The organism is Streptomyces sp. NPDC055140, from assembly GCF_053607285.1.
The window spans coordinates 1-47,926 of record NZ_JBSGTG010000013.1; the positions used below are offsets into that span (position 1 = coordinate 1).

Annotated in this window: 50 protein-coding genes and 1 pseudogene; 20 read left to right on the forward strand and 31 right to left on the reverse strand. The window is 70.7% G+C overall.

The annotated features are described in order from the left end of the window. Positions 1-175: 175 nt before the first annotated feature. The 3 genes from kdpF to ACWFR4_RS23930 form a co-directional block, all read right to left on the reverse strand. Positions 176-265, reverse strand: a complete 90-nt coding sequence (gene kdpF / locus ACWFR4_RS23920; protein ID WP_018536030.1) for a K(+)-transporting ATPase subunit F — start codon at positions 263-265, stop codon at positions 176-178. Continuing rightward, complete coding sequence (locus ACWFR4_RS23925) at positions 262-468, reverse strand: hypothetical protein (RefSeq protein WP_453460280.1); 207 nt, start codon at positions 466-468, stop codon at positions 262-264. Before ACWFR4_RS23925 ends, kdpF begins: the two co-directional genes overlap by 4 nt. A gap of 72 nt (positions 469-540) precedes the next feature. Further along, complete coding sequence (locus ACWFR4_RS23930; RefSeq protein WP_453460282.1) at positions 541-1,107, reverse strand: GNAT family N-acetyltransferase; 567 nt, start codon at positions 1,105-1,107, stop codon at positions 541-543. Between the two features lie 176 nt (positions 1,108-1,283). On the opposite strand from ACWFR4_RS23930, the gene ACWFR4_RS23935 reads away from it, so the two are divergent. After that, the gene (locus ACWFR4_RS23935) at positions 1,284-2,174 is read left to right on the forward strand and encodes a glycoside hydrolase family 19 protein (protein ID WP_389528178.1); all 891 of its coding nucleotides are present in this window, start codon (positions 1,284-1,286) and stop codon (positions 2,172-2,174) included. 136 nt (positions 2,175-2,310) lie between these two features. Here the strand turns inward: ACWFR4_RS23935 and ACWFR4_RS23940 are convergent, their stop codons facing one another. Next, positions 2,311-2,895 carry a YdeI/OmpD-associated family protein gene (locus tag ACWFR4_RS23940; protein ID WP_453460285.1) on the reverse strand — a complete coding sequence of 195 codons (585 nt, stop codon included), beginning with the start codon at positions 2,893-2,895 and terminating at the stop codon, positions 2,311-2,313. 96 nt (positions 2,896-2,991) lie between these two features. On the opposite strand from ACWFR4_RS23940, the gene ACWFR4_RS23945 reads away from it, so the two are divergent. Then, a complete protein-coding gene (locus ACWFR4_RS23945) occupies positions 2,992-3,858 on the forward strand; it encodes a hypothetical protein (RefSeq protein WP_453460288.1) in 867 nt (288 codons plus the stop codon). 52 nt (positions 3,859-3,910) lie between these two features. On the opposite strand, the gene ACWFR4_RS23950 is transcribed toward ACWFR4_RS23945, so the two are convergent. Together ACWFR4_RS23950 and ACWFR4_RS23955 are read right to left on the reverse strand one after the other, a co-directional pair. Further along, positions 3,911-4,837, reverse strand: coding sequence for an aminoglycoside phosphotransferase family protein (locus ACWFR4_RS23950; RefSeq protein WP_453460291.1), 927 nt, complete (start codon positions 4,835-4,837; stop codon positions 3,911-3,913). 68 nt (positions 4,838-4,905) lie between these two features. Next, the gene (locus tag ACWFR4_RS23955) at positions 4,906-5,727 is read right to left on the reverse strand and encodes a LysR family substrate-binding domain-containing protein (RefSeq protein WP_453460293.1); all 822 of its coding nucleotides are present in this window, start codon (positions 5,725-5,727) and stop codon (positions 4,906-4,908) included. A 58-nt stretch (positions 5,728-5,785) separates the two neighbouring features. Between ACWFR4_RS23955 and ACWFR4_RS23960 the strand changes: the two genes are divergently transcribed. Next, positions 5,786-6,190: a DUF5997 family protein gene (locus tag ACWFR4_RS23960; protein WP_453460295.1), complete on the forward strand. Its 405-nt coding sequence runs from the start codon at positions 5,786-5,788 to the stop codon at positions 6,188-6,190. Between the two features lie 285 nt (positions 6,191-6,475). On the opposite strand, the gene glsA is transcribed toward ACWFR4_RS23960, so the two are convergent. From glsA to ACWFR4_RS23985, 5 genes are all read right to left on the reverse strand, one after another. Then, the gene (glsA, locus tag ACWFR4_RS23965) at positions 6,476-8,260 is read right to left on the reverse strand and encodes a glutaminase A (protein WP_453460298.1); all 1,785 of its coding nucleotides are present in this window, start codon (positions 8,258-8,260) and stop codon (positions 6,476-6,478) included. A 70-nt stretch (positions 8,261-8,330) separates the two neighbouring features. Continuing rightward, entirely contained in the window at positions 8,331-9,146 is an 816-nt protein-coding gene (locus ACWFR4_RS23970) for an ABC transporter permease (RefSeq protein WP_453460300.1), read from the reverse strand. Positions 9,147-9,243: 97 nt separating this feature from the next. Then, positions 9,244-10,128 (reverse strand): ABC transporter permease, encoded by an 885-nt coding sequence (locus ACWFR4_RS23975; protein ID WP_453460303.1) that lies wholly within the window; start codon positions 10,126-10,128, stop codon positions 9,244-9,246. A gap of 12 nt (positions 10,129-10,140) precedes the next feature. Then, positions 10,141-11,343, reverse strand: a complete 1,203-nt coding sequence (locus ACWFR4_RS23980; RefSeq protein WP_453460306.1) for an ABC transporter substrate-binding protein — start codon at positions 11,341-11,343, stop codon at positions 10,141-10,143. Positions 11,344-11,439: 96 nt separating this feature from the next. Beyond that, positions 11,440-12,474 carry an ABC transporter ATP-binding protein gene (locus tag ACWFR4_RS23985; RefSeq protein ID WP_453460309.1) on the reverse strand — a complete coding sequence of 345 codons (1,035 nt, stop codon included), beginning with the start codon at positions 12,472-12,474 and terminating at the stop codon, positions 11,440-11,442. Positions 12,475-12,581: 107 nt separating this feature from the next. Here ACWFR4_RS23985 and ACWFR4_RS23990 point away from each other — a divergent pair, with 107 nt between their 5' ends. Together ACWFR4_RS23990 and ACWFR4_RS23995 are read left to right on the forward strand one after the other, a co-directional pair. After that, positions 12,582-13,406, forward strand: a complete 825-nt coding sequence (locus ACWFR4_RS23990; RefSeq protein ID WP_453460312.1) for a FadR/GntR family transcriptional regulator — start codon at positions 12,582-12,584, stop codon at positions 13,404-13,406. Beyond that, positions 13,360-14,160: a cache domain-containing protein gene (locus ACWFR4_RS23995; RefSeq protein WP_453460315.1), complete on the forward strand. Its 801-nt coding sequence runs from the start codon at positions 13,360-13,362 to the stop codon at positions 14,158-14,160. Before ACWFR4_RS23990 ends, ACWFR4_RS23995 begins: the two co-directional genes overlap by 47 nt. A gap of 17 nt (positions 14,161-14,177) precedes the next feature. On the opposite strand, the gene ACWFR4_RS24000 is transcribed toward ACWFR4_RS23995, so the two are convergent. The 7 genes from ACWFR4_RS24000 to ACWFR4_RS24030 form a co-directional block, all read right to left on the reverse strand. After that, positions 14,178-14,741 (reverse strand): GNAT family N-acetyltransferase, encoded by a 564-nt coding sequence (locus ACWFR4_RS24000; protein WP_453654408.1) that lies wholly within the window; start codon positions 14,739-14,741, stop codon positions 14,178-14,180. Between the two features lie 52 nt (positions 14,742-14,793). Further along, entirely contained in the window at positions 14,794-15,633 is an 840-nt protein-coding gene (locus tag ACWFR4_RS24005) for an alpha/beta fold hydrolase (RefSeq protein WP_453460320.1), read from the reverse strand. Positions 15,634-15,701: 68 nt separating this feature from the next. After that, positions 15,702-16,586 (reverse strand): alpha/beta fold hydrolase, encoded by an 885-nt coding sequence (locus tag ACWFR4_RS24010; RefSeq protein WP_453460323.1) that lies wholly within the window; start codon positions 16,584-16,586, stop codon positions 15,702-15,704. After that, complete coding sequence (locus tag ACWFR4_RS24015) at positions 16,583-17,548, reverse strand: alpha/beta hydrolase (protein ID WP_453460326.1); 966 nt, start codon at positions 17,546-17,548, stop codon at positions 16,583-16,585. The genes ACWFR4_RS24010 and ACWFR4_RS24015 overlap by 4 nt, the downstream gene beginning before the upstream one ends. A gap of 139 nt (positions 17,549-17,687) precedes the next feature. Continuing rightward, positions 17,688-18,332 (reverse strand): TetR/AcrR family transcriptional regulator, encoded by a 645-nt coding sequence (locus tag ACWFR4_RS24020; RefSeq protein WP_453460329.1) that lies wholly within the window; start codon positions 18,330-18,332, stop codon positions 17,688-17,690. A 96-nt stretch (positions 18,333-18,428) separates the two neighbouring features. Next, complete coding sequence (locus ACWFR4_RS24025) at positions 18,429-19,076, reverse strand: DUF1707 SHOCT-like domain-containing protein (protein ID WP_453460331.1); 648 nt, start codon at positions 19,074-19,076, stop codon at positions 18,429-18,431. A 74-nt stretch (positions 19,077-19,150) separates the two neighbouring features. Continuing rightward, the gene (locus ACWFR4_RS24030) at positions 19,151-19,561 is read right to left on the reverse strand and encodes a RidA family protein (RefSeq protein ID WP_453460334.1); all 411 of its coding nucleotides are present in this window, start codon (positions 19,559-19,561) and stop codon (positions 19,151-19,153) included. Between the two features lie 175 nt (positions 19,562-19,736). On the opposite strand from ACWFR4_RS24030, the gene ACWFR4_RS24035 reads away from it, so the two are divergent. From ACWFR4_RS24035 to ACWFR4_RS24045, 3 genes are all read left to right on the forward strand, one after another. Further along, positions 19,737-22,259, forward strand: coding sequence for a SpoIIE family protein phosphatase (locus tag ACWFR4_RS24035; protein ID WP_453654410.1), 2,523 nt, complete (start codon positions 19,737-19,739; stop codon positions 22,257-22,259). Between the two features lie 119 nt (positions 22,260-22,378). Further along, entirely contained in the window at positions 22,379-22,834 is a 456-nt protein-coding gene (locus tag ACWFR4_RS24040; RefSeq protein WP_453460343.1) for a GNAT family N-acetyltransferase, read from the forward strand. Positions 22,835-22,856: 22 nt separating this feature from the next. Then, on the forward strand, positions 22,857-23,252 hold the full coding sequence (locus ACWFR4_RS24045; protein ID WP_453460345.1) for a TOBE domain-containing protein: 396 nt from the start codon (positions 22,857-22,859) through the stop codon (positions 23,250-23,252). A 24-nt stretch (positions 23,253-23,276) separates the two neighbouring features. Here the strand turns inward: ACWFR4_RS24045 and ACWFR4_RS24050 are convergent. Both ACWFR4_RS24050 and ACWFR4_RS24055 read right to left on the reverse strand, forming a co-directional pair. Continuing rightward, positions 23,277-23,963, reverse strand: a pseudogene (locus ACWFR4_RS24050) (NAD-dependent formate dehydrogenase); the annotation flags it as partial. Positions 23,964-24,082: 119 nt separating this feature from the next. Then, positions 24,083-24,553, reverse strand: coding sequence for a molybdopterin-dependent oxidoreductase (locus tag ACWFR4_RS24055; RefSeq protein ID WP_453654412.1), 471 nt, complete (start codon positions 24,551-24,553; stop codon positions 24,083-24,085). Positions 24,554-24,701: 148 nt separating this feature from the next. Between ACWFR4_RS24055 and ACWFR4_RS24060 the strand changes: the two genes are divergently transcribed. The 5 genes from ACWFR4_RS24060 to ACWFR4_RS24080 all read left to right on the forward strand — a co-directional run bounded on the left by ACWFR4_RS24060 (position 24,702) and on the right by ACWFR4_RS24080 (position 28,629). Next, positions 24,702-25,088, forward strand: coding sequence for a TOBE domain-containing protein (locus ACWFR4_RS24060; RefSeq protein ID WP_453654414.1), 387 nt, complete (start codon positions 24,702-24,704; stop codon positions 25,086-25,088). Between the two features lie 71 nt (positions 25,089-25,159). Beyond that, entirely contained in the window at positions 25,160-25,987 is an 828-nt protein-coding gene (gene modA, locus ACWFR4_RS24065; protein ID WP_453460350.1) for a molybdate ABC transporter substrate-binding protein, read from the forward strand. Next, positions 25,984-26,865: a molybdate ABC transporter permease subunit gene (gene modB / locus ACWFR4_RS24070; RefSeq protein WP_453460352.1), complete on the forward strand. Its 882-nt coding sequence runs from the start codon at positions 25,984-25,986 to the stop codon at positions 26,863-26,865. The genes modA and modB overlap by 4 nt, the downstream gene beginning before the upstream one ends. A 61-nt stretch (positions 26,866-26,926) precedes the next feature. Continuing rightward, positions 26,927-28,003 carry an ABC transporter ATP-binding protein gene (locus tag ACWFR4_RS24075; protein ID WP_453460355.1) on the forward strand — a complete coding sequence of 359 codons (1,077 nt, stop codon included), beginning with the start codon at positions 26,927-26,929 and terminating at the stop codon, positions 28,001-28,003. A gap of 206 nt (positions 28,004-28,209) precedes the next feature. Further along, entirely contained in the window at positions 28,210-28,629 is a 420-nt protein-coding gene (locus ACWFR4_RS24080; protein WP_453654416.1) for a TOBE domain-containing protein, read from the forward strand. Between the two features lie 69 nt (positions 28,630-28,698). Here the strand turns inward: ACWFR4_RS24080 and lpdA are convergent, their stop codons facing one another. The 3 genes from lpdA to ACWFR4_RS24095 form a co-directional block, all read right to left on the reverse strand. Beyond that, entirely contained in the window at positions 28,699-30,108 is a 1,410-nt protein-coding gene (gene lpdA, locus ACWFR4_RS24085) for a dihydrolipoyl dehydrogenase (RefSeq protein WP_453654418.1), read from the reverse strand. A gap of 163 nt (positions 30,109-30,271) precedes the next feature. Continuing rightward, the gene (locus ACWFR4_RS24090) at positions 30,272-32,332 is read right to left on the reverse strand and encodes a restriction endonuclease (RefSeq protein ID WP_453654420.1); all 2,061 of its coding nucleotides are present in this window, start codon (positions 32,330-32,332) and stop codon (positions 30,272-30,274) included. A 341-nt stretch (positions 32,333-32,673) separates the two neighbouring features. Continuing rightward, positions 32,674-33,195 carry a hypothetical protein gene (locus tag ACWFR4_RS24095; RefSeq protein WP_453654422.1) on the reverse strand — a complete coding sequence of 174 codons (522 nt, stop codon included), beginning with the start codon at positions 33,193-33,195 and terminating at the stop codon, positions 32,674-32,676. Between the two features lie 31 nt (positions 33,196-33,226). Between ACWFR4_RS24095 and ACWFR4_RS24100 the strand changes: the two genes are divergently transcribed. Together ACWFR4_RS24100 and ACWFR4_RS24105 are read left to right on the forward strand one after the other, a co-directional pair. Beyond that, positions 33,227-33,376 carry a peptidoglycan-binding domain-containing protein gene (locus ACWFR4_RS24100; RefSeq protein ID WP_453654424.1) on the forward strand — a complete coding sequence of 50 codons (150 nt, stop codon included), beginning with the start codon at positions 33,227-33,229 and terminating at the stop codon, positions 33,374-33,376. A 51-nt stretch (positions 33,377-33,427) separates the two neighbouring features. Next, positions 33,428-34,075: a CatB-related O-acetyltransferase gene (locus ACWFR4_RS24105; RefSeq protein ID WP_453464717.1), complete on the forward strand. Its 648-nt coding sequence runs from the start codon at positions 33,428-33,430 to the stop codon at positions 34,073-34,075. A gap of 397 nt (positions 34,076-34,472) precedes the next feature. Here ACWFR4_RS24105 and ACWFR4_RS24110 read toward each other — a convergent pair whose 3' ends face one another. Further along, the gene (locus ACWFR4_RS24110; protein ID WP_453654426.1) at positions 34,473-34,709 is read right to left on the reverse strand and encodes a hypothetical protein; all 237 of its coding nucleotides are present in this window, start codon (positions 34,707-34,709) and stop codon (positions 34,473-34,475) included. Positions 34,710-34,766: 57 nt separating this feature from the next. Between ACWFR4_RS24110 and ACWFR4_RS24115 the strand changes: the two genes are divergently transcribed. Then, positions 34,767-34,961, forward strand: a complete 195-nt coding sequence (locus ACWFR4_RS24115; protein ID WP_453654428.1) for an acyl-CoA dehydrogenase family protein — start codon at positions 34,767-34,769, stop codon at positions 34,959-34,961. 195 nt (positions 34,962-35,156) lie between these two features. Here the strand turns inward: ACWFR4_RS24115 and ACWFR4_RS24120 are convergent, their stop codons facing one another. Both ACWFR4_RS24120 and ACWFR4_RS24125 read right to left on the reverse strand, forming a co-directional pair. Next, complete coding sequence (locus tag ACWFR4_RS24120) at positions 35,157-36,632, reverse strand: MFS transporter (protein ID WP_453654430.1); 1,476 nt, start codon at positions 36,630-36,632, stop codon at positions 35,157-35,159. After that, positions 36,629-37,831 carry a M20 metallopeptidase family protein gene (locus tag ACWFR4_RS24125; RefSeq protein ID WP_453654432.1) on the reverse strand — a complete coding sequence of 401 codons (1,203 nt, stop codon included), beginning with the start codon at positions 37,829-37,831 and terminating at the stop codon, positions 36,629-36,631. Before ACWFR4_RS24125 ends, ACWFR4_RS24120 begins: the two co-directional genes overlap by 4 nt. 103 nt (positions 37,832-37,934) lie before the next feature. On the opposite strand from ACWFR4_RS24125, the gene ACWFR4_RS24130 reads away from it, so the two are divergent. Both ACWFR4_RS24130 and ACWFR4_RS24135 read left to right on the forward strand, forming a co-directional pair. Then, on the forward strand, positions 37,935-38,975 hold the full coding sequence (locus ACWFR4_RS24130) for an Lrp/AsnC family transcriptional regulator (RefSeq protein ID WP_453654434.1): 1,041 nt from the start codon (positions 37,935-37,937) through the stop codon (positions 38,973-38,975). Between the two features lie 227 nt (positions 38,976-39,202). Then, the gene (locus tag ACWFR4_RS24135) at positions 39,203-40,081 is read left to right on the forward strand and encodes a glycoside hydrolase family 16 protein (RefSeq protein ID WP_453654436.1); all 879 of its coding nucleotides are present in this window, start codon (positions 39,203-39,205) and stop codon (positions 40,079-40,081) included. Between the two features lie 69 nt (positions 40,082-40,150). Here ACWFR4_RS24135 and ACWFR4_RS24140 read toward each other — a convergent pair whose 3' ends face one another. The 3 genes from ACWFR4_RS24140 to def form a co-directional block, all read right to left on the reverse strand. Further along, positions 40,151-40,981: an SDR family NAD(P)-dependent oxidoreductase gene (locus ACWFR4_RS24140; protein ID WP_453654438.1), complete on the reverse strand. Its 831-nt coding sequence runs from the start codon at positions 40,979-40,981 to the stop codon at positions 40,151-40,153. Positions 40,982-41,050: 69 nt separating this feature from the next. Then, the gene (locus ACWFR4_RS24145; protein ID WP_453654440.1) at positions 41,051-41,863 is read right to left on the reverse strand and encodes a HEAT repeat domain-containing protein; all 813 of its coding nucleotides are present in this window, start codon (positions 41,861-41,863) and stop codon (positions 41,051-41,053) included. Positions 41,864-41,904: 41 nt separating this feature from the next. After that, complete coding sequence (gene def, locus ACWFR4_RS24150) at positions 41,905-42,567, reverse strand: peptide deformylase (protein ID WP_453654442.1); 663 nt, start codon at positions 42,565-42,567, stop codon at positions 41,905-41,907. A 114-nt stretch (positions 42,568-42,681) separates the two neighbouring features. Here def and ACWFR4_RS24155 point away from each other — a divergent pair, with 114 nt between their 5' ends. Then, positions 42,682-43,311, forward strand: coding sequence for an ArsR/SmtB family transcription factor (locus ACWFR4_RS24155; RefSeq protein WP_453654444.1), 630 nt, complete (start codon positions 42,682-42,684; stop codon positions 43,309-43,311). Here the strand turns inward: ACWFR4_RS24155 and ACWFR4_RS24160 are convergent. After that, complete coding sequence (locus ACWFR4_RS24160) at positions 43,298-46,132, reverse strand: right-handed parallel beta-helix repeat-containing protein (RefSeq protein WP_453654446.1); 2,835 nt, start codon at positions 46,130-46,132, stop codon at positions 43,298-43,300. The two genes, ACWFR4_RS24155 and ACWFR4_RS24160, sit on opposite strands and share 14 nt — an antisense overlap. Before the next feature lie 302 nt (positions 46,133-46,434). On the opposite strand from ACWFR4_RS24160, the gene ACWFR4_RS24165 reads away from it, so the two are divergent. Further along, complete coding sequence (locus tag ACWFR4_RS24165) at positions 46,435-47,202, forward strand: MBL fold metallo-hydrolase (protein ID WP_453464752.1); 768 nt, start codon at positions 46,435-46,437, stop codon at positions 47,200-47,202. 50 nt (positions 47,203-47,252) lie between these two features. On the opposite strand, the gene ACWFR4_RS24170 is transcribed toward ACWFR4_RS24165, so the two are convergent. Further along, positions 47,253-47,926: hypothetical protein (locus ACWFR4_RS24170; protein WP_453654448.1), on the reverse strand; the 674-nt coding region annotated here is incomplete at its 5' end.

The following is a 47,926-nucleotide window of genomic DNA, read 5'->3' on the forward strand; positions in this document are numbered from 1 at the left end:
TCGGTGTTCGGATTGGCGCCGATGCCCTTGTAGATCCACTTCTCCACACGCAGGTGCTTGTCGGAGGAATAGACCCGGGCCATGTAGTCACCCAGAGGACGGTAGGCCAGGCCGAGCGCCACTATCAGGGCGAGGAGCTGGAGCACACCAGCGAGTACGGGGCTCATATCGGTGCTCAGAACCTCTCCGGGTAGATGAGGGCGAGGACCAGATAGCCAAGGAGGGCGACGGCCACGATCAGGCCGACGATGTTTTCGGCAGTCACAGCTTTGCGACCCCCTTGGCGATGAGAGCCACCAGCGCGAAGACCGCGATCGTGGTGACGACGAAGGCCACGTCGGCCATCGTGAGCTCCTGAATGAGGTTCGGAATTGAACTGACGCTTAGAGGAAACCCCCGTTCAGGACCGGAATCGCCCGCCCTTGACGCCTCCCATACGGCGGGGTGCGCGGCCTTGACGCATCCCATACGCCTCCTCGCGTCAGGGTGACGTGGACCACCCTGACGTGCCCGCGTTCCCACAGATCAGGAGACCGGGGACTACCTCGCCGAGGCGCCCCTGAGCTTGCCCCAGTCCGGGGCCAGGACCGACCAGACCTCCTCGTCATGCCGGACGCCCCGGTACAGGTAGCTCTCCCGCAGCGCCGCGTCGCGGGTCATGCCGAGGCGCCTGGCCACATTGAGGCTGGCGGTGTTGTCGGCTCGCGCCACCCAGTCGACCCGGTGCATGCCCCGCACGTCGAAAGCCCAGTCGAGGAGGACCCGTATCGCGCGCGTGACGATCCCCCGCCCGACCATCGTCGCCTCCAGCCAGCAGCCGGCCTCGCAGTTCCCGGCGGCGGTGTCGAAGAGCCGGAACATCACGCCGCCGACGAGCGTGCCGTCGGCCCAGATGCCGTAGAGGCGACCGGAGTCGGTGGCGGTCTTGTCCGCGTAGCGCTGGAGGAACACGGTGGCGGACGCCAAGTCCGTTACGTGGTCAGGAAGTTCAACGAACCGACCGATGTGCTCGCGGCCGCGGTCCATGTGGGCGAGGAACTCCGCGGCGTTCCACGGCTCCAGTGGCCGCAGCTCGACTCTGTCGTCACCCAGCGATATCGCGAACATCCTGCTCCTTCGGTACGGGTTGCTGCCGCGCGGCAGCCTAGGCCGAAACCTCACCATCACCGCGGCCATTTTTGGTCTAGACCTTGACAGGTCCAGACCAGGTTCGCTTGAGTGACCGGCACCCCCCATGGCGGCGCCGGGCTCCCCAACTCGCGTCGCGCCGAAGGAGCGTTGGCATGATCAAACGCGTCACGAGTCTTGTCGCCACCCTGGCCGCGGTCGGTGCCGTGGTCGTCATCGGCCCGGCCACCACGGCATCGGCGGCCGAGTGCGCCGCACCCTGGAACTCCTCGTCCGTCTACACGGGCGGCGGGTCGGCCTCCTACAACGGGCACAACTGGAACGCCAAGTGGTGGACCCAGAACGAGACCCCGGGCACCTCCGACGTCTGGGCGGACCAGGGCGCCTGTGGCGGTGGCGAGACGAACCCGGGTGACCCCGCGCCGTCCGGCTTCGTCGTCAGCGAGGCCCAGTTCAACCAGATGTTCCCGAACCGGAATCCGTTCTACACCTACAGCGGGCTGACCGCCGCGCTCAGCGCCTACCCCGGCTTCGCCAACACCGGCAGCGACACGGTCAAGCGCCAGGAGGCCGCGGCGTTCCTGGCCAATGTCAGCCATGAGACCGGCGGTCTGGTGTACATCGTCGAGCAGAACACCGCCAACTACCCGCACTACTGCGACAGCAGTCAGTCCTACGGCTGCCCGGCGGGCACCGCCGCGTACTACGGCCGCGGCCCGATCCAGCTCAGCTGGAACTTCAACTACAAGGCCGCGGGCGACGCGCTCGGCATCGACCTCCTCCACAACCCGTACCTCGTGGAGCAGGACGCGGCCGTGGCCTGGAAGACGGGCCTTTGGTACTGGAACACGCAGAGCGGCCCCGGCACCATGACGCCGCACAACGCCATGGTGAACGGCGCCGGCTTCGGCGAGACGATCCGCTCCATCAACGGCAGCCTGGAGTGCAACGGCGGCAACCCCGGCCAGGTCCAGAGCCGCATCGACCGGTACAAGGCGTTCGTCCAGATCCTGGGCACCACACCGGGCGACAACCTGAGCTGCTGACACGCCACCACGTGTGACGTGACCTGCCGCCGCCGGGCGGGCCTTGAATCCACCAGGTCCGCCCGGCGGTCTCGTCATGGGGCGCGGGGCGCACCAGGCGACCGCGCGAAGTGAGGGGTCCGGCAACGAAGTCGGGCTAGCCGTCGAGCAGTTTGCCGACGGCCCTTCGGAGCCGAGCGCGCCGGGCCTCGGGAGTGAGGGCCTGGAGCAGCGGCAGGATCGTCTGGTAGCGCCCGGACCTGTCGAGTGCGTCGAACGCCTTCCTGGCCTCGGGCTCCGCGTCGAGCGCCGCGGCGAGGTCGGGTGGCACCGTCGCCGTCTTCTGCGACTCGTACGCTGCGACCCACCGCCCGTCCTCCTGCGCCCTGCGCACCTCGGCGAGACCGGGCTCGCGCATCCGGCCGGCGGCGGTCAGCATCGCGACCTTGTCGACGTTCACCCGGGACCACAGGCTCCTGGCCCGGCGCGGCACGTACCGCTGGAGGTAGTACCGCTCGTCGAGGGAGCGCCGCAGGCCGGAGATCCAGCCCCAGCACAGCCCGATGTCCACCAGCTCGTCGTCGGTGACGGACGGGATGCCGGACCTCTTCTTGGCGACCTTGACCCACACACCTTCCTGCCGTGTGTGGTGCTCGCCGAGCCAGCTCTCGAACGCCTCGGCGTCCAGGAAGGCGATGATCTCCACTCCGTCGGCCCCGCACACCCCACCCGTCCCGTCCATGGGGCGCAGCGTACCGCCGCCGCGACGACCATCAGTCCTAAATGTACAATTTAGTGGCGTTCAACGTATGGGTGGTCCCGTTCGCGAGGTGACGCCATGCAGTCGTGTGTGTCGAGGCATCGCAAGGCCGCACTCGTCCCGGTGAGCGCCGCCGTCGCCTGCGTGACCGCTCTCGCGGGAGTTCCCGCCTTCGCGGACGACGGGGGCGATGCGTCGAAGCTGAGCGCGCAGCAGCTCGCCGACGACGCGAAGAAGGAACTGCTGGACGCGAAGTCCCTCCATGTACTCCTGAAGAACAACTCCACGGGACCCGCCGACGCCCAGTCCCCCGCGGCCCTCGATCTCACCCTGGACCAGGAGGGCAACTGCGCCGGATCACTGACGATGGGCACGGGCGGCGCCAAGGGCGGCAGCGTCGAATTCATCAAACGCGGCGACGAGTTGTGGATGAAACCCGACACCACGTTCTGGAAGTCCCAGGTCACCGGCGACGCCGGCGAGATTGCGGCCCAGCTCGTCAACGGGCGCTATGTGCACGGCAGCTCGAACGACGGAATGCTCAAGAGCCTGGGCGACACATGCGACTTGAACGCCTTCCAGGCCCAGGTGGACGGCGGCCCCTCAGGCGCGCCCCCGGAGAAGCTGACCAAGGGCAAGGAGACCAAGGTGGACGGCACGGACGTCGTGCCGGTGAGTGGCAGGAACGACGGCAGTGAAGTCGTCCTGTTCATCACCGCGAAGGATCCGCACCGGCTCGTGCGTGCCACCGAGAAGATGGGCGATCTGAAGACGACGATGACGCTCACGGACTACAACCGGCCGGTACCGACCGCGACTCCGTCGAAGGACGACTCCGTCGACGTGTCCAAGCTGCGGAACCTCTCCCCGAAGGCCACCCCCACCGCAGGCCGCGGCGCCGGACCGAGCCGCGTGGTGAACTGCCCGGTCGGAGAACAGAGTTGAGCAGTCGAGCCGCACGACCTCCTGCAGGACGTCAGCGACCGCGCGCAGCACGTCAGTTACCGGCTCCGCCGAACCGGTCATGGTCGTCCAGGACTTCGTTGATCACGTGGTGGTTGGACGCGGCGCGCCCCGGGTCGGTGGCGAGGGACTCCGACATGACCAGCAGGGACTTCCACAGAGACCAGCCGCGGGCTCGGGCCCATGTGCCGGCGTCCTGGGCGACCGTGCGCCGGAAGGCCTCGCGGCTGTCTCCGGAGAACATGCCCCAGGCGATCACCAGGTCGCAGGCGGGGTCGCCGACGCCCGAGGTGCCGAAGTCGATGACGGCCGTGAGTTTGCCCTCGGCGACGAGCAGGTTGCCCGTGGCGATGTCTCCGTGGAACCACACCGGCGCCCCCTGCCACCGCGCCGCGAGCGCCGCCTCCCACACGGCGGCCGCCCGGCGCGTGTCGACACGACCCTCCAGCGCCGTGAGGCAGCGGCGGGTCTCGTCGTGGTAGTGGGTGAGCGACGCGCCCCGGTACCAGCTGTGCTTTCCGGCCGACGGTCCCCCGGCGGTGTCGCAGCGTTGCAGCGCGAGGACGAACTCGGCCACCGAGACCGCGAACTGCGCCATGTCGTCGATGCGACCGTGCGCCGCCGTCTCTCCGTGCAGCCAGCCGCGCACGGACCACGGGAAGGGGTATCCCTGGCCGGGCTCGCCCTGGGCCAGGACGGGCGGGACGGCTACGGGCAGTGACGGCGCGAGCCGCGGCAGCCACTCGTTCTCCTTGGCGACCGCTGGAACGTAGCCCTCGCCGGTGGGCAGGCGGGCCGTCATCGCGTCACCCAGGCGGTATGTCCTGTTGTCCCAGCCGTCGGCCTCCACCGGTGTCACAGGGAGGCCGCTCCACTGGGGGAACTGGGCGGCGATCAACCGCTCCACGAGTGCGGCGGTGATTCCGGCACGGCCGTCGGAAGGATTCGGAGTCGAAGCCATTCAGGGATCATCACGCCCGGAAGCCGTACGGGGCAACGGAATATCCGTGCCCGCGGACGCCGTCGCGACTACGGCCTGCGGCGCGGCTTTCCGCGCTTGGCACCGCCCTTGGAACCACCCTTGGGGCCGCCCTTTGCAGCGCCCTTCGGCCCGGGTTTGGTCCCGCCCTTGGCACCGCCCTTGGCGCCGCCGCTCCGCGGGTTCTTCCCAGCGGCCGGCTTCTGCCGCGCCGACCCGCTCTTGTCGGTACGCGCGGCCTTGGGCTGCGGCGGGGTCGCCGTACGGCCGCGTGAGCTGTTGACCGTCCGCCCGCGGACGATGCCGATGAACTCCTCCACCAGATCGGTGGTCTCGTCCTCCGGCCACGACAGCGCGACCTGGGACTCGGGGGCGTCGGTCACCGGCCGGTAGGTGAGGTCCTTGCGGTGGTGCAGGCGGGCGAGCGACTGCGGGACCACCAGCACACCGATCCCGGCGGCCACCAGCTCGACGGCGTCCGCCGTCGTCTCCGGGCGCTCGAACGCGGGCTCACCGGGAAGCTGCTCCCAGACGAGGGTGTCGTCGAGGGGGTGCAGCACGGTCTCGTCGGCCAGATCCTCCAGGGACACCTCGTCGACCGCGGCCACGACGTGATCCTTGGGGATCACCACCACGGTCGTCTCGGTGTAGAGGGGGATCGCGCTGAGCACGGTCCGGTCCACCGGCAATCGCACGACGCCGGCGTCCGCCCCACGGTCCCGCAATACGTCGGATGCCTCGCCGGCGGGCGTAGCGACGAGGGTCAGCGGAACGCCGGGCAGCCGCTCGTTCCAGATCCGCACCCACTTGGTGGGCGTCACTCCCGGGACATACGCGAGCCGGAACGAAGGGGATACATCCGAGCCTGTCACTCCGCCAGGTTACCGGTCGTGGTCGGAGGTATCGCACACAGTCGATACCCTTGACACCATGACGTCGCACCAGACCACCCAGACCATGAAGCCCGCGACCGCGGCCAAGAAGCTGGGTGTGTACCTCGAGGCCACCCCCGCCGAGTTCCAGGAGGGTGTCGTCTCGCGCAGCGAGCTCAACGCGCTGCAGGCCGATCCGCCCGAGTGGCTCCAGGAGCTGCGGCGCAACGGCCCGCACCCCCGGCCCGTCGTCGCGTCCAAGCTCGGCATCTCGATCTCGGGTCTCGCCCGTGGCGGGATCACCGAGGCGCTCACCACGGAGCAGATCGAGGCGCTGAAGACCGAGAGCCCCGAGTGGCTCCAGCAGGAGCGTGCCACCCAGGCCGCGGTGCGCACGGAAGCCGTCCGTATCAAGGAGCGGAACGCGCAGCGCGCCGAGCAGTCCGGCGACCAGCGTTCCTGACCGTCCCGCCTGACCGACCTCCCCGGCTTCGCCTCCGGCCTGGCAGGGCACGAACTCGATCTCGGGGAAGCGCGGGGACGGCCCGGACAGGAGGCGGCTGTCCCGGCACCTCAGGTGAAGGTCGAAGAAGGCGCCCGGACAAGCCCGCTCGGCTGCTACGGCGCGATCCGCGGTGATCGTGCCGATGGCATCGGTCATGGCGTCGACGACGTCCGGCTGGACCGACACTACGGTCGACAGCTGACGGCGGGGCGGCGGGCGGCTTCGGGCGCACCGCCGTTCAGCTCAGGCCCCCTCGGGCCGGTCCACCGTCTCCGCCCCGTCGAGCGGGCTGCGCTCCAGGAAGGCCGCCGCCGCGGGGACGGCCGTGCGCAGGCGCAGCAGTCCGGCGGCGGTCAGGGTGCGGCACACCGAGTCCTCCTCGGCCATGACGCGCTGGCCCAGACGGGCGTGGAAGTCGGCGGGCGTGAGGGCCGCGCCGGGCCCCGCGGACCAGGTGCGGCCCGCGGGTGTGGGCCGTGAGGTGTGGGCGCACACGGCCAGGCGCCCCGACTCCACGTACCAGAGGACCACCGGCTCCGCGCGGGGTGGCTCGACGGTCCGGCCTGCGGACAGGGACATGGTGCCGAAGCAGTCGGAGACGGCCTTCGCGGCCTGCTCGCCGGCTCTCCCGAACAGGTCGCTGTCCGTCAGGGGAACGGGCGCGGAGGGGTCGAGTCCGAGGTCGGTCAGGAGTTCGTCCTCGCAGGATTCGATGGCGCGTCCGAGGTCGGCGAACTCGTCCTTGGTGTGCGTGACGGGGCGCGCCGACGGGTCGGCGATCACCATGCGGATCCCGCGTTCGCGCAGGTCGTGGCCGAGGGCGCGCAGAAGGTCGGCGGCGACGGGTTCGATGCGGCCGACCCGCGCGAGGTCCAGGACGAACCAGCGGGCGGCCTTCGGGAGGTCCCGGGCCGCGCGCAGGGTCTGTTCGGCGGTGGCGAAGTCCAGGTCGCCCTGGAGGACGTGGACGCGGATGCGGTCGGGTCGTTCGTCGAGTGCGGCGCGCTGGTCGCGCGGGCGGTGCCGCAGCGAGCGCAGTGGGCCCGGGTCGAGGGAGCGCGGCGGCAGCGGACGGCCGCTGCTGCCGGTGGCGCGCATCAGGTGCAGCCCGAACTGTTCCGACAGGAGGTGGCAGGCGGCGATGGCGCGGACGCTGTTGCCCTTCTCGTCCAGGGGCGGGCTGAACACGCCGATGCCGAACTGGCCGGGCAGCGCCACGCCGATCCCGCCCGAGACTCCGCTCTTCGCCGGCAGGCCCACACGCAGCATCCACTGCCCGGAGGCGTCGTACATCCCGCAGGTGGCCATGACGGCGAGGACGTGCTGGGCGTGGCGGGAGGCGACGACCCGTTCGCCGGTGAGCGGATTGGTGCCGCCGCCGGCCAGGGTCGCGTGCATCACGGCGAGGTCGTCGCAGGTCACGAGCACGGAGCACTGACGGAAGTAGACCGCGAGCTGCTGCTCCACGTCGCCGGTGAGCGATCCCGCGTTGTGCATGAGGTAGGCGAGGGCGCGGTTGCGGTCACCGGTGGCGCGCTCGGAGGCGAACACCGCGTCGTCGACGGTCAGGTCCCGGCCTGCGAAGGCTCCCAGGCCGGCCAGGATGCGGGCGAAGCGCTCGTCGGGGTTCGCTCCGGCCACCAGCGAACTGGTCACGATGGCACCGGCGTTGACCATCGGGTTGGGCGGACGTCCGGTGCCGGGTTCGAGGCGGATCGAGCTGAACCCCTCGCCGCTCGGTTCGGCGCCCACGCGCGCCAGGACGTCCTCCAGGCCCTGGTCGGCGAGTGCGAGCGCGAAGACGAAGGGCTTGGACACGGACTGGACGGTGAACGGCACCTCGCTGTCGCCGCAGCTGTAGACCTGCCCGTCGAGCGCACACAGGCTCAGTCCGAACAGGTCCGGATCGGCCCTGCTCAGCTCCGGGATGTACGAGGCCGGCTCGCCCTCCGTGAGGTCGCGCAGCCGGATGCGGACGCGGTCCAGGAGCGCGGCGAGAGGATCGTCCGGCGGCTTGTTGTACCTCACACCGCAATCGAACACCACGGCCGGACGATGCGCCTTCCCGAGCGGGCAACGGGTGCCCGCGGTGCCCGAGTCAGATCCGGCTCCCGGACGCGGTGTCCGAGGACAGACGCTGGGCGAGGTAGATCGGGATGACGGACAGCAGGACGAGGACGGCGGCGACGACGTTGACGACGGGGGCCTGCTGCGGGCGCGCCATGTTCGAGAAGATCCAGACGGGCAGTGTCTGGATGCCGGGTCCTGCGGTGAAGGTCGTCACGACGATCTCGTCGAAGGAGAGGGCGAAGGCGAGCAGGCCGCCCGCGACCAGCGCGGAGCGCACCAGCGGGAACGTGATGTCGAGATACGTGCGGAAGCTGTGCGCCCCGAGGTCCATCGCGGCCTCTTCGTACGACCCCGGCATGCGCCGCAGCCGGGCGATGACGTTGTTGAAGACCACCACGATGCAGAACGTGGCGTGGCCGACGATGACGGTGAACAGGCCGAGGCCCACGCCGAGCGGTTCGAGGACCGTGCGGAAGGCGGTGTTGAGGGCGACGCCGGTGACGATGCCGGGCAGCGCGATCGGCAGGACGACGACGAAGGAGATGGCGTCGCGTCCGAAGAACCTGTAGCGCTGGCAGGCGAACGCGATGAGCGTGCCGAGGAGCAGGGCGATGGCGGTCGCGCCGAGCCCTGCCTTGACCGATGTCCACAGCGCGTCGCGGGCACCGGAGCTGTGCCAGGCGTCGGCCCACCAGTCGAAGGTGAGCCCGGGCGGAGGCCAGCCCGAACTGCGGTCCGGGTTCAGGGAGTTGACGAGAACCAGGAGCAGTGGGACGTAGATCACCGCGAAGCCGAGCGCGGCGGCGATGCGCAGGATGATGCGCGCGGGGCGGGAGAGATTCATCGGAGGGACCTTCGCTGTGCGTGATCCGGAGGGTCGGCGGGGGCGGGCGGCGGCCCGGGACGTCAGGGGCTTCAGAGGAACCGGAGGGCTCCGGGCGTCACAGGCTGCTGAGGGCTCCGGTGCGGCGTACCGCGAGCAGATAGAGCACGATGATCACCACGGGCACGGTGCCGAGCGCGGCGGCGAGCGGCAGGTCGAGGGTGATGTTGGAGTAGATGAGGTTGCCGATCAGCTGGGTCTTGCCGCCGACGATCTGTACGGCGATGTAGTCGCCGAGGCTGAGCGAGAAGGTGAAGACCGAACCGGCCGCGACGGACGGCAGGATCATCGGCAGAACGACGGAGCGGAAGGTGCGCCCCGTGCGGGCGCCGAGGTCGGCGGAGGCGTCGAGGAGGCTGTCCGGGAGCTGTTCGAGTCCGGCGTGGATCGGCAGAATCATGTACGGCAGCCACAGATAGGTCAGGACGAGGACGGTGGCGGTGAGGCCGTAGCCGGGCCCCTTGAGGCCGAGCGGTCCCAACGCCCAGTCCAGCAGCCCGCCTTGGGCGAGGATGAGCCGCCAGGCGTACGCCTTGACGAGGTAGCTCGCCCACAGCGGGGTGAGGATGGCGACGACAAGGAGCGGCCGCCACCGCGGGTTCGCGATGCGGGCCGTGTAGAACGCGATCGGGAACGCGATCAGTACGCACAGCGCGGTGACCGCGAGGGCGACGCCTACGCTGCGCAGGGCCACCTGCCGGTAGACGTCGGTGGTGAACAGCGCGGTGAAGTTGTCCGTGTTCCAGATCTTCACGACGTTCGAGGTGAAGGAGTCCGTGGTCCAGAACGCGGACAGGAACAGGACGGTGAGCGAGCCGAGATAGGCGAGGACGAGCCAGGCCGTTGGTGCGGAGAGCAGCAGGGACAGCTGTAGCCGGGGGCGGCGGTACAGGGCCCCGGCGAGCCGCCGGACGGGGCCGGCGGCAGGCGCGGTGTCGGTCATCGGCGGCAGGTCCTAGCCCTTGATCTCGGTCCAGGCCTGGACCCACTTGGCGTACGGGACGCACTTGGTGTCCGTGCGGCCGTCGATGCACTGGGCGATGGGCGTGGTCCAGAAGTGGACGTTCTTCCAGTACGACTCGTCGGCCGCGTGGTACGTGGCGCAGTGGTTCTTGTCGGCCGTCAGGTCACAGGCCTTCGCGTTGGCAGGCGCCTCGCCGAAGTACTCGGCGACCTGCGCGTTGGCCTTCGGTGAGATGATCCAGTTCATCCACTTGTAGGCGCAGTTGGGGTGCTTGGCCTTGGCGGAGAGCATCCAGGTGTCGGACCAGCCGGTGGCGCCCTCCTTGGGCAGGACTCCCTTCACGGGGACCTTCTCCGCCTGGGCGGTGTTGAGGATCACCTGCCAGCTGGTGCCGACGACGGAGTCGCCGCTCTTGAACGCGGAGACCTCCTTGAGGTAGTCGCTCCAGTACTCGCCGACGTTGGAGTTCTGCGCCTTGAGCAGGGCGACCGCCGCGTCGAACTGCTTCTGGTCCAGGGCATACGGGTCCTTGATGCCGAGGGACGGCTTGGACTTCATCAGGTACAGGGCGGCGTCCGCGAGGTAGATCGGCGAGTCGTACGCGGTGACCTTCCCCTTGTGGGCGGAGGCCTTGTCGAAGACCGCGGACCAGGAGTCGGGCGCCGGGGAGACCTTCTTGGTGTTGTACATGAGGAGGTTGGCGCCGCGGCCGTGCGGGATGCCGTAGGCGACACCCTTGACCGAGTTCCACTGCTGGTTCTTCAGCCCGGCGAAGACGTCCTTGTAGTTGGGCACCAGCTTGGTGTTCACGGGGGCCGCGTCACCCGAGGCGATCAGCCGCAGCGACGCGTCGCCGGAGGCGGAGACCGCGTCGTACTGGCCGGTCTTCATCAGGTTGACCATCTCGTCGGACGTGCCCGCAGTCTTGGTGTTGACCTGGCAGCCGGTCTGCTTCTCGAAGTCGGTGACCCAGTCGACCTTCGGGTCGTTCGAGCCGTCCTCGGCGTAGCCGGCCCAGGCGATCAGGTTGACCTGGCCCTCCGACTTGCCGAGGGTCTTCTGCGCGGAGAGCTTCGGCGGGGTGAAGTCGCTGCCGCCGGGCGAGGATCCGGCAGTGTCCGAGGAACCGCAGGCGGAGGCGAGGAGCAGGGCGCCGAGCGCGGCCACCGCTCGGGACGTTCGGGTCAGTCGCACGGGGATCTCCACGGGGAGGGGACGGGCGGGCGGTAACGGTGGTACGGGGTCTGCGGCGACGCGTGCGCGTGCGTCAGGAGCGTGGCGGGCCGGGGGTCAACTCACTTCGGGTACCTGGAAGTTGTGCCGCCGGTGCCACTGGAGTCTGACCCGGGAGCCGCGCAGGGCGGCCACGTCCTCGGACGAGGTCTCCAGGTTCTGCTGAAGTGCGGTGAGCCGGCCACCGGCGTCGAGGTCGACGAGGAACCGGGTCGCGTCCCCCAGATAGACGACCTCCGCGACGGTGCCGGTCGCGCTCGCATGCTCCGGCTCGGCGGCGGCGGACTCCTTGAGCACGTGGATCTTCTCCGGGCGGATGCTGTACGTGGCCCGGTCCCCCACGACCTGCTCCGCCGCGTCGCCGGACAGCAGGTTCGAGGTGCCGACGAACCCCGCGACGAAGGGGGTGGCGGGACGCTCGTATATCTGGGCCGGGGTGCCGACCTGTTCGACGCGCCCCTGGTTGAAGACCGCGATGCGGTCGCTCATCGTCAGCGCCTCCTCCTGGTCGTGCGTGACGAAGACGAACGTGATGCCGATCTCGCGCTGGATCGCCTTGAGTTCCACCTGCATCTGCTCGCGGAGCTTGAGGTCGAGGGCGCCCAGGGGTTCGTCGAGGAGCAGCACCTTCGGGCGGCCGACGAGGGCGCGGGCCAGGGCCACGCGCTGACGCTGGCCGCCGGAGAGCTGGGAGGGCCGGCGCCCGCCGAAGCCTTCGAGCTGCACGCTCGCCAAGGCCTCCCTGGCCCGCGCGAGGCGCTCGGCCTTCGGCACCTTGCGGACCTTGAGGCTGTAGGCGACGTTCTGCTCCAGGGTCATGTGCGGGAACAGCGCGTAGTCCTGGAACACGGTGTGCACGTCACGCTCGAAGGGGGCCCGGCGGGTGACGTCGGCGCCCGCGAGTTCGATGGTTCCGGCGGTCGGGGCCTCGAAGCCCGCGATCATCCGGAGCACCGTGGTCTTGCCCGAGCCGGACGGCCCCAGCATCGAGAAGAACTCGCCGTCCGCGATCTCCAGGTCGACCCCGGCCACGGCCTCCGTCCTGCCGAAGGACTTGCGCAGGCTTTGCAGCCGGATGGCCATTCCCTCCATGGGCGGGAACCTTTCTGGTGCTGTCGGGAGTTGGCGGTAAACATATGAAGTCATAGTTCTAATTTCAAGGCCCCGCTAAGGTAAAGGCTGTGCCAAGTGGCAAGGTGGTGACCGTGAACCGAGACAAAACCGGCGTCCGAAGAGCCGTCTTCACACCCGTCGACACGCTCGCCCGCGTGGACGCCGTGGTGCGGCGGCTCGGTGACGCCATCGACCTCGGGCTGCTCGCCGACGGTGAGCAGCTGCCCGGCGAGAGCGACCTCGCCGCCCAGCTCGGCGTCTCCACCGTGACCCTGCGCGAGGCCCTCATGGCGCTGCGCCAACGCGGTCTGGTCACCACCCGCAGGGGCCGCGGCGGGGGCAGCTTCGTGACCGTCCCCGACGGCCCCGCCGAGGACCGGCTCCTCGCCCGCCTCGCCGACTGGAGCACCGAGGAACTGCGCGATCTCGCCGACCACTGGGCCGCCGTCTCCGGCGCCGCCGCCCGTCTCGCGGCCCGGCGTACGGAGCCCGCCGATCTGCGGCAACTGCAGAGGTCTTTGGGAGAGTTGATGGACGCCAAGGACTCGGGAGCCCGCAGCCGCATCTACGGGCGCTTCCATGTCGAGCTGGCCGCCGCCGCCCAGTCCGCCCGTCTGACCAGGGAAGAAGTCACTCTGCAGACCGAAGTCGGGGCGCTGCTACGGCTCGTGCTGCACGACGACGGACTCCTCGCGGACGCCGCGGACCGTCACCGCGCCGTGATCTCGGCCGTGCATGATGGGGCGGACGACCGCGCCAGGGCCCTGGCCGAAGAATGCGTGCAGACCTCCATGGCGCGCCTGATCGAACTCCGCCTCGGACCGGCCGGCGGCGCGAGCGGTCCCGGTCCGAAGGAGGCCCCCGATGGGCAGCAACCCCCGTCCCGCAAACGCCGGATCGGCGCTGCTTGACGACCGGCCGGCAGCCGAGGCGGCCGCCCGCGTCCGTGACGCGCTCGAAGGGGTCTTCGACGCCGTCGGCGCCACCGCCGTGGACATCGAGTCCGTGCTCTCCTCCGTCGCCGCGAAGGGCCGCCGCCCGGTCACGGACGACCTGACCGCGCTCCGCCCCGGGCTGCACACCCGGCTCGACCGCTACGACCTGGTCTCGGGGATCGGCTTCGTCGCGGCGCCCGGCCTCCTCGACGACGTACCCGCGTGGCTGGAGTGGTGGCAGCGGACCGCGGACGGAGCCGTGCAGCCGCTGCTGCTCGACCTGGACCCGCAGCGCTCCGCGTACTCGGACTACACCCACTGGGACTGGTTCACGCTCCCCCGCGACACCGGGCAGCGGGCCGTCGCGGGCCCCTACGTCGACTACCTCTGCTCCGACGAGTACAGCCTCACGCTCTCCGCGCCCGTGACGGTCGGAGGACGCTTCATGGGGGTGGCCGCCGCCGACGTCTACCTGCGCCGCTTCGAGTCCGTCGTCATGCCGCTGCTCCAGCGACTCCCGGGGCCCGCCCGCCTGGTGAACGCGCGCGGTCGCGTCGCCGCCTCCACGGACCCCCGCCACCTCGTCGGCTCCCTCAGCAAGGGCCCCGACCTCGCGGCGGTACTGGCCGGACCGGCGAAGGGCACGGACCACGACGGGCTGCGCCTGCTGCCCTGCGACGGCGTCCCGCTGATCCTGGCGACGGCGACGCCTTCCACCATGCGGCCGTAGACCCAAGTCCTGTTCCCTCAGGCGCCACCCGGCGCACGCGCCGCCGCTGCGACGGCGCTGTAGGCGCGGCCGTCCACCACGTACTCACCCAGGGGCCGCATACCGAACCCGTCCACGTGGACGCGCCAGGAGGGCCGGTTCGTGGACTCGATGAAGGCGACCACCGCGTCGGCCCGCGCCGCGGCCGCCTCGACCGCCATGGTGAACAGGCCGCGCGCCACCCCGCGCCCCCGGTAGGCCACGTCGACGACCACGGGGCCGTAGAGCAGCCAGCGCACCTCGCTCAGCGGCCGACCCTCCCAGCGCAGCGTGTCCTGCGCCGCGAGCAGGCCGACGACCGGCGGCGGCGCGGGCAGTTCGTCGGGGCCGGAGAGGGCGAGGAGACCCGCCACCTGCCCGTTGTCGTCGGCGACCAGCAACGTCCCGGCGGCAGCCATGGCGCGGAGTGCGGCAGCGTCGAAACCCCCTTGTACGAAGCCCTGTTCGTCCCGCTGGTGTTTCGTCAGGGAGTCGCGGTGATTGGCGGCGAAGAGCGCGGCCATGGCGGGAGCGTCGGCCTCGGTCGCCCAGCGATAGATCATGGAACCGATCTTGACACGGCAGGCACGGCACCCTCGGCACGCACGGCAGTGGCTATCCCAGGAACGAGGCCACCGTCTCCGTGAAGCGATCGGGGTCGTCGACCCACGGGAAGTGGCCCGCGCCTTCCTGGACGACCGGTTCGGCGTGGGGGAGCAGCTCCGCGATGACGGCGGCGACCCGGGGCAGCGGGCCGCCGTCCCGCTCGCCCGACAGGACCAGGACCCGCGCGTCCCACCCGGCCAGGGCGGCGCGGGCCGCGGCGGGGTCGAAGGCTCCGGGGGACGCGTAGAGGTCCGCCGCCTGCTCGTTGGTCTGCTCGACCTCGCCGGCGGCGTGCGCCTCGGCGGCCGCGTCCCAGCGCCCGTAGAAGAACGGCACCGCCGCGTCGAAGTCGGCGTCGGTCGCGGTGCCGTCCCAGACCCGTCCGTACGCCTCACGCGCGGAGGCGAACCACGGTTCGTCCGCGCGCAGGGCGGCCGCTTCGAGTCGGTGCTCCGTGGTGAAGTCGACGCCTAGGGCGCGTGCGCGGGCGGTGACCATCGTGAGGGTGCGGACGCGCCGGGGGAACCTGGCCGCGTAGAGCAGCGCGAGGTCACCGGCCGCCGAGTGCGCGAGCAGATCAACGCTCTCCAGGCCGAGGTGGACGCGGAGCGCCTCGACGTCGCCGACCTGCCGGTCGCAGCGGTACGTGGACGGGTCCGCCGGGACGCCGGAGTCGCCCGTGCCGCGCAGGTCGAGCAGCACAAGGCGGCGCCGCTTCGAGAGCCCGCCGAGATCGCCGAGGTAGGCGGAGGCGCGCATGGGCCCGCCGGGCAGGCAGATGAGGGGCTCGCCCTCCCCCACGACGTGGTAGGCGAGCCGGGTGCCGTCGGATGCGGTGAAGGTGGGCATGGCGCCATCCTCGGATCCGCGCGCCGATCACGGCAAGCGGATTGGCGCCCGCTCGGCGGGGCCGGGAGTCACCAGCGGGGATCCGGATCGGGCAGGCGCGTGAACTCCCGTACAGCTGAGGCAAGTTCAGTCGGCCGATCCAAGGGGACGAGGGTGTAGCTGTCCTCGATCTCGACCAGCCGACCCTGCGGGAGAAGTTCGGCGAGGCGCCGCCCGTGGGCGAGCGGCATCACGCGGTCGTCGCGCGCCCAGACCACGAGCGCGGGCCGGTCGAACGCCGGCAGGCGCTCCGCCGCCCGGAGCAGGACGCGGGTGTCGGAGAAGACCGCGCGCAGCATCCGTACGGCATCGCGGCGGATCTCCGGCTGCGTGACGACCGGTCTCATCCACCGGCCGGTCGCGGTGCCGCCGCGCTTGGTCAGCCACCCGAACGCCACCGGCAGCCGCCGCACCGCGCCGATCCGCATCTGCTGCATGAACAGCCCGAACATCCTTGGCGACAGCTTCCCCGCGAGAGCGAGCGTCCTGCCGGTCAGCCCCGGCGGAAGGTTGTCGAACGCCTCGCACGAGACCAGCACCAGGCGGCCCACGCGCTCGGCGGCGCCCTCGGAGACGACCAGTTGGACGAGCGCCCCGCCGGTGTCGTTGCCGACGAGGGTGACGTCGCGCAGGTCGAGACGGTCGAGGAACTCGACCACGAGGCGGGCGACCCCGGGCAGCGACAGATCGGCGTCGTCGCGCATCGCGCGACGGTGCGCGCCCAGGGGCAGCGTCGGCGCCACGCACCGGTGCTCGCCGGACAGTTCCGCGATCGGCCCGTCCCAGAGCGAGGCGTCCATCATCAGGCCGTGCAGGAAGACGACCGTGGGGCCACTGCTGTCCGCGTCCGCGTGCGCCTGCCCTCCCGTGTCCTCGTACTCGACGGTCCCTGCGGTCAGCTCGATCTCCCTCATGACCGGCTCCGGGCCGAAGGATCAGCGGTGACGGCGGCTCCATGGCCGGCGGGTGGTATCTCGTCGATCAAGTGGCGCTGCAGAAAAGCGAGTTCGGCCTCCACGGCCGGTTCATGCGCATCCATGAAGGGCGCGTAGTGCCCTCCCGGCAGGTGGACCACCTCTGCCTGCGGTGCTCGCCGCGCCGCGTCGACGGCCGGCCCCGGCAGGGCGGACCTGTCCTGGTCGCACACGACGACCAGCAGGGGACACCGCGCCTTGGACGCCTGGCTGCCCGGCCGGTAGAAGCTGAGGCTCAGCGCCGAACGGGCGGCGACCTCCTGCTGCCAGTCCGGGTAGCGGTTGCCCGGGTTGAGCGCCCGGTCCCCCTCGTTCCCGTCCGGCGTGGTGAGCATCGCCACGGTCCCGGGTGGACCGGCGAGCGGCATCAGCAAGGGTTTACGTCCGACGAGAGCACCGGCGGCATCGAGGAGACCCCTCACGGTGAGCCGGAGCATTCCCCAGGGCGTCTGATACGCCATCGCCCTGCGCGACGCCACGGGGCCGTCGGCCAACGGAGTCTGCGCGATCGCCGCTGCCAACTGCGGTGCGCGCGCCGCGACTTGGAAGATGTGACCGCCCGAGGCCGAGAACCCCCAGGCCGCGACGCGTGCGGGGTCGACCTCCGGCAGGGCCGCGGCACAGGCGATCGCGGCCCGCCAGTCGGCGAGTTGCTCCTCGATGTCCAGGATCTGGCGCGGCGCGCCCCCGCTTTCACCGAAGCGCCGGTAGTCGAAGGCCAGGACGCTGAACCCGGCGGCGTGGAAGCGCGCCGCGAACGGGTCGGTGCCCGGCTCCTTGGTCACCCCGCCGCCGGGCGCCATGACCACGCACGCACCGTTCGTCCCCGGGTAGTGCCACGCGGCGCATTCGGTGCCGCCGCTGGGGAATCGGACTTTCTCCCGCTCCATGGACATCCGCATGACCGGCCTCCGAGTGGACCCGCGTGGATCCGAGTGGATGAGAAGCACCCTCACCGAAAGTGAACCACGTGGTTCGCAAACTGTCCACGGACTCCGGCCACGGGGTCCGGCCGGATCGGGTGCCGCCCGAACGGCGCTGTTACGCCTCCGCGGCCTCCTCCCGCTCCAGCGCGCGGGCCAGCGCCTCGAAGCCGGCGGCGACGCCCTCGGCGTCACCGCTGGTCCGCGCGTCCACCAGAAAGCCCCGGAGCGTGGCGAGGACCATCTCGGCGACCTCGAGCTTGCGACGGTCGGACCAGTGCCCGGGACACACGGACAGCAGCGTGGGCAGATACTGCTGCGACGCCTCGCGGCCCAGCGCCGCGTGACGGTCCGGGTCGTACATCGCCAGCCCGATGGCCTGGTCGAGCACGCGCGCCTCCGCCCCCACGAGGATCGGCCAGACCACGCGCACCCAGTCCGCCAGCGTCCTGCGGTCGTGGCCCTCGGTGGCGGCGGCGAGCGCCTTCGCGATGCGCCGCTCGCGCAGTTGGACGATCGCCTGCGTGAGCAGATCGTCGGCCCCGTCGAAGTGGTACAGCAGCACCTTGTGCGTGGTGCCGGCCGCTCGCGCCGCGCGCCGGAGCGAGAAGTCCACGAGTCCGTTGACCTCGAGGTCATCGGTGACGAGGACGAGGAGTTCCCGCCGCCGGGCCTCGCCGCGCGGCGACCCGGCCGACCGCCGGTATCCCGCCCGTCCTGGTGAGCCGTCGTCGGCAGGGGTGTTCACATCGGCGGCTTCCATGGCCGGTCCTCCTCGCGCAGCGAACGCTCGGGCCGACCTTAGCCCTCGGGGACGGAGCATGATCAAGCTCAGCCGCAGGCCTCACAGGGGCCCTGGTCAGTGAGGGAGCGCCGCCACCGGTCGGGGCCGCCGCAGCAGCCACTGCCAGAAGCCGCGGCGGGGCGGCCTGGGCGGCCGTATCGCGATGCTGCCGCCGTGCACCTCACCCGTCATCTGGATGCGCAGCCTGACCGGTGTCGCGGTCTCGGGCCGCGTCTGATGGCGCACGCTGCCGCTGCGTACGGTCACGTCGTCGACATCGGCGACGACGTCCGGCGGCACGAGCAGCGTCACCGACCCGCTGCGCACCGCGACCTCGATCTCCAGGGTGGGCGCCGCGATGACGGCCTGGGTGAAGTCGAGAACGACGGAACCGCTCTTCGACTCGATCTCCAGACGCCTCGGGACCACCCAGCCGCCGTCCCGCTTCGCGCTCGCGCTGTCGACGGCGATCCGCGACACATCTTTCGGAGCGGCGGCCACGACCCCGGCGGCCCACGCGGGACCGGCGTCCGGCAGGTCGGCGAGCAGGGCCGCCAGCTCACCGTGGGTACGGGCCGTCAGCGCGGCCTCGAGCCGCTCGTCCAGCTCGTCCGCGGTCAGCCGGCCGTCACCGGCGGCGACGGTCAGCCGCTCCACGACCTGGTCGCGCTCCTCGTGCGACGCACGCAGTTCACGGCGGTCTGGCACCATTTCACCGGGCATGGACGCACTCTAGTGGCGTGGCCGCCACCCGTGGAACCGGGACCGAGCGGCCACCCGCGATCGGCCCGCCCCCGTCAGGAGTCCAGTACCGCCGCGACGCCCTCGATCTCCACGAGCTGGTCGTCGTACCCGAGCACCGTGACCCCCATCAGCGTGCTGGGGACGTCGTGGTCGCCGAACACGTCACGCACGACCTCCCATGCCGTCACCAGGTCCGCCCGGCGCGTGGACGCGACGAGGACGCGGGTGCTGATCACGTCGTCGAGGGTGGCGCCGGACTCGGCGAGCGCCGTCCGCATGTTCTCGACGGCCTTGGCCGCCTGTCCGGCGTAGTCGCCGACGGCAGCCGTCGAGCCGTCCTCGTTCAGCGGACAGGCCCCGGCGAGGAAGATCAGCCGCGCTTCGGCGGGAGCCGTCGCCGCGTAGGCGTACTCGGCGACGTCGGACAGCGAGGACGAGCGGATCAGCGAGACGGCGCGGGGCACGTGAGTTCCCTCCGGAGCGGGCACGACGGGCGGTCATCCTCGCAAGGAACCTCGGCGGGCGCCCCTGATTTTCCCGGCGCGGGGGCGCACAGGTGGAGAACAGCTGCCGTCATCGTCACACGAGGTGAAGAATGGACGGGAGAGGGAAACCACTCTCAGGACGGAGCGGGACGCCGTGGGGACGAGCGAGCACAGCGATGCCGCAGAGCAGCGCTTCGACGTGGCGGACGCCACGCCGGTGCTGCTCGACACTCACGGGGTGGTGTGCGGCTGGTCCGGCGGGAGCGAGCGGCTGCTGGGGTACGCGGCCGCCGAGGTGGTGGGCCGGAAGGTGGCCGAGCTCCTGATGCCCGAGGACGCGGCTCGCGTTCCCTCGCTCGCCGAGCAGTGCACGCGGGGCGGCGGATGGTCGGGGATCCTGACGGCGAAACACCGCGACGGGCGCCCCGTCCCCCTGATGGTGCACGTCGTCGAGGCACAGCTGTGCCCGGAGCCCGAGCGCTGGATCGCGCTCGTGACGGACCTGGCGCGGGCGCCCGGATGGGAGATGAGCCGCTCCGTCCTGGAGCAGATGGCCACGCGCTCCCCCCTGGGCATCGCCATCGTGGACACGGACCTGAGGTACGTGTGGTCGAACGACGCGCTGGCGCAGTTCGGCGGCGGTCCGGCGCAGGACCGTATCGGCCGCAGGCTGGCGGACATCCAGCCCGGACTCGACTCCGAGCGGCTCGAGGGGCAGATGCGGCAGGTCCTCGAGACGGGGGTGGCGGTCGTGGGCTACGAGCAGGTGGGCCGCGTGCAGTCCGCGCCGCACCGCCAGTGCTGCCACGCCATGTCGTTCACTCGGCTCAACGACGAAAACGGATCCCCCCTGGGCGTGTACTACACGGCGATGGACATCACCGACCGCTATCTGATCCGGCAGCGGCTCGCCCTCCTCGACCGGGCCGGTGAGCACATCGGCCGGAGTCTGGACGTCGTACAGACCGCGCAGGAACTGGCAGACGTGGCGGTGCCCGGCCTCGCGGACTTCGTCGCCGTGGATCTGCTGGAGTCGGTGCTCGAAGGGGCCGAACCGACGGCGGGGACGCCGAGCGACTCGGAGATGGTCACGCTGCGGCGCGCGGGCCACCGGTCGGTGCGGGACGGCGTCCCCGAGACCCTCGTCCGCATCGGCGAGACGGCCCGCTACCGCACGGAATCACCCCCCGTCCGCGTCCTGACCAGCGGCGTGTCCTGGTACAAGGAGCAGGTGGATCCCCGGGACGAGGACTGGACCGCCACCGACCCCGGCCGCCCGGCGGCCTCCCTCATCGAGCTCGGGCTGCACTCGATGATGATCGTGCCGATCCGCTCGCGCGGCATCACGATGGGCGTCACCAGCTTCTTCCGGCGGGACCGCCCCGACCCGTTCGACGAGGAGGATCTGGCGCTCGCGGAGGAGTTCGTCGCCCGGGCGGCGATCTGCGTGGACAACGCCCGCCGCTACACACGCGAACGCGACGCCGCGCTGGTGCTTCAGCGGAGTCTGCTGCCGAGCTACCTGCCCGAGCAGGACGCGGTGGACGCCACCGCCTGCTACCGGCCCGCGGACGAGCTGACGGGCCTCGGCGGCGACTGGTTCGATGTTCTCCCGCTGTCCGGCGCCAGGGTCGCCCTCGTCGTGGGCGACGTCCCCGGCCACGGCATCGACGGCGCCGCCGCCATGGGACGGCTGCGCACCGCGGTCCAGACGCTCGCCGATCTGGACCTGCCGCCGGAGGAGGTGCTGGCCCACCTCGACGACCTGGTCAGCAGGGGCGCGCGTGAGGAGGACGCCCGCAGCGCGATCCAGGCCGTCGGCTCCAGCTGTCTGTACGTGGTGTACGACCCGGTGAGCGGCCAGTGCACCATGGCGAGCTCCGCGCATCCCCCGCCCGCGCTCGTCACCCCGGACGGCACGGTCTCCTTCCCCGACCTCCCGATCGGGCCGGCGCTCGGCACGGGTGGTCTGCCCTTCGAGGCGGCCGAGTTCTGCCTCGCCGAGGGCACCATGCTCGCCCTGCACACCGACGGACTGCTCGCCGTCGACCCACGGGAACCCGGCCGCGAGCCCGAACTCGACGCGGGCAGGGAGCGCCTGCGCGAAGTCCTGGAGCTGCGCGCCCCCTCCCTCGACGGCCTCTGCGTGGCCGTCGTCGACGCGCTGGTGCCCGCGCGGCCGAACGACGACGTGGCCCTGCTGATCGCCCGCACCCACCGCCTGGGCGCCGGGCAGGTCGCCTCGTGGGACCTGGAGAGCGACCCGGCGGTCGTCGCCGAGGCGCGCAGGAAGGTCACACGGCAGCTGGCCGCGTGGGGGCTCGACGAGCTCGCCTTCACCACGGAACTCGTCGTCAGCGAACTCGTCACCAACGCGATCCGGTACGCCTCCGGGCCGATCCGGCTGCGTCTGATCGTCGAGCGGGCGCTGATCTGCGAGGTGTCCGACGCGGGCGCCAGCGCTCCGCATCTGCGTCACCCCCGCACCACCGACGAGGGCGGGCGCGGCCTGTTTCTCGTCTCCCAGTTCTCCCAGCGCTGGGGAGCGCGCTACACCCTCGACGGGAAAATCATCTGGGCCGAACAGTCCCTCACCGAGCAGGCGGACGAACCGGTCTCCGACACGGATGAACCGGCCGCCAGGACCGACGGACCGACCGTTGACACAACGGGCTGAATCAGCGCCGCGCCGGCGCATCGCCAGGAACGTCGGTCGGCAAAGAGGTCGCCCGATCGCCGACGGCGGGACGCAGATATGCAGTTGACGTGCGGCGATGCGCACGATTTCCTGCTGCGATGACTGATCTCCGCATTGAGAAGGTGCAGGGCGACGCCCTGATCGAGGACTGGCGTCACGTCCACAACCTGATCATCCCGGCCGACCCGCTGTCCCTCGACGACGTGCGCGAGCGAGTGGGGCGCAACCATCTGGAAGTCGCCTATCTCGGCGACACCCTCGTGGGCTGCACGACGGTGCGCCCTCCGACGGACGACACCGCCACGGCCACGGTGATCGCCCGCGTGCTCCCCGGGCACCGCCGGCAGGGCTTCGGCGAAGTCCTCTACCGGCACGGCCTGGAGCACGCGCGGACACTGGACGCCGCCGTGATCGAGACGGTCATCCTGGCGTCCAACGTGGCCGGGGTGCGGTTCGCGGAGAAGCACGGGTTCGTGGAAGTGGAGCGATACGTACTGCCGGAGGACCCCGCCCTCTGGTTCACGATGCGACTCACCGAGGACGGGCTCACCTGAGTATTCGTCTATCTTGGCGCGTATGCAGTCCTACACGATCGGCCAGGCCGCCCGGCTCCTCGGCGTGAGCCCGGACACCGCACGCCGATGGGCCGATGCGGGCAGAGTGGCCACCCATCGTGACGCGGGTGGGCGGCGGCTCATCGACGGCAGGGACCTGGCTGCCCTCTCGGTCGAGGTTGCCAGGACCGGCGGCGGCGAGGACGACATCTCGTACACCTCTGCGCGCAACGCCTTCCCGGGCATTGTCACCGCCGTGAAGCTGGGTGACGTGGCGGCCCAGGTGGAGATCCAGGCGGGCCCTCACCGGCTGGTGTCGCTGCTCACGCGTGAGGCCGTGGAGGAGCTGGGACTTGAGGTGGGCGCGGAGGCCACCGCCCGCGTGAAGTCGACGAACGTGCACATCGACCGCACCTGACGTCTGCGGGCGGCAGCCGTCTCATCAGCCTCTGGAGTCACCGGTCGCCGTGAAGTAGGAGTGCGCGCCCGCGCCGGCCGGCGCAGCGCCCTCCACGAGCAGGTACTCGTCACGGATCGGCTTGCCGTCCAGCCAGGCCTCCAGGATCTCCCGGGCACCCGCCGCACGGCGGGCCTGCGCGGACAGTGAGGATCCGGAGATGTGCGGGGTCATGCCGTGATGCGGCATCGTCCGCCAGGGGTGGTCCGCCGGCGCGGGCTGCGGGTACCGGACATCGCCCGCGTATCCCGCCAACCGGCGGCTGCGCAAGGCCCGCTCGACCGCGTCCCGGCGGCGATCTTCGCCCGTGCGGTGTTGATGAGGTACACGTCGCGTTTCATGGTGGCGAGCAGCTCGTCGCCGAACAGCCCCTCTGTCTCCGGGTGGAGAGGCGCGTTGACGATGACGACGTCGCAGTGCGGCACCATGTCGGCGGCCGTGGCGTGGAAGGTCAGGCCCAGCTCCCGCTCGGTCTCCTCCGGGAGTCGGTGCCGGTCGGTGTAGTGGAGCTTCACGCCGAAGGGCGCGAGGCGGCGCAGCACGGCGACCGCGATGCGCCCGGCGGCCCACCGTGCCGACGTTCATGCCCTCCAGGTCGTACGAACGGGCCACGCAGTCCGCGATGTTCCACCCGCCGTCGAGCACCACTTGGTGCGACCGAAGCAGACCGCGGCCGCCCGCGCGAAGTGCCGCTCACGGGCGAGCGCGGCGAAGTATTCGAGCTGGCGCAGCAGCACGCGGCACTCCGTGGGCGGTCGAGGATCCGGTGTGCCGTCGGTGCTCCCGCCGTGTCACGCCCACGACGCGTAGCCGCCGTCCACGCGGATCACGTTGATGCCGCTGATGTGCCGCGCCCCGCAGCGGTCCTGGGGCAGGACGAGCTGGGGTCCGGCCCGGTCGAGGGGCGTGTCGTCGATGGTGACGGCGAGCAGGACGGGGGCCCGCCCGAAGTCCGGGTCGATCTCCGCCCAGGACAGCAGGGCGTGATGGCCGTCCGCTCCGGTCACCGCGATCAGGAACCGCAGCCGGTCCTTGCGGCGGGCGGGGTCGAAGCCGGGCCCGGCGTCATGCAGGACGTCGTGCAGCAGCGGGCCCGCGAAGCTGTGCTCCTGGACGCCGCTGGTGGCGCACTCGAAGCTGACCCGGGCCGTGTGCTGGGGCCAGTCGAGCAGATCGGGCACCGTCAACCGGGCCGGGCGCGCGACATCGCCGGTCAGGGCGAGCTCTGCCACCGGATCGGCGGCCGTAAGGGATTGACGCACGGACTACCACCTCCCGAATGACCGTACCCGGGCCGCGGCCGCAGCACTCTCATACAAACGCACATGCCTACCCCCGTCCGCACATGATCCAGCTCATGCGATGCAACAAGAGACTTCCCCCTCGCATCTGCGGCAGTATGATCCGTGCATGCGGACCTACCGGATCGGGGAGGCGGCCGCCTTGATGGGCGTCAGCGCCGACACCCTTCGGCGCTGGGTCGACAGCGGGAGGCTGCATGCCGAGCGTGACGAGCTGGGCCGCCGGATCATCCCCGGGGCGGACCTGGCGTCCTTCGCCCGACAGCTGCACCGCACCGAGCGGACGAACAACGGATCCTCGGCGCGCAACCGCCTTTCCGGCATCGTCACCGAGGTGATCCTCGGGGATGTGTCGGCGCAGGTGGAGATCCAGGCCGGACCCTTCAGGGTCGTGGCCATGGTCAGCCGGGAGTCGGCCGAGGAGATGGAGCTGGAACCCGGTGTGCCTGCCGTCGCCGTGATCAAATCGACCAACGTGGTCGTCGAACGCCCTTGAAGTGTCCGCCGGACGCTTCGCGGAGAATCAGCCCGATTCTTCTCAAGAGAGCCCTAGGGAGTAACCCCGTGATGACCCGTTACACGCGCCGGACCCGCCGGACCCTGCAGGTGACCGGCGTAGGCGTCGCCGCGCTGCTGGCGCTGAGCGCCTGCTCCTCCGGCTCGGACTCGTCGTCCAAGAAGGACTCCTCCTCGGCGTCCAAGGACTCCTCCAAGAAGGTCACGGGCACGGTGACCGTCTTCGCGGCGGCGTCGCTCAAGGAGAGCTTCACGACCCTGGGCAAGGACTTCGAGAAGGCCCACCCAGGTACGAAGGTGACGTTCAGCTTCGGCGGCAGCGACACCCTCGCCGCGAGCATCACCGGTGGTGCGCCGGCCGACGTGTTCGCCGCCGCCAGCCCCAAGACGATGGCGATCGTGACGGACAAGAAGGATGCGGCCGGCGCCCCGTCGACGTTCGTGCGCAACCAGCTGGAGATCGCGACCCTGCCGGGCAACCCCGACAAGGTCGCCTCCCTCAAGGACCTCACCAAGTCCGGCCTCAAGGTCGTGCTCTGCGACAAGACGGTGCCGTGTGGCGCCGCCGCGCAGAAGGCGCTGGACGCCAGCAAGCTGAAGCTCACCCCGGTCTCGTACGAGCAGGACGTCAAGAGCGCCCTGACGAAGGTGGAGTTGAAGGAGGCCGATGCCGCCGTCGTCTACAAGACCGACGTGAAGGCCGCGGGCAGCAAGGTGGAGGGCGTCGAGTTCCCCGAGTCGGCGAATGCCATCAACGACTACCCGATCGCTCTCCTGAAGGACGCGCCCAACGCAGAGGCTGCGAAGGAGTTCATCGCGCTCGTGCAGTCCCCCGAGGGCCAGCAGGTCCTGACGGCGGCAGGGTTCCTCAAGCCGTGACCGAGCTCGACAAGTCCGGCGCCGCGGCCGAGGTCCTCACGGGTGGCGACACCCGTGGGGCCGGGCCGCGGCGTCGGCGTGCCCGGCCGGGCGCCCGGGGCCGCGGGGTGCCTCTGCCGCTTCTGGTGCCCGCCCTCGTCGGCCTCGCGTTCCTGCTGCTGCCCCTGATCGCCCTGCTCGTACGGGCCCCTTGGCGCAGCCTGCCGGAGCAGCTGACCAGTCCGGAGGTCTGGCAGGCCCTCCAGCTGTCGCTGATCTGCGCGACGGCGGCCACGGCGGTGAGCCTGGTCCTGGGGGTGCCGCTGGCCTGGCTGCTCGCGCGCACGGAATTCCCCGGGCGCGGCTTCGTCCGCGCACTGGTGACACTGCCGCTCGTACTGCCACCGGTGGTGGGCGGTGTGGCCCTGCTGCTGGCCCTCGGACGCAACGGCGTCGTCGGGCAGTTGCTGGACTCGTGGTTCGGGATCACGCTGCCGTTCACCACGGCGGGGGTCGTGGTCGCGGAGTCGTTCGTGGCGATGCCGTTCCTCGTCATCAGCGTGGAGGGCACGCTCCGGGCCGCCGATCCGCGGTTCGAGGAGGCCGCCACGACGTTGGGCGCCTCCCGCTTCACGGCGTTCCGCAGGGTGACACTGCCGCTGATCATGCCGGGCATCGCCGCGGGTGCCGTGCTTGCCTGGGCGCGCGCGCTCGGCGAGTTCGGCGCTACCATCACGTTCGCGGGCAACTTCCCCGGCCGTACGCAGACCATGCCGCTGGCCGTGTACCTTGCGCTCCAGAACGACCCGGCCGCCGCGATCGCCCTCAGCCTGGTGCTGCTCGCCGTGTCGATCGCGGTTCTCGCGGGGCTGCGGGACCGCTGGATGACGGCGTCATGACCGGCCCCGCCCTCCCCCACACGGTCCTCGCCGGACCGTCCGACCACCGGATGACCGCCTCATGACGCACATCGACCACGTCACCGGTGGCGTCCCCGCCGACGGCCTGGACGCCCACCTCGTCGTCGAGCGCGGCACCTTCCGCCTCGACGTCGCGCTGCGCGCCGCTCCCGGCGACGTGGTCGCGCTGCTCGGTCCGAACGGCGCCGGCAAGACCACAGCCCTGCGCGCCCTGGCCGGGCTCACGCCGCTGACGGGCGGTCATCTGCATCTGGACGGCGCCGCGTTGGACCGCACGGCGCCCGAGTCCCGTCCGGTCGGCGTGGTCTTCCAGGACTACCTCCTCTTTCCGCACCTGAGCGCCCTGGACAACGTCGCCTTCGGCCCGCGCTGCCACGGCGTGTCCAAGGCCGAGGCGCGTGAGCAGGCCGCGAAGTGGCTGGACCGCATGGGGCTCGCCGACCACCATGGCGCCAAGCCGCGCCGGCTGTCCGGCGGCCAGGCGCAGCGCGTCGCCGTGGCCCGCGCCCTGGCCACCCATCCCCGGCTGCTGCTCCTCGACGAGCCGCTCGCCGCGCTCGACGCGCGCACCCGTCTCGACGTACGCGCCCAACTCCGTCGACACCTGGCCGACTTCGAGGCCGTCGCCGTACTGGTCACACACGACCCGCTGGACGCGATGGTGCTGGCCGACCGCCTCGTCGTCATCGAGCACGGCCGCGTCGTCCAGGAGGGCGCCCCGGCCGACATCGCCCGTCATCCGCGTACGGACTACATCGCCCAGCTGGTCGGCCTCAACCTCTACAAGGGGCAGGCCGACGGGCATGTGGTGCGGGTCGGCTCCGGGCCGGACATCGCGACCAGCGAGGAGCTGTCGGGGCCCGCCTTCGTGGCGTTCCCGCCGATCGCGGTGACCCTGTACCGGGACCGGCCCACCGGCGCCAGCGCCCGGAATCTGTGGCGGTGTCAGGTCGCCGGGCTCGAGACGCACGGGGACCAGATCCGCGCGGACCTCACGGGTGAACTCGACCTCGCCGCCGACCTCACGACGGTCGCCGCCGCGGAGCTGAACCTGCACCCTGGCGCGCCGGTCTGGGCCACGGTCAAGGCGACGCAGACGCACGCGTACCCCGCCTGACGCCGCAGCCCTGCGTCCTGCGTCCCGTAACAAGCCGCACCCCAGCATCCCGTAACAAACTGGGCGCCTCCGACCTGCCAGGCGCTCACGCCCCTCCACCTCGCAGATGCGACGGGCCTCACACCAGCCACATCCAACCCGGCTACGGTGAGGCCTATGCAGGCCCAAACCTGGACATTCCATACCTTTTCTGTGAGGCGTTCCGCATGAGCCTGAGCATCCGCAATCAGCTTCCCGGCAGCGTTACGGGCATCACCGCGGGTGAAGCCATGGCGACGGTCAAGGTCCGCCTCGACGGCGGCCAGGACATCACCGCGGCGATCACCCTGGACGCCGTCAAGGACCTCGGCCTCGCCGAGGGATCCGCCGTACGCGCCCTGGTCAAGTCCACGGAGGTCTCCCTCGCCACCGGCACGATCGAGGGGCTGTCCATCCGCAACCAGCTCGCCGGAACGGTCGACGACATCACGACGGGCGGCGCCATGGCCTCCGTCAAGGTCAGCGTCCCGGGCGGCGAACTGACGTCCGCCATCACCAAGGACGCCGTCACCGACCTGGCCCTGGCCCCCGGCACCTCCGTGGTGGCACTGATCAAGTCGACCGAGGTCTCGCTCGCGACCGCGTGACGGCCGGGCGTCGATCGGTACCTGACCGACGAAGCGCGCCTACCGGAGGGGGCGCCGTCCGGACGACCGTCACATGTTGATCATGTGTCCGGCCAGTCCGTGCACCGCCTCCTTCACGGCCTCGCCGAGCGTCGGGTGGGCGTGCACGTTGCGGGCCACCTCGTGGACGGTCAGGTCCCACTGCTGAGCCAGCGTCAACTCCGGGAGCAGTTCGGTGACTTCGGGGCCGATGAGGTGGGCGCCGAGCAGTTCGCCGTACCGGCTGTCGCTGATGACCTTGACGAAGCCCGTCGGCTCACCGAGGCCGTGGGCCTTTCCGTTCGCGGAGAACGGGAACTTCGCCACCTTCACGTCGAAACCGAGCTCGCGGGCCTGCGCCTCGGTCCACCCGAAGCTGGCGATCTGCGGCTGGCAGTAGGTGGCGCGCGGGATCATCGTGAAGTCGACCTCCATGGTCTCCGCGCCGCCGATCGTCTCGGCGGCGATCACGGCCATGGCCTCCGCCGCGTGCGCCAGCATCAGCTTCGCGGTGACGTCGCCGATCGCGTACAGGTGGGGCACGTTGGTGCGGCCGCGTCCGTCCACGTCGATCGCGCCGCGCTCGGTGAGCCGTACGCCGGTGTTCTCGAGCCCGTATCCGGTGGTGCGAGGCGCGAAGCCGATCGCCTGGAGGACCTTGTCGGCCTCGATCACGCGCTGCTGCCCGTCCTTGGAGACGGTGACGCGCACCTTGGCGGCGGGATCGCTGTCGTCGATGGATTCCACCCGGGTCCCGGTGTGCACCTCGATGCCCAACTTCCGGTACTGGCGGGAGAGTTCCTTGGACACGTCGGCGTCCTCGGTCGGCACCATGCGGTCCAGGAACTCGACGACGGTCACCTTGACGCCGTAGTTGTGCAGGACGTACGCGAACTCGACGCCGATCGCTCCGGCGCCGGCGATGACGATGGACTCGGGGAGCGTCTCGGAGAGGATCTGCTCCTCGTAGGTGACCACGCGGTCGCTGAGGGCGGTGCCCGGCAGGAGGCGGGTGGTGGCGCCGGTCGCGATGATGCAGTTCCCGAAGGTGATGGTCTCGGTGCCGCCGGCCGTGAGGTCGATCCGGAGTGTGTGGTCGTCGGTGAACGTGCCGCGGCCGTCGTACTCGGTGATGTCGTTCTTCTTCATCAGGTAGTGCACGCCGGCGACCCGGCCGTCGGCGACCTTGCGGCTGCGCCGGTAGGCCTCGCCGTAGTCGAAGCTGACCTGCCCGTCGACGTGGATGCCGAAGGTCGAGGCCTGCTGCGTGAAGATGTGCGCGAGTTCGGCGTTGCGCAGGAGCGCCTTGGAGGGGATGCAGCCCACGTTCAGGCAGACACCGCCCCAGTACTTCCCCTCGACGACCGCGGCACGAAGGCCCAGCTGGGTGGCGCGCACGGCCGCGGTGTAGCCACCGGGCCCGGCACCCAGGACGACGACGTCGTAGTGCGTGGTACTCATGGAGCGTTCCTGCCGTTTCGGTGAGACGCGAGTCTGGCCCTGACGTGCACGACGGTACGTCCGCGACCGGGACCCACGCACCTACGCAACGCCAGCGCCTCCCGGGGCTCCGCGCCGTCACGCCCCCGGGCGAAGCTCAGTCCCGGCCCGGGCCGCGCTGCGTCTACTCGACCTCGATGCCGAAGTCCTGAACGAGCTGCTCCAGGCCCCCCGCGTAGCCCTTGCCGCCCAGGACGAAGTCCCAGTCCCCGTTCGGTCTGCGGCGGAAGGAACCGAGCACCAAGGCGGTTTCGCCCGGGCGGCCGTCGGAGACCTCATGCCGTCGCAGGTCGGCCAGCCTCGGGTCGAGCAGACGGATGCAGGCGTCCGTGAAGCCGGAGAGGTCGGCGTCCGGGTTCACCTCCGGGTCGATCGCGGCCACGAGCACGAACCGGTCGGCCTCATCCGGCAACGCGTCGAAGGAGACGCAGATGGCGGCCTTGTCCGGTGCGGTCGGAGGCAGAACGCGTACGGAGCCGTCCGCTGTGTGCGGGTTGTTGTAGAAGACGAAGTGATCGTCACTGAGGATGCTGCTGCCACGGCAGACGAGAGCACACACATCCAGGGCGACGCCTCCGGTCCACGACATGCCCAGGATCTTGTAGTCGTCGGGCAGTCGAAAGTCCAAAACCGTCGGAGTCGGCTGCGCTGCCGGGCGGCGGGCGCCGTCGCCCAGACGCCCTTGTAGCCCGTGCCGGTGCAACAGGTCGACGAGTTCGGTGCCGGAGATCAGTTCCAGCGGCTTGCCGTTGGCGAAGGTGTGCGAGCCCGGACCGAACCTCGATGTCGTCACGAGGACACCCTTGTTGGCGCCGGCGTCCTGCACGGTTCCGTACAAGTCGCGGACGGCGGTGGGCGGCACGGTGTTGCGGTAGCGCTTCACCTGCACGACGATTTTGCCGCCCCGGATCGGTGTCGGATCCAGAGCGTCGACGTCCACCCCTCCGTCGTTCGAACGTTGAGTGGTGACCGCTTGCATCCCCATGGCCCGGAAGAGCTCGGCGACGAGATTCTCGAAGGCGATCGGATCCATGTCGTACAGGTCGGGCTCCTCGTCGCTGCCATGCGTCACGACGCGGTTTCCGACCTCCTGCGGCCGGCGACCGGGCCGTACCGGCGTGAGCTGATCGGGGCGAGCGGAGAGTTGCCCACGTAATGCGTCGGACAGGCAGCTGCCTGCGTCCACCTGGGCCAGGTACAGGTCGCGGAACGTTGCGCCCGACGTCATGACGGTTGCCAGGTAGATGTGGCCCGGTCGGCCCGTCGTGGGGTCGTGCCCGTCCACGAACCCGTTCAAGGTCACCGCCTCGAGTGTGCCCATCTCGTCCGCGGCGAAGAGTTCGTGCAGGACGAGGAGCATGCACTGCGCGAGAACTTCCCGGTACAGAGCCCGACGTTGGCCTACTGGGCGGGACGTCTCCTTGTCCTGGTCCAACCCGGACATGTACCGAACGGACTTGACCTCGGGGACGACGGTGTAGGCGGGCAGCTCCCAGTCCAGTACCAACTGGCGAGCCGCCGAGTCGTACGCGGCTGCCACCTGACGCGGGAAACCCTCCGGCCATGCGGTCGAGGCGTACAGAGCGGCGGAGAAGTACTCGACCACGGAGTCGGGTTCGCGGCGCCTGACTGCTTCGGTGAGTTCTTCGATGCCTGCGTTGTGCCGGCGCACATCGGCCAGTTGGGCATCGGCCCACTGCTGGTACTCCCGCTGGTACGACGCCAGCTGTTGCTGCCGTCGAGCCTCCGCCGCCTGGGCCGACTGCCAGTCCCTCTCGAAATGCGCCCGAGCCTCGGCCTGCGCCTGGGCCCGCCGAGTGGCGGTCCACCCGCTCTGCGTTTGGTAGTGATTGAAGTCCGGCATGGGCACGGGCTGCGCCAAGGGGCCTGGAGCGAAGGGCTGGACATCCTCAGGGCGCATGAGAGAGGGAGCCCTGAAAGGCGGAGCCTGACAACCCGAGGCGAGAAGACCCTGCAGCGACGTGACTTGAGCGTCCAGTTCCTCAGTGCGGCGCAGGGCCTCTGTCTGCCGGTACTCGCGGTGGTTCTGGACCGCTCGCCGTTGATAGGCACGTGCTTGCTGTGCTTCTTGCCTCTGTCGTCTGGCTTCGGCCTCCATCTGGCGCTGCTGTTGCCGCTGCATTTCAGCCCAGACGCCGACCGAGCCACTGGAGCGTCGACTCATGTGTATGCAGGCCCTCCCCAAGGCGCTCCGATTGTCCCCACAACCAGTTGTAAAGGGACGACTGTATCGAGCGATACCCATTTCGCATATCCACTCGTCAAAGGCCGACCGCAGCGGGCTCCATCGGTCGGGGGGCGGTCCGGCAAGCACGTAAGTCGGACTTCAACTGATCATCGGCATATGCTGTGGCCGCCCGGAGGAGGGGCCATTCACGTGAGTGCACAGCGATGCCCCTTGTGCGGGGCCGAACCGATTGCCGACCAGCAGCCGGCGTGCGGCTGCGCGACGTCCGCACCGGCGGTGCCGGCGAACCCGGTGTTCGGGCAGGTGACCCCGCCCGGTCAGTCCGCCGGGACGGTGGCCCAGGAGGATCTGCGGCTCTTCGAGGGGCCGGCCGGCGAGGGGATGTCAGTCCGGACTTCGGAGCATGTCGTCGCAGCCGGTCGTGGCCGTCGGCCACCGGCGCGCCTCAGGCGCCCGTGGGTGGTCGTCGGAACCGCGGCGTTGGGTGTCGGGGCGGCCGTCGTCATCGCCGTGGCCAGTGGCGCCTTCAGCTCCGGGAGCGCCCCGAGCCGGACCGTGTCGGCGTCGGACGATTCCGCCATGCCCGCGCCGTCCGGATCCGTCTCGTCGCGGTCGGCGGCCCCTTCTCCCGAGAACGGCCGCGCGCCCGCGACCCGTTCCCCCGGCCCATCGTCGGCGGCCTCCGGAACATCGTCCGCCTCGGCGACCGCATCCGCGTCCACCCCGGCGAAATCCACTGCCGCGACGCCTTCCGCGCCCGCGCCCACGGCGTCTTCCGCCGCCCGCCCGGGATCCGGCGACCGAGTCCTGTCCACCGGCAGCCACGGCGGTCCGGTCAAAGACCTCCAACGGCGGCTGACCCAACTCAACTTGTACACGGGGCCGGCCGACGGCAGGTACTCGACCGATGTCGCGGACGCGGTCCACCGCTATCAGGTGGCCCGCGGCATCGACGAGGACGCCGGTGTGTACGGTCCCGAGACGCGGGCCGCGCTGGAGTCGGAGACCAGGCGCGGCTGAGAGCATGGCCGTCCGTCGTCGTCCCGTACCACGTGAGGAAGTTGACCCGTCATGTCGTTCGTGCCCGCCGATCCGACCGTGCTGCACCCGATGCCGGGGCAGTCGCGGGTCGTGCTGCTCAAGCCACTTGTGACGTCGCCGTTGATCGAGGTCGGTGAGTTCTCGTACTACGACGATCCGGACGACCCGACCGCCTTCGAGACGCGCAATGTGCTGTACCACTACGGGCCGGAGAAGCTGGTCATCGGGAAGTTCTGTGCGCTGGGCGAGGGCGTGCGGTTCATCATGAACGGGGCCAACCACCGTATGGACGGCCCGTCGACGTTCCCCTTCCCCATCATGGGAGGTTCGTGGGCGGACCACTTCGATCTCATCAGCGGGCTGCCGGGCCGGGGTGACACGGTGGTCGGGAACGACGTGTGGTTCGGCTACCGCACCACGGTGATGCCCGGCGTGCGCATCGGGCACGGGGCGATCATCGCCTCGGGTTCCGTCGTGGTCGACGACGTGCCCGACTACGGGATCGTCGGCGGTAACCCTGCGAAACTCATCCGCCGCCGCTACTCCGACGAGGACGTCGAGCGCCTGCTCGCCCTCGCGTGGTGGGACTGGCCCACCGAGCATCTCACCGAGCACGTGCGCACCGTCATGTCCGGCTCCGTCGATGCTCTGGAGGCTGCGACCCCGATGCCGCTGTGACCGGGGCGGCCCCGGGGTCCTCGTTCAGCACCTTCCGTGTGTGAGCGCCGGGTTCGGGTGCCGGCGTGCGGAAGGTGTTCAGGCCGGACCCGAAGCGGACCGGGAAGCGCGCCTGCGGCGCCGGAGCGGAGGCCTGGGAGAACAGGTTCCGTGCCGTCAGATGTGGGTCTGCCATTAGTTGTCGGGTCGCGCTGAACACGGGGCCCGTGGCGCGCCGATCCCGGTCGGCGTGCGCTCCCACCACGCGTAGCAATGCAGGCCAAGGGGCCGCGCCGGCCAAGAGGGGGGCAGGGAAGAGCAGGTACGAAGCGCCGCCTCCTGTGCAGCAGTCGGCCCCGCCACGTAGAGGGTGGCAGGGCCGGCGAGGTCGCGCGGGGTGCGCCGCGAGGCGCCGGGGTCATTCGGGCGCATCGAAGCCGCTCGCCCAGTAACGGCCGCGCAGCGCGAGGTCGAGCAGCATCCGTACGACTTCCTCGGCGGGGGCCGGAGGCGTCTCGCTCTCGACCCACCACCGCATGACGGCGACCTGTTCCCCGACCCAGACGCGGGCGAGGAGTTCGGAGTCGATGCGCGGCTGCACGTCGTTGCGCTCGGCCCGGGCGCGGAACTCCTGCGCTGCGGTCGCGGCACACACGTCCACGCCGCCCTGGCCGCCCTGGACACCGGGGCCGACGTGCGGACCGAGGCGTTCATGTGCAAGTTGTTCGTCGCCGAGTCCTCCTTCCGGATCCTCGACCAGGCCGTGCAGATCCAGGGCAAGGAGGGCCTCACGCAGGGCAACGAGGTGGAGTACCTCTTCCGCAAGATCCGGATGTTCCGAGTCCTGACCGGCACGTCCGAGATCCAGAAGAACGGCATCGCCAAGGGCCTGGCGTTCCTCACCTGACCGAGCGGCCCGGGCGCCCGAGCGCCCGCAGGACCGGACGACCCCACAGGCCCCCACGGCCGTGGGGTCGTTCGCGTGCGCCTGACACGGGCCGTGCGGAGGGACCTCGGTACCGGGTACCCGGACATGTCTCGATCCCCGTCGTCGTGGCGGGGACCGAGAGAGTCGGGGCAGGGGCCGAGCAGGGACCGACCGTCAATGGGGCGCGCTGCCGGCCTCCGCGAGAGTGCCCGCCCGTCGCCCGGTGCCTCGGCGCACCAGCAGCTGTGCGCCCGCGGCCAGGACGCTCACGCCGAGCCCCAGACCCCAGACGGTCAGATACGCGGTGAGCGCCGGGGTGTCCGTCGTCCCGACGACCAGCGTGCCGAGGACCGCCGCGAACACCGCCCCGGCGACGCTGCCGCCGAGTGTCTTGAGGTTGTTGTAGACGGCGGCGGCGCTCGCCGTGCGGTCGGAAGCACTGCCCTCCACCACGACCGACGGCAGGCCGCCGAGGGCGAGTCCCATGCCGATGCCCACCGCCCCGTAGGCCACCACGAACAGCGGCAGGGCGGAATGGGCGGCCATCAGTCCGGCATTGCCGACCGCGATCAGGGCGAACGCGCCGAGGAGCGTGCGCGCGTACCCGATCCGGGCAGCGATCACCGCGCACAGCACCGACCCCAGGAAGGCCATGACGTGCGGGATCGCGCCCCAGACGCTGATCTGCCAGGTGGCAAGGCCGAATCCGTACCCCTCGTCGCCCGGCGACGCCGCGAGGAAGCTGACGGCCACCCCCTGCCCTCCCATCATCACCGCGCCGAGTACGAACCCGGAGGCGTAGTAGGGAGCCGCACGGCGACGGGCCACCGCCCGGAGGTCCACCAAGGCGTGCGGCCGGGTCAGTTGGACGCGGGCCCACCACCACAGCAGAGCGCAGGACAGCGCCACAGCGGCGAGTGTGCGCGGGGAGAGCCACCCCCAGGCCGTGCCGCGCGAGATCGTGCCGAGCAGCGCCACCAGGGCGACCGCGAGGAGAACGGCACCCGCCCAGTCCATGCGGCCGGTCGCCCGGGTGGCCGACTCGGGGATGGCGAGGAAGGACACGACAAGGCACCCGACGGCCAGGGCCGCGAGGACGGCGAGCGTGGGACGCAGTCCGCCGACGGCCGAGAGGAGCGGCCCCACCAGCGCGTGGCCGAGGAGTGACCCGAGGGTGAGCGCCCCGACCAGGAGCCCGACGGCGCGGCGGCCGCCGTCCACGTCCAGACGGTCGCGCACCAGGCCGATCTCGAGCGGCAGCAGCGCGGCCAACGGACCCATGAGTGCCCGGCCGAGCAGCAGGACCGGCAGGTTCGACGCGAGGGCGACCAGGACGGTGCCCACGGCGACACAGCCGAGCGCCACGCGGACAAGGCGCCGGTGGCCGTAGAGGTCACCGAGGCGGCCGAAGGCCGGGACGCTGACGGCGGCCGCGAGGAACTGGACCGTCGTGAACCACTGGGCCTGGGCGGTGCTGAGGTGCTGCCACTTCTCGACCTCCGGGATCAGTGGCGGCGCGGCGCCCTGCAACAGTCCGCTGACCACCTCGAAGGCGACGAGCAGACCTACCACGGCGGTGACCTTGACCGCGGGAGGCGGCGAAGTGGTCCGCGCCGTGGGGCAGCCGTCGGGCTTCCCCGGCGCCTTCATGTCGCCGCGCCCGCGGCGAGGCGGCGCTCGGCGAGCTCGGTGAGGAGCGCGGTCTGGCGGTACAGGACCCGGTCGTCGAAGACGGCGTGCGGTGAGTGGTTCATCGGAGCCTCCTGCGGGTTCACGCCCTCGGGGGCCGCGCCGACGAGGAGCATCGCGCCGGGGGTGCGCCGGAGGACGAACGCGAAGTCCTCCGAGCCGTTCGCGGGGTGCGGGGCCTGCCAGGCCTGGTCGGCGCCGAACAGGTCGCGGGCCGTGTCGAGGGCGAAGGCGGTCTCGCCGGGTTCGTTGACGGTGACCGGATAGGCCACGTCGTAATGGACCTCCGCCTCGATGCCGTGCGCGTCCGCGATGCCGCGGACCAGCCGGGGCAGGCCCTCGATGAGGCGCTCATGGTTGCCCTCCGAGTAACTGCGCACCGTGGCCTCGAACTCGGCCGTCTCCGGGATGACGTTCTGCTTCGTACCGGCATGGAAGCTGCCCACGGTGACGACGACCGGGTCGAAGATGTCGAAGCGGCGGGTCACCCAGTTCTGCAGGGCGGTGACGATCTCGCAGGCGACGGGGACCGGGTCCTTGGCGCTGTGCGGGGTCGCACCGTGCCCGCCCTTGCCGCGCACCGTCACCCGGAGCACGTCGGAGGCGGAGGTGATGGTGCCGGGGCGGGTGGCGATCACGCCGCCGGGGACCCGGTTGGCGGCGACGTGCAGCGCGTAGGCCGCGTCGAGGGACTTCCCCGCCGCGTCGAGTACACCCTCCTCGATCATCGCGCCGGCGCCGTTGTGGCCCTCTTCGCCGGGCTGGAACATGAACACCACGTCACCGCACAGGTGTTCACGGCGTTCGGCGAGGAGTGTGGCCGCGCCGACCAGTCCGGCCGTGTGCAGGTCGTGACCGCAGGCGTGCATGGCGCCCGGGGTCCGCGACGCGTAGTCCACTCCCGTCTTTTCGGTGACGGGGAGGGCGTCCATGTCGCCGCGGAGCAGCACGGCGCCGCCGGGCCGACCGCCGCGCAGGACCGCCGTCACGGAGCTGAGGTTCTTGCCGAGAGTGATGTCCAGCGGAAGGCCGTCGAGGGCCGCGAGGACCTTCTCCTGGGTGCGGGGCAGCTGGAGTCCGAGCTCGGGTTCACGGTGCAGGGAGCGCCGCAGCCCGGCCAGTTCGGGCTGGAGTTCCTTGGCGCGTTCCGTGGTCGACATGCTGGATGAACCTCCTGGTACGGTGCCGGCGGTAACGAGGCCAGACTGATGCCATGAGGTATTTCGGAGCTGAAACTCCCAGGAAAGACGCAGGGGTAGCGCGATGACGCAGGATTCCGTGCATGCGCTGGACCATGTGGATCAGGCACTGGTGCACGCGCTCCAGATCGCGCCGCGGGCCGGCTGGGCCCGGATCGGCGCCGCCCTCGGCATGGACGCGGTGACGGTCGCCCGGCGCTGGGGCCGGCTCACCGACACGGGCGCGGCCTGGATCAGCTGCCACCCCGCACCGGCCCTGGCGACGTCGGGCCAGGGCTGTCTTGCGTTCGTCGAGGTCGACTGCGCCAACGGGGGTCTGCTGACGGTCGCCCGCGAACTCGCCGAGGAGCGGCACGTGTCCGCCGTCGCGCAGGTCAGCGGCGACCGTGACCTGCTCCTGACCGTCATGGCTCCGGACCCGGTCGCGCTCACGCGCTGGGTGACCCACCGGCTGGGCGCGATGGACGGCATCGTCACCACCCGCACCCATCTGGCGAGCACCGTCTACGCGGAGGGGAGCCGGTGGCGGCTGCGCGCGCTCGACGGGGACCAGATCTCCCGCCTCGCGGCGGAGGAGGCGCCGGGTCCCGACGCGCCGGCGTTCCCGCTGACCGCCCTCGACCACCGCCTCGTCGCCGCGCTGTCGGTCGACGGCCGCGCCACATATCGCGCTCTCGCGGACGCCTGCGAGGTGAGTGCCGACACCGTCCGCCGCCGGATGGGCCGCCTCTTCGCGGCGGGCATGGTGCAGACGCGCTGCGAGGTGGCGCGTCCTCTGTCGGAGTGGCCGGTGTCGGTGTATCTGTGGGGCCAGGTCGCGCCCGGGGACCTAAGGGCCGTGTCCGCCCAGGTCACCGGCATGCGTGAGGTGCGTCTGTGCGCAGCGGTGATCGCCCGCCACAATCTCAAACTCGTCGCCTGGGTCCGCTCGCTCGACGACGCCCAGCGCTTCGAGGTGCGGCTCGCCGAGCGCGTGCCGGGGCTGACCGTCGCCGACCGGGCGGTGGCCCTGTGGCCGATGAAGCTGAACGGCCATCTGCTCGACGAGCGCGGTTACCACGTGGGGGCGGTACCGCTCGACATCAGCGGGCTGCAGCACGCGTGAGGGCCTGTCCGCTTCCCGCGGCCGGCATCGACGCGCGAACGCGGCGCCAAGCCGCTCCCGTCACTTGGTACATGCCAACTCCTTGACGCCACGGTGGCCACTCCTTTAAATCAAGAAGTGAAGGAAGTGCCTCAAGTGGCCGCCGTCGGCGTTCACTTCCGGATGCTTCATTCGCTGTCTTGTCATGCACGCGACCCCCCACACGACCCCCCACGTGAAGCGATGTGATGACCGTGCGCTCATCCTGGCGCCGCCGCGCCTCCCTGTACGCCGCCTCCCTGGCTTGCTGTGCCGCGAGTTTGGCGGCGGTCCCCACCGGCGCGTCCGCCGCCCCGGCGCCCATCGGCAGTCCCGCGAAAGCCGCCGCCGCGGCCACATTCACCGACGATTTCAACGGCGCCGCGGGCTCGGCCGTCGACGGCGGCAAGTGGCAGATCGAGACCGGCGACAACGTCAACAACCATGAACGCCAGTACTACACCGCGGGCAACAGCAACGCCGCGCTCGACGGCCAGGGCAACCTGGTCATCACGGCCCGCAAGGAGAACCCGAACAACTACCAGTGCTGGTACGGGCGTTGCGAGTACACCTCGGCCCGGCTCAACACCTCGGGCAAGTTCACCCAGGCCTACGGTCATGTCGAGGCCCGGATGAAGGTGCCGCGCGGGCAGGGCATGTGGCCCGCGTTCTGGATGCTCGGGGACGACATCGGCAGTGTCGGCTGGCCGGCGAGCGGCGAGATCGACGTCATGGAGAACGTCGGCTTCGAACCCGGCACGGTCCACGGCACGCTCCACGGTCCCGGATACTCGGGCTCGGGCGGGATCGGCGCGGCCTACACGCTGCCCGGCGGACAGGCCTTCGCGGACGGATTCCACACGTTCGCCGTGGACTGGGCCCCGAACTCCGTCAAGTGGTCGGTCGACGGGAACGTCTACCAGACCCGCACGCCCGCCGACGTCGGCGGCAACCAATGGGCGTTCAACAAGCCGTTCTTCCTGATCCTCAACCTCGCGGTCGGCGGCTACTGGCCGGGCGACCCCGACGGCAGCACGAGCTTCCCCCAGCAGCTCGTCGTCGACTACGTCCACGTCACCACCCAGTAAGCAGGGGGGTGATGTTCCGGGGCGGCCGGTGTCCTGCAGACCCGCCGCCCCGGGACATCGACGTCTGGTTCACGGTGCCGCGGGGCCGTACCCGGTCAGCTCGTCCGTCAGTGCCATCAGGCGCCGACGGGCCTCCTTGTCGTAGGCCTGTTCGTGGGCGCGGGTGTCCGTGAAGCGGTCGAAGTACCGTCCTGTGGTGGACCCGAGCTCCGGGTCCGTGATCAGCCGCACCGTCGGCCGTACCCCCTCGTCGATTCCCGTCACCGGGGTGAAGCCGTACGCGCGCACTCCTTCCGTGTCCATGAGATGGGCCGGATGCAGGGCGTTGACCGTGACGCCCGTGCCTTCGAGTTCCGCGCCCAGCTCGAACGTCGCCATGATCATGGCGAGCTTGCTGCGGCAGTACGCCCGGAGCCCTTCGTAGTCCCGCTCCAGCATGACGTCGTCGAAGTCGATGCGCTCCTGCCCCATGGACGCGACGTTGACGACGCGCGCGGGGGCGGAGGCCTCGAGCAGGGGCAGGAGGCCGCGGATCAGGGCGTACGGGGCCAAGTGGTTGACGGCGAACCGCAGTTCGTGGCCCTGCGCGCTCAGCTCCCGCCGCAGCGGCTCCGCGCCACCACCGGCGACCGCGTTGTTGACCAGCACGTCGAGACGGGGTTCGGCGTCGCGGATCCGGTCCGCCATGGCGCGCACTTGGTCGAGGTCCGAGAGGTCGGCGAGGTACGTACGGACCGTGGCGTCCGGTGCGGCCGCCCGCACCTCGGCGGCAACCGCTTCGAGCCGGCCCGCGTCGCGGCCGTGCAGGAGGAGGGTGTCGCCGCGCGTGGCGAGGTCGAGTGCGATGCCGCGGCCCAGGCCCTGGGTCGCTCCGGTGATCAAGGTGATGCGTGGGTTCATGACGCCCATCCTGGACGGCGCGGCGCCGCGGAGGGGAGAGCGTGCCACGCCTGGCGTTCCCACCACCACTCATCGACGCGCGCGTCTCTCCCCACGCCGTTCGACGATGGCCTCCGCCAGCTCCCGTACGTCGGGGTCCGGGTCGGACACCAGGCGGTCGAGGAGCGCGTCGACCCCGGGCGTCGACCAGCCGGCGACCGCGTCGGCGAGAGCCTCGCGCACTGCCGGCTCCGGGTGGTCGGCGAGGCTGGAAAGCCGTTCCACCGGGCCTCGCCGGCGCAGGCCGAACCAGCGCAGCGCCTCGCACAGCGCCGTTGCGTCGCCCGGATCTCCGGCCGCCTCTACACGTCGCAGCAGAACCGGCGCCGGGGGCGGCGGGCCGTCGTGCGGGTGCGGCCTGCGTTCACGCAGCCGCCGGGACCCGTATTCGCCTCGCACCCGGCAGCCCGCGCACGTGCACGGCACGACGCCGTGCGCGTTGGGGAAGTAGCGCCAGCCGGTCACCTGCCGAACGGCGCGGACGCGCTGCACCTCGCGTTTGGCGACCGCCCGGGGGACGAACACCTCCCACCCGCGCGGGTCGTCCATCGCCGCCACGCGGCGCACCGCGTCACCGGCCGTCGTCGCCAGCGGGTCGCGGTGGTACCGGCCCACCGTGACCGGCTCGTCGTCGGGCAGCCGCACCTGGACGGCGACAAGCCCGCGCGGCCCGCCGTGCCGCGCCAGCTCCCGCAGCCACTGGTGCGTGAGCGTGTACGACGCGAGCACGGGGAAGCAGAACACCCCGCGCCCGCCGTCGGGGTGCCGACTGGCGGCCCGAATACCTGCCCGCCTGATGCGCGCCGCGTTGGCCTGGGGCGTCAGGTGTACGAACATTGCCATGGCCGCGATCCTAGGCGCCGCCGTGCGCAGGCCGACCGGCGTCACTTGCCCAGTTCGGCGGCGCGGGCGGCTCGGCGGGCGAACACGCTGCCCTTCGTATCCTCCATCTCGCCCAGCGCCGCCTTGCGTTCGCGTCGGGCGAGCCGGTCCAGATACGTGCGGCCGTAGAGGTGGTCCGTCTCGTGCTGCAGGCAGCGCGCGAAGTAGCCCCGGCCCTCGATCACCAGCGGATTGCCGTCCCTGTCGCGGCCCCGGACGACTGCGTGGTCCGGCCGGGGTACGAGCCTGTAGGGGCCGGGGACCGACAGACAGCCCTCCGACTCCTCGGCCAGGACGCGCTGCGCGGCGGGCAGTTCGTCGAGGACGGGGTTGGCGATGTGCCCGACATGACGCACGCCCCAGTCGTCCGTGATGTCCCACACGAACACCTGGAGGTCCACATCGACCTGGTTGGCAGCGATGGCCGCGCCGTCCGCGACAGCGTTCGTGGCAAACATGTCGTCGATCAGGCACGCCAGTTCAGGGGTTCCGAACTCCGTCACCTCGCGGCAGCGGCGGCGCAGGATCTCCTCCCCCACGACGGTGATGCGGCGCACCGTTCCGCGCGCGACCTCCGGCGGAAGTGCCGGGTAGGAGTCCACCGGAACACCTTGCACCCGCACCCGAATGTCTCGTGGTGTTCCGTCACCGTACTGAAGTTCCATGGGTGTTGACGCCTCCCGCGCAGGCCGAAGGAGGTCCGGGAGCGCGCACCCGGACCTGCTCGGCGGTCTTGACCGACTTGACCAACCGCTTTGCAAAGTAGCACTCTTTGCAAAATGAGCGACAAGGAACGACCCACAGCGCCCGCCGGCTCCGGCCCGTGGATCCCGCCGCGCGGAGCTCGCCGGCCCCTGCCCGACCATCCGGTCCGGATCGCGCTCCTCGACCTGCTCGCCGAGGTCGGCACGGTCACGTCCACCGAGGCCGCCGCCCGCCTCGGCCGCAGCTCCGGCCTCTGCTCGTTCCATCTGCGCCAGCTCGCGCGCTACGGCCTCATCGAAGAGGCGCCGCCCACGGACGGACGGGCCCGTCCGTGGCGGTTGCGCTGGGAGTCCGACCACCTGACCGACCCGGCCGGCGCAGTGGAGTTCACCGCACTGGCCCACGGCCTCGAGGACGAGAGCTACCGGTACCGCCTCGCCCACCTGGAACAGGCACCGGCAGCGTGGCGTCACGACGAGTCGTTCAGCGCCGTGCTGCGCCTCAGCCCTGACGAGGTGACCCAACTGGCATCGGCCATACGCCAGTTGATGACAGATTTCCAGGCGTGTCACGACTCGGCCGCGACGCGCCCGGCGGACACCGTGGCGGTCGCGGCCGTCGCGCGACTGTTCCCTCTGCTCGACGAGGACGCGGCTCCCGCCCAGCGGCAGACCGAACCCCCGACGGCGTCTAGCGGACCTTGAAGCTGTCCACGATCAGATAGCTGCCCGTCTTCATCACGCCCTTGATCGTGTGCTCGCCCGGCGACAGGCCCGACTTGGTGAACACGGTCTGCTGATGCTGCCGAGTGGGGCTCGAGTTGTCGATCGTGCCCGCCGGCTGCCCGTCCACGTAGAGGTCGACCTGCCCCTCGTCGCTGTTGATCTGGGTGATGACGTCGATCGCCGTGCCGTTGAAGGTCAGCTCGAAGGAGTCGCCCTTGTTCTGTGTGGCGTGCACGTCGTCGGCCCAGCCGCCCGCGCCGCCGCGTGAGGCGTTCTTCCAGTCCCAGCCCGGGCCGGCGTACACGACCCCGGACGTGTTGTTGATCTGTTCGCCCGACTCGGGCTTGTGGACGGTGAGTTGAGTGGAGGCCTGGTTGCGCCAGATCGTCAGCGGGACATCGGCGCCCGGGGCCGAGCGGTTGTAGACGCTCCAGAAGCTGTCGCGGCCGGTGACCTTCCTGCCGTCGATCTCCCGGATGACGTCGTTCGTGCGCAGGCCCTGCCGGTATGCCTCCGACGTGGTGGGGACGGTTGGCAGATGCAGACCGTCGTAGTCGGTCAGGCCCGTCGCCGACTTGACCGCGTCGGAGTAGATACGTGTCGCCGTCGCCCCGAGCAGCGGCTCCTGGAACGCGTCGAGCGTGTCGGTGGGGGTGTCGTCGACCCATTCGAGCGGGGGCGGCGTGGGGCTGCCGGCCTTTCCGAAGCCGTCCATCGCGAAGGGGCGGAACCCGAGGGCGCGGGCCGGGGAGTCCGCCTGGAGCGTGTAGTCGAGCTTCTTCGGGTCGGTGAAGGGCGAGGCTCCGGTGAACTTGGGGTCGGCCGCCACCGAGTGTGTGTCGAGACCGAGGGCGCGCCACGCGTCGGTGACGCCGGTGACCGGCCTGCCGTTGTTCCAGAACAGGTTGTTGTCGACGGCCGGCTTGCTCTTCGCCATGTCGGCCTGGATCAGGCTGTACGGGGTGCCGGTGACGAAGATGTTCTTCTCCACCGTGTCGCCGCTGTCCGCGTACCAGACGTGGAAGTGGGCGCCGCCATTGACGAAGATGTTGTTGCGCACGGTCCGGTGGAAGCCCTCGCGGAGCTTCACCCCGCCGTTGAGGAGGAGGTTGTCCTCGATGAGGTAGTTCGAGCTGCCGTCGTCGAGGTCGATGTCCCAGTGCGAGGAGTGGCGGATCCGGTTGTGCCGGATGACGGTGGTGTCCATCGCATCGAGCTTCGCGTACGACTTCTTCGTCGCGTCGTCGGCGGTCAGCGGCCAGAACCTGTCGCGGCCCCAGGAGTTGATCGGCCCGTGGTCGGAGGTCTCCTTGACGCAGTTGAAGATGTCGTTGTTCTCGATGACGTGTCCGCCCCAGGTGCCGTCGTTGATGTCGACGCAGGCGCGGGGTCCGTCGTGGATCGTGTTGCCGTCGACGGTGACGCGCCGGCTCATCGAGATCTGCACGCCGGAGGTCTGCTTCTCGAACTGCCCGTTGTCGTGCATGTAGTTGTCGCTGACGTGGATGTCGCGCGGGTAGTTCTCCGACTTCGGGCCGGGTGTGGTGTCCGTGATGGTCTTGCGCATGCTGTCCCAGGTGGACGGCTCGCGTACCGCGTCACGGTTGCCCACCACGGCGACGTCGGAGGCGCCCGAGTGGCTGAACTCGTTGCCGGAGACGGTGTCTTCTCGGTTGTAGCCGTCGATGAAGAGGGCGTTGCCGCCGACCTGGTCGAAGAGCGAGTCGCGCACGGCGACGTTCTCGGTGTTCTTGAGGTGGACCGCCGCGGCGCGCGCGATCGCCCAGTCGCCGAGCTGGAGCTTCTCGTACGGCTGGTCGAAGAGGGTGCGGTGGGCGCGGGCGAACGTGAAGCCGGAGAAGCTCAGATCGTGCACGGCGTCGTCCGGTCCGCCGCCCTGGACCCTGATGAGTTCGTCGAGTTCGGCGGTCTCGATGTGCGCCGAGGGCAGATCGGCGCCCTTCGGGGGGAAGAAGTAGAGCTTGCCGGCCGCTTTGTCGTAGAACCACTCGCCGGGGGCGTCGAGTTCCTCGAAGACGTTCTCCACCATGCGGTACGTGGTGTGCAGGCCGCTGCCACGGTTGTTGTCGCCCACCCAGTCGAGTTGCGGGGTGCCGTCGGCCTTCAGTCCGGTGACCCGGTAGGAGTTGCCGCCCCACTCACCCTGGTGCAGGCCTCGCACGAGCGCGGTGGTGGGGTTCTTCCAGCGGGCGACTCGCTGCGCCGAGATGGCGTCGGCCGCGTAGCCGCCCAGGATCGCGGTATTGGGGTCGTAGTTGGGGTAGCGGGCGAGGACCTGGCGTTCCCCGTCCAGGAAGAGACCGTCGAAGTCGAGGCCCGCGCCTATGTCGGCGACCTTGACGGTGTCGTTGTACGAGTTCCACTCGGGCCGCAGCGATCGGCCGCCGCTGATGACGACGCGTTCACCGGGTGCCGCGAGGTAGCGGACCGGGGCGCGGTCCGTGCCGGAGTCTTTCGGGCCGAACGTCAGGGTGTGGTCCAGGCGGTAGGTGCCCGCGTGCACCACGACGTCGACGGGTCGTGGCCGGTGCTTGCGCACCTCCTTTCTGGCGGCTTCCTGCGCGCGCTCCACTGTGCGGAACGGCCTGGCCGCCGTCCCGTTGGCGTGATCGTTGCCGGTGGGCGCCACGTGGAGGGTGGCGGTCTTGCCGCCACCCGCGGCCGCCGACGCGGTGGGCGCGGTGGCGGCGCCGAAGCCCAGCGTGACACCCACCGCCACGGCGAGCAGACCGGGGAGCGGGGATCTTCGGCTCTTGCGGAAACCTGGGACGGTACGCACGGGGACTCCTGAGGCCGGGCAGGTCGGGATTGACCATCGATCTACGGACCGAACATCCAACGTTTGATGGACAGTTGGCTCAATTGAGGAGCGTCTGGCCACGGAAGCTATAAATTCATCGGATGACTGTCAAGGGATGCTGCACGCATCGGCTGTCCGATGCCCCGTCGAAGGCATCCGGGCGGGAGAGGTGATCAACTACCCTGCCTGCGACCGCAGCAGCAGACCGGTCACCGCGGTACCCCCAGCTCCCCCATGCTTCCCCGGCCCTCAGTGGCATACCTCAAGAGATGCGGTCCGTCATGCGCGAAGGCGCCCTCGTTCACGCCGCCACCGGCGTTCATCTGGTCCACGGCAGCAACACGAACTGGGTCATCCTGAGCGAGGGCGACGCCGTCACGCTCATCGACTGCGGCTACCCCGGCGACCGGCAGCAGGTCCTGGACTCACTGGCCGCGGCGGGCCACTCCCCCGAGGCGGTCACGGCGATCCTGCTCACCCACGCACACAACGACCACCTCGGGTCCGCGGAGTACCTCAGCCGCACCTTCGACGCCCCGGTGTACGCACACGAGGCCGAAGTCCCGCACGCCCGGCGCGAGTTCCTGCACCAGGTCTCGCTCGGCCGGGTCCTGCGCAACAGCTGGCGCCCGGGCGTCCTGCCCTGGGCCGTGCACGCCCTGCGCTCCGGCGGGACGACGGACGCTCGCGTCGACCGGCCCCAGCCGTTCCCCACTGAGGGTGCCCTCGACCTACCGGGCCGCCCGGTCCCGGTCCACACCCCCGGACACACCGCGGGCCACTGCGCCTACCACCTTCCTGGCGCGGGCATCGTCATCTCCGGTGACGGCCTGGTCACCGGCCACCCGGTCTCGCGCACGCGCGGGCCGCAGCTCCTGCCCACCATGTTCGACAGGGACCGCGACCGCACCCGCGACTCCCTGGACGTGTTCGAGAAACTCTCGGGCGACATGCTGTTGCCCGGGCACGGCCCGTTGCACCACGGTTCGGTGGGCGAGGCCGCCAGGACGGCACGCGAACGTGCAACTCCGGCGCGGCAGAGGTCGTGAGCGGCGCAGCAGTGGCCGTAAGCGGCCCGCCTGGTCGTGACGGGGCCGTCTCAGTCCTGCGAGCCGGAGCGGCGCCTCGCGGCGTACACACCCGCGCCCAGGGCACCCGCCACCAGTGCCGTGCCCGCCACGAGCTGCGTGGCGTCGAGCTTGGAGAGGCTGCCGCCGTCTCCGGCCTCCACGCCCCTCGGCACGGTCGGCGTGGTCGGCGTGGTGGGACGGGCGCCGCCTCCGGAGATCGTCAGTTTGGCGATGCCCCGCTCCCCCTTGCAGTCGAACGTCACGTCGTACTGGGCACCCGGCTTCGCGCCGGCGGAGACCTTGGCCTTCGCCGAACGGCCCGCATTGAGCGTGACGTCGCCGAAGACCGGCCCCGTGACACGCACGGTCGGCGTCTTGCACCTGGTGGCATTGAGGGTGACCGTCCCGCCGGGGGACACCGTCTTCGGGGACACCGTGAATCCGAACGAGGTGACGTTGTGGCCGCCGCCGCTGTCCGTGCGGCCTGCACCACCGGAGTCGATACCGGTGGAGTCGATACCGGTGGAGTCGGCGCGGCCGGAGTCCGCACCACCAGAGTCGGCACCACCGGAGTCGATACCGGTGGAGTCGGCGCGACCGGAATCGGCACCACCGGAGTCGATTCCGGTGGAGTCCGCGCCACCGGAGTCGGCACCGCCCGAGTCCGTACCACCGGAGTCCGCACCGCTGGAGTCCGCACCAC

Excerpts from the sequence above, each read along its gene's own strand:
- ACWFR4_RS23925 (WP_453460280.1), bottom strand. The coding sequence starts at position 468 with ATGGGATGCGTCAAGGCCGCGCACCCCGCCGTATGGGAGGCGTCAAGG.
- ACWFR4_RS23930 (WP_453460282.1), bottom strand. The coding sequence starts at position 1,107 with ATGTTCGCGATATCGCTGGGTGACGACAGAGTCGAGCTGCGGCCACTG.
- ACWFR4_RS23935 (WP_389528178.1), top strand. The coding sequence starts at position 1,284 with ATGATCAAACGCGTCACGAGTCTTGTCGCCACCCTGGCCGCGGTCGGT.
- ACWFR4_RS23940 (WP_453460285.1), bottom strand. The coding sequence starts at position 2,895 with ATGGACGGGACGGGTGGGGTGTGCGGGGCCGACGGAGTGGAGATCATC.
- ACWFR4_RS23945 (WP_453460288.1), top strand. The coding sequence starts at position 2,992 with ATGCAGTCGTGTGTGTCGAGGCATCGCAAGGCCGCACTCGTCCCGGTG.
- ACWFR4_RS23950 (WP_453460291.1), bottom strand. The coding sequence starts at position 4,837 with ATGGCTTCGACTCCGAATCCTTCCGACGGCCGTGCCGGAATCACCGCC.
- ACWFR4_RS23960 (WP_453460295.1), top strand. The coding sequence starts at position 5,786 with ATGACGTCGCACCAGACCACCCAGACCATGAAGCCCGCGACCGCGGCC.
- ACWFR4_RS23970 (WP_453460300.1), bottom strand. The coding sequence starts at position 9,146 with ATGAATCTCTCCCGCCCCGCGCGCATCATCCTGCGCATCGCCGCCGCG.
- ACWFR4_RS23975 (WP_453460303.1), bottom strand. The coding sequence starts at position 10,128 with ATGACCGACACCGCGCCTGCCGCCGGCCCCGTCCGGCGGCTCGCCGGG.
- ACWFR4_RS23985 (WP_453460309.1), bottom strand. The coding sequence starts at position 12,474 with ATGGAGGGAATGGCCATCCGGCTGCAAAGCCTGCGCAAGTCCTTCGGC.
- ACWFR4_RS23995 (WP_453460315.1), top strand. The coding sequence starts at position 13,360 with ATGGGCAGCAACCCCCGTCCCGCAAACGCCGGATCGGCGCTGCTTGAC.
- ACWFR4_RS24000 (WP_453654408.1), bottom strand. The coding sequence starts at position 14,741 with ATGATCTATCGCTGGGCGACCGAGGCCGACGCTCCCGCCATGGCCGCG.
- ACWFR4_RS24005 (WP_453460320.1), bottom strand. The coding sequence starts at position 15,633 with ATGCCCACCTTCACCGCATCCGACGGCACCCGGCTCGCCTACCACGTC.
- ACWFR4_RS24010 (WP_453460323.1), bottom strand. The coding sequence starts at position 16,586 with ATGAGGGAGATCGAGCTGACCGCAGGGACCGTCGAGTACGAGGACACG.
- ACWFR4_RS24015 (WP_453460326.1), bottom strand. The coding sequence starts at position 17,548 with ATGCGGATGTCCATGGAGCGGGAGAAAGTCCGATTCCCCAGCGGCGGC.
- ACWFR4_RS24020 (WP_453460329.1), bottom strand. The coding sequence starts at position 18,332 with ATGGAAGCCGCCGATGTGAACACCCCTGCCGACGACGGCTCACCAGGA.
- ACWFR4_RS24025 (WP_453460331.1), bottom strand. The coding sequence starts at position 19,076 with ATGCCCGGTGAAATGGTGCCAGACCGCCGTGAACTGCGTGCGTCGCAC.
- ACWFR4_RS24040 (WP_453460343.1), top strand. The coding sequence starts at position 22,379 with ATGACTGATCTCCGCATTGAGAAGGTGCAGGGCGACGCCCTGATCGAG.
- ACWFR4_RS24045 (WP_453460345.1), top strand. The coding sequence starts at position 22,857 with ATGCAGTCCTACACGATCGGCCAGGCCGCCCGGCTCCTCGGCGTGAGC.
- ACWFR4_RS24060 (WP_453654414.1), top strand. The coding sequence starts at position 24,702 with ATGCGGACCTACCGGATCGGGGAGGCGGCCGCCTTGATGGGCGTCAGC.
- modA (WP_453460350.1), top strand. The coding sequence starts at position 25,160 with ATGACCCGTTACACGCGCCGGACCCGCCGGACCCTGCAGGTGACCGGC.
- ACWFR4_RS24075 (WP_453460355.1), top strand. The coding sequence starts at position 26,927 with ATGACGCACATCGACCACGTCACCGGTGGCGTCCCCGCCGACGGCCTG.
- ACWFR4_RS24080 (WP_453654416.1), top strand. The coding sequence starts at position 28,210 with ATGAGCCTGAGCATCCGCAATCAGCTTCCCGGCAGCGTTACGGGCATC.
- lpdA (WP_453654418.1), bottom strand. The coding sequence starts at position 30,108 with ATGAGTACCACGCACTACGACGTCGTCGTCCTGGGTGCCGGGCCCGGT.
- ACWFR4_RS24090 (WP_453654420.1), bottom strand. The coding sequence starts at position 32,332 with ATGAGTCGACGCTCCAGTGGCTCGGTCGGCGTCTGGGCTGAAATGCAG.
- ACWFR4_RS24105 (WP_453464717.1), top strand. The coding sequence starts at position 33,428 with ATGTCGTTCGTGCCCGCCGATCCGACCGTGCTGCACCCGATGCCGGGG.
- ACWFR4_RS24115 (WP_453654428.1), top strand. The coding sequence starts at position 34,767 with ATGTGCAAGTTGTTCGTCGCCGAGTCCTCCTTCCGGATCCTCGACCAG.
- ACWFR4_RS24120 (WP_453654430.1), bottom strand. The coding sequence starts at position 36,632 with ATGAAGGCGCCGGGGAAGCCCGACGGCTGCCCCACGGCGCGGACCACT.
- ACWFR4_RS24125 (WP_453654432.1), bottom strand. The coding sequence starts at position 37,831 with ATGTCGACCACGGAACGCGCCAAGGAACTCCAGCCCGAACTGGCCGGG.
- ACWFR4_RS24130 (WP_453654434.1), top strand. The coding sequence starts at position 37,935 with ATGACGCAGGATTCCGTGCATGCGCTGGACCATGTGGATCAGGCACTG.
- ACWFR4_RS24135 (WP_453654436.1), top strand. The coding sequence starts at position 39,203 with ATGACCGTGCGCTCATCCTGGCGCCGCCGCGCCTCCCTGTACGCCGCC.
- ACWFR4_RS24140 (WP_453654438.1), bottom strand. The coding sequence starts at position 40,981 with ATGAACCCACGCATCACCTTGATCACCGGAGCGACCCAGGGCCTGGGC.
- ACWFR4_RS24145 (WP_453654440.1), bottom strand. The coding sequence starts at position 41,863 with ATGGCAATGTTCGTACACCTGACGCCCCAGGCCAACGCGGCGCGCATC.
- def (WP_453654442.1), bottom strand. The coding sequence starts at position 42,567 with ATGGAACTTCAGTACGGTGACGGAACACCACGAGACATTCGGGTGCGG.
- ACWFR4_RS24155 (WP_453654444.1), top strand. The coding sequence starts at position 42,682 with ATGAGCGACAAGGAACGACCCACAGCGCCCGCCGGCTCCGGCCCGTGG.
- ACWFR4_RS24165 (WP_453464752.1), top strand. The coding sequence starts at position 46,435 with ATGCGCGAAGGCGCCCTCGTTCACGCCGCCACCGGCGTTCATCTGGTC.